Genomic DNA, 54,724 nt, shown 5'->3' with positions numbered 1-54,724 from the left:
CAAGATCAAGAAGACGGCGGCCAACTTCGGCGTCGGGCAGACCGACCTGACCGTGCCGATGAAGGTCGCGGCGTCGACCGTCGGGCCGCTCGACTCCCAGGGCGCGCTCTACCAAAGCGGGATCGGCCAGCGCGACGTCCGGCTGACCCCGCTGCAGGACTGCTTGCTCGCGGCCACCGTGGCCAACGGCGGGATGGCGATGAAGCCGCAGCTGGTGCAGTCGGTGCTGGCACCGGACCTGTCGACCATCGAGGACTTCAGCCCCACCGAACTCACCGGCACACCGGCGCTGTCGTCGTCGAACGCCGCGATCCTCAAGGACATGATGATCGCTTCCGAAGGCTTCACCAAGGGTGGCGGCAAGCGCGCGGACATCCAGATCGCGTCGAAGACCGGCACCGCCGAGCACGGCGCGGACTCCAAGAACACCGCCCCGCACGCCTGGTACACCGCCTTCGCCCCCGCGGCCAACCCGCAGATCGCGGTCGCCGTGATCGTCGAGAGCGGCGGTGACCGCGGGCTCGCGGCCACCGGCGGCTCGGTCGCGGCGGAAATCGGCCGCGCGGCGATCAACGCCAAGCTCGGGGGTGGATGACGCATGCTGTCCTCGGGTCAGCTGCTGGCTGAGCGGTACAAGCTGACGAGCCGGATCGCCGTCGGCGGGATGGGAGAGGTCTGGCAGGCCAGCGACACCCGGCTGGACCGGACCGTGGCCGTCAAGGTCCTCAAGGCCGAACTCTCCGGCGACGCCGAATTCCTCCACCGCTTCCGCACCGAAGCGCGGATGACGGCGTCCCTGAACCACCCCGGCATCGCCGCGGTGCACGACTACGGCGAAACCATCCTCGACGGCGATCTGTCGATCGCGTACCTCGTGATGGAGCTCGTCGACGGTGACCCGCTGGCCGGGCTGCTGGCCAAGCACGGGCGGCTGTCGGCGGAGTTCACGCTCGACATGCTGGAGCAGGCGGGCAACGCGCTGCAGGCCGCGCACGAGCAGGGCCTGGTCCACCGCGACGTCAAGCCGGGCAACATCCTCGTGACGTCGGCGGGCCAGGTGAAGATCACCGACTTCGGGGTGGCGAAGGCCGCCGACGCAGCCCCGGTCACCCGGTCCGGCATGGTCATGGGCACCGCGCACTACATCGCGCCGGAGCAGGCGCTCGGGCACCCGGCCGAGCCGGCGTCCGACGTCTACTCGCTGGCCGTGTGCGGCTACGAATGCCTCGCCGGGCACCGGCCGTTCCTGTCCGAGAACGCCGTGACGGTCGCGATGATGCACATCCGCGACATGCCGCCGCCCCTGCCACCGGACGTGCCGCCCGCGGCGCGCGCGGTGATCGACGCGACGCTGGTCAAGGATCCGCGGCAGCGCTACAACAACGGCGGCGAGTTCGCGGCCGCCGTCGCCGCGGTCCGCGCCGGGCTGCCGCTGCCGACGCCGTCCGGGCTGGTCAACGCCACGTACACGACCGGTCAGCACCCCCAGCAACCACAGCAGCCGCAACCGCTGCAGCCCCCGCCGTCGGTTCCGGTGCCGGTGCTCCCGCAGCAGCTTCCCCCGCAGCAGCAGCACATGCCCGTCGGCCCGCCGTCCCCGGCGATGAACCCGATGGTCGTCCTCGGCCCGCCGTCCCGGCCCGCGGTGCGCCCGCTCATGGTGCCGGCCGCCCGGAGGCGGTCCCAGTGGGGCTGGTGGGCGCTTCTCGCGGTGATCCTGCTCGTTGTCCTGGTCGCGGGCATCGTGCTGGTGGCGAAGATGATCGGCGACTCCGGCTCGCCACCGCGCACCGGCCAGACGCAGAGCCAGGTGGTCCCGGGCAGACAGGCGCCCACGGAGGAGCCGGTCGGCTCGAACGTCTACCCGGCGGACACTCCCGGCGCGACCGACGATGGCCCGCAAGGCATCATGACCACACCTTGGACGGAATGGAACGGCACCCAGAGATGAGCACATCCAGACTGCTCTCCAACCGGTACGAGCTGGGCGAAACGCTCGGCTACGGAGGCATGTCCGAGGTCCACCACGGACACGACGTGCGCCTGGGCCGGGAAGTCGCGATCAAGATCCTCCGTGCCGATCTCGCCAGGGACCCGCAGTTCCTGGAGCGCTTCCGCCGGGAAGCGCAGAACGCCGCCGCGCTGAACCACCCGGCGATCGTCGCGGTCTACGACACGGGTGAGGCGAACGCCGAGTTCGGTCCGCTGCCGTACATCGTCATGGAGTACGTCGAAGGCCGGACGCTGCGCGACATCGTCAAGACCGAGGGCCCGATGTCGCAGAAGCGGGCCATGGAGGTCATGGCCGACGTCTGCGCGGCGCTGGACTTCTCGCACCGCCACGGCATCGTGCACCGCGACGTCAAGCCGGCCAACGTGATGATCACGAAGAACGGCGCGGTCAAGGTGATGGACTTCGGCATCGCGCGCGCGATGCACGACGGCCAGTCCGCCATGACCCAGACGGCCGCGGTCATCGGCACGGCGCAGTACCTGTCGCCGGAGCAGGCCCGCGGCGAGTCGGTCGACGCCCGTTCGGACGTCTACGCCGCCGGCTGCGTGCTGTACGAGCTGATCACCGGCGAGCCGCCGTTCACCGGTGACTCCCCGGTCGCGGTCGCCTACCAGCACGTCCGTGAGGATCCGAACCCGCCGTCGTCGGTGAACCCGGCGGTGGCGCCGGAGCTGGACGCGGTCGTGCTGAAGGCGCTGGCCAAGGGCCCGGCGAACCGCTACCAGTCGGCGGCGGAGATGCGCTCGGACCTGGTGCGCACGCTGTCAGGCCAGCGCCCGGCCGCGCCGATGGTGATGTCCGAGGACGAGCGCACCCAGGTCATGAACTCCGACCGGCGCCAGCCGCAGCGCTACGAGGAGTACAGCGAGCCGGACAACGAGGACCCGAAGGCGAAGCGCCGCCGTCGCACGATCCTCGCCGCGGTGGCCGCGGTGTTCGTGCTGGGCGCGGTGCTGCTGATCATGTGGCTGTCGGGGTCGTTCAAGAACAACAACGAAGCGACGCTGGTGGCGGTCCCGGACGTGCTGCACCAGACGGTCCCCCAGGCGCGGGAGACGCTGATCGGCCGGGGGTTCAACGGCACGGTCGAGCCCAAGCAGGTGACCTGCGGGGTGCAGCCGACCGACGGCAGCCCGCAGTGCGGCCAGGAAGACGTCAACCGGGTCATCAAGATCGACCCGTCGGTCGGGACCCAGGTCGCGACCAACACGAAGATCGTGCTGTACTTCGGCGTCGCGGCGGGCAAGTCCCAGGTGCCGGACCTCAAGGGCAAGACGCGTGATCAGGCCCTGAAGGCCCTGACCGACGCGAAACTGACCCTCGACCCGAATGTCGACGAGACCGAGGTCCAAGACCCGAACCAGGCCGGCCTGGTGCAGTCGCAGACCCCGCCCGCGTCGTCGGAGGTCGAGGCGGGCAGCTCCGTGAGGATCACGATCGGCAAGTCGAAGCAGCTCAAGTCGGTCACCGACTTCACCGGCAAGCCGTACTCGCAGGCCAAGTCGACGCTGGAAGGCCAGGGCTTCAAGACCAAGAAGCTCGAACAGGCGTCGGACACGGTGCCGAAGGACATGGTCATCACCCAGAACCCGAACGGCGGTCAGCTGGCGGTGGGCGAGGTGATCACGCTGACCGTGTCGACGGGCCCTGACCAGACCCAGCCGCAACAGATCCAGATGCCGAGCCTGGTCGGGATGACGTTCGAAGACGCACAGGCCAAGCTGCAGAGTATGGGCTGGACCGGGACGATCAACCAGCGGGCGGATCGGACGAGCGGCCAGCCGGAAGGCACGATCACCGGCCAGAGTCCCCGGGCGGGCACCCAGATCGACAAGAACCAGACAGTCAACGTCAACGTCGCGGAGAGCTTGTTCCCGACGACGACGAAGACCTCCGGCCCCTGATCCGGCTTCCGCGAAGAAGGCCCGCACGGTTCGCCGTGCGGGCCTTTTCTTGTTAAGGGCTGGTCGTTCAGGGCTGGTCGAGGAACCCTTGGACGGCAAAGAGAACCTGCTCGGCGTCGCTCGCGGCACCGCAGTCGAGCTCGAGTTCCTCGGCGGCGCCGGAGCGTTTGACCTTCAGTGAGACACGGGCTTGGCAACGCAGCAGCCACGCGAAGAGCGAGCGGCAGAAGACGCCGGCGGAGTTGCTCGACACGCCGACCACGACGGCGTCGAAGACCTGGACGCGACCGCGGAGCGCGTCCTCCCCGCGTAACCAGGCGGCGAGCTCCGGAAGCTCGGCGTCGGAGTCTGGCACGGTGATCGCGACGATCCCAGCCGTCACCCGTTCTCCCTTCACCCGGAACCGGAGAGGACCCGAACCTTAGTCGGCCCCATGGCTTCCCAGGAAGAGCGGGCGGGGATTTGAACAGTGCACATTGCAGTCAGGAGCGGCGGTGGACGAGGGCCGAGACGACCGCGAAGCTGACGGCCAGCATCGCCACCGACGTCACCGCCGCCAGCACCAGCGGGCCGCCGACCGGTTCGTCGTCGGTCAGGGCGTGCAGCAGCGGGTGGACCAGCGGGATCTTCGCCAGCAGGACGACGCCGAGCGTGATCACCGCGGCGAGCACCGTCCAGCCGATGCGGTGGACCAGCAGCCGCGAGCACGGCAGCGCGATCGCGATGCCCAGCACCGCGCACGCGAGGTGCGCGAGCAACCCGATGCCGAGCGCCGACGGCTGGACCTTCACCGCCTTCAGCGCCGACCACGCCACGGTGAGAACGGTGAGCACCAGCGCGCAGGCGAGCACGGTGAGGACCGCGCCGGCGATCATCCGCCGCCACTGCCGCGCATGGCTCAGGGTGATCAGGCGCTGCACGGGGTCTTCGATGTCGAGCAGGGCGATCGTCAGCCAGCAGGAGACGACCAGCAACCCGCCGGCGCTCACGCCGATCAGCGGCAGCTGCGGCGAGGGCGGACCGGCGTAGAGGATCACGCACAGCGCCAGGTACGCCAGCAAGGCGGGCAGGTACCGCTGCGAATGGCCGAGCAGCGCCAGGTAGTACCGCGTCAGGGCGAGCACGGCGCCACCTCCCGCACCGACCAGCCGTCCTTGAGCGCGCGCAGCAGCACGGCGTCGACGCAGCCGACTTCGACGGTGAGCGCCAGTTGGGACCCTTCCGCGACGACGTGCCGCACGCCGGGCTCGTCCGCCCACCCGGTTCCGCGGCCCCGGAGCACGATCCGCGTGGTCGGCTCCGCGCTTTCCGCGGTGAGCCTGCCCTCGTCCATGAGGTGGACGACGTCGGCGTGGTCGTGCACCACCGCCGGCCGGTGGTCGGTGAACACGACGCTCGCCCCGCGCGCCCGCGTCTCGGCCACGAGCTCGCCGAGGATCGCGTGCGTCCCCACGTCCAGGCCGGACCACGGCTCGTCGAGGATCAGCAGGTCGGGCCGGACCAGCACGGCCTGCGCGAGCCCCACCTTCTGGGCGTTGCCCTTGGACAGGGTGCGCAGCGGCGCCGTCGGGCCGCCGACGAGGGCGAGCCGTTCGAGCAGCGGGTCGATCGCCGAGAGGTCGGTGAGCCCGCGGATGCGTGCCATGTGCCGCAGGTAGGCCCGGGCACCCATGCGCTGGCCCGCCGGGAAGCGGTCCGGCAGGTAGCCGACCCGCGGGGTGCCGCCCACCGTGCCGGTGGTCGGGTGCGAGACACCGGCCATGATCCGCAGCAGCGTCGACTTGCCGGAGCCGTTGCTGCCGAGGATCCCGACGACGTGCCCCGGCTCGACGGTCAGGTCGACGTCGTGCAGGACGAAGTCACCGCGCCCGTACCGCTTGCCGACCCCCTCGAGCCGGATCACGCAACAGCGGCCTTCTGGAGCGCCTTGGTCGCGCGCTCGAGTTCGTTCACCCGGGCCGGGTCGACGGGGTGACCCGCGGCGGCGAGCCAGTTCGCGAGCATCCGGTGGCCGCCCTCGGTGAGCACGGACTCCGGGTGGAACTGGACACCTTCCAGCGGCAGCTCACGGTGGCGCATCCCCATCACGATCCCGGACTCGGTGCGGCCGGTGATCTCGAAGACGGCGTCGGAAATGGTGCCGGGCACCACGGTCAGGGAGTGGTACCGGGTGGCCGTGAACTCCTCGGGCAGGCCCTCGAGGATGCCGACGCCGGTGTGGCGCACCTGGCTCGTCTTGCCGTGGAGCAGCTCGGGGGCGCGGTCGACCGTCGCGCCGTAGACGACGCCCAGCGCCTGGTGGCCGAGGCAGACACCGAGCATCGGCGTGCGTGTCTCGGCGCACTTCCGGACGACGTCCATGCTCTGACCGGCGCGTTCGGGGGTCCCCGGGCCCGGGGAGACGAGCACGGCGTCGAACTCGGGCACGCGGTCGAGGTCCACGACGTCGTTGCGCCAGACCGTGCAGTCGGCGCCGAGCTGGGCCAGGTACTGGACCAGGTTGTAGACGAAGCTGTCGTAGTTGTCGACGACGAGAACGCGCATGGCGCCGAGCTTACCGGCTCCCAGCAGGTGGACCGTACGCCAAATCACATTTTAGGTTAGGTCAACCTAACTTACCGTGGAAGGAGTGAGCCGACCTCTTCGCGTAGCCGTGGTGGGCGCCGGTCCCGCCGGGATCTACGCCGCCGACATCCTGGACAAGTCCGACGCCGACGTCTCCATCGACCTGTTCGAGCGGATGCCCGCGCCTTACGGGCTGATCCGGTACGGCGTCGCGCCCGATCACCCCCGCATCAAGGGCATCGTGATGGCGCTGGAGAAGGTGCTTTCGAAGCCGAACATCCGGCTGCTGGGCAACATCGGCTACGGCACCGACATCAAGCTCGACGAGCTGCGCGAGTTCTACGACGCGGTGATCTTCTCGACCGGCGCGTCCGCCGACCGCGCGCTCGACATCCCGGGCATCGACCTCGACGGCAGCTACGGCGCCGCGGACTTCGTCTCCTGGTACGACGGCCACCCGGACGCGCCGCGCTCGTGGCCGCTCACCGCTTCTTCGGTCGCGGTGCTGGGTGTCGGGAACGTGGCTCTGGACGTCGCGCGCATCCTGGCGAAGACGGCCGACGAGCTGCTGACCACGGACATCCCGGACAACGTGTACCAGGGCCTGCGGACGAGCCCGGTGACGGACGTGCACGTGTTCGGCCGCCGTGGCCCGGCGCAGGCGAAGTTCACGCCGCTGGAGCTGCGGGAGCTGGACCACTCGCCGAACGTCGAGGTCATCGTCTACCCCGAGGACATCGAGTTCGACGAGGGCAGCATCGCGGCGCTGCGGGCGTCGAAGCAGATCGACATGGTCGTGAAGACGTTGCAGGAGTGGGCGATCCGCGAGCCCGGTTCACGCCCGCGCCGGCTGCACCTGCACTTCTTCCACTCACCGGCCGAGGTCGTCGGCGAGGACGGCCGCGTCACCGGCCTGCGCACCGAGCGGACCGAGCTGACCGGCGACGGGAACGTCCGCGGCACGGGCGAGTTCCACGACTGGGACGTCCAGGCGGTGTACCGCGCGGTGGGTTACCTGTCGTCGCACCTGCCGGAGCTCCCGTTCGACCACGTGGCGGGCGTCGTGCCGAACGAGGCGGGCCGCGTGCTGGACCTGGACGACAACCAGCTACCGGGCGTCTACGTGACGGGCTGGATCAAGCGCGGCCCGGTGGGCCTGATCGGTCACACGAAGGGCGACGCGGCCGAGACGATCGCGAGCCTGCTGTCGGACGCGGAAACGCTTCGCGCGCCGAAGTACGGCTCGCCGGACGCGATCCTGGACTTCCTCGGGACGCGCGGAATCCCGTTCACGACCTGGGAAGGCTGGGGCAAGCTCGACGCGCACGAGAAGGCACTGGGCACGGCGGCGGGCCGCGAGCGCATCAAGGTGGTGGAGCGCGAGGAGATGACGCGCGTCTCGCGCGGCTAAGTCCCCGCGCCGAGGTAGGCGAGAACCGCCATGACCCGGCGGTTCGTGTCGTCCGAGGCGGTGATGCCGAGCTTGGTGAAGAGGTTGGCCGTGTGCTTGCCGACCGCTCCTTCGCTGAAGTGCAGCCGGGCCGCGATCGCCGCGTTGGAGCAGCCTTCCGCCATCAGGGACAGCACTTCGCGCTCGCGCGGTGTCAATGCCGCCAGCGGGTCGGACGCGTTGCCCGCCACCAGTTTCGCGATCACCTCGGGGTCCATCACCGTGCCGCCCGCCGCCACCCGGCGGACCGCGTCGATGAACTGGTCCGCGTTGAACACCCGGTCCTTCAGCAGGTAGCCGATCGCGCCGGTGCCGTCGGCCAGCAGTTCGCGGGCGTACAGCTGCTCGACGTGCTGGGACAGCACCAGGATCGGCAGCCCGGGGAACTCCCGGCGCGCCGCCAGCGAAACCTGCAGTCCTTCGTCGGTGTTGGTCGGCGGCATCCTCACGTCCACAATGGACACCTCGGGCCGGTGTTCGCGCAACGCCGCCACCAGCTCGGGGCCGCTCGCGACCGCCGCGACGACGTCGAAGCCGTGTGCCGTCAGGAGATGCGTCAAGCCGTCTCGGAGGAGGTACTGGTCTTCGGCGATGACGGTTCTGGGGTGCTCAAGCACGGGATCTCCAGGGTCGCCTTCGTCGGGCCGCCGATCGGGCTGGTCAGCGTCAACCTACCGTCGAAGCCGCCCAGCCGGCGCTCGATTCCGCGCAGCCCGGAGCCGCGTGCCGGGTTCGCGCCACCCGGGCCTTCGTCCGTCACCACCACCGTGAGCAGGTCGTCCGCGAAGGCGACATCGATCGTCACCCGCTTCGCGCCGTGCTTGGCCGCGTTGCCGAGCAGTTCGGACACCGCGAAGTACACACACGCCTCCACCGGTTCTTCGACTCGTCCCGGCAGCGAGCCCGTGACCTGCGTCTTCAGCGGGCTGTCCAGGGCCAGCGCGCGCACGGCGTCCAGCAGCCCACGCTCGGACAGCACCGGCGGGTGAATGCCGCGGATCAGCACTCGCAGCTCGGTGAGCGCTTCCGACGACGACGCGCGCAACTCCGCCGCGAGCCGTTTCGCCGCCTCCGGGTCGGTGTCCACCAGTGCCTCGACCGCGCCGAGCTTCATGCCCATCGCGACCAGCCGCGACTGGATGCCGTCGTGCAGGTCGCGCTCGATCCGGCGCAGCTCCGCCGCCTGCGTGACCGTGACGTCGGAACGGGTCTGCTTCAGCCGCTCGACGCGGTGGGCCAGCCGGGACGACTCGGTCGGCCCGAGCCACACCCGGGCGAACCGCACCTGCTGCCGGGCGAGCCACGGCGCCGGCACCAGCCCGGCGACAGCCATGGCCAGCAGGACGGGTGTCTGCGCGAGCGCGCCGAGGTGCGTCGTCACCTCGGGCAACGGGAACCAGTCGACATGCGGCGACACGAACGGCCGCCAGATCCAGAGCGCCGCGAGTCCGACGAGTCCTCGGCCGGCCAAAGCGACCGTCGGAAGGATCAGGACGAGCGAAACCAGCGGGAAGAGCAGGCCGCAGGCGAGGTCGCGCCAGGTGCCGCGGTCGCGGTACACCCACCGCGTGCGGGCGTGCTGGACCGGCCAGAACGGCTCCTCGTACAGATGGTTGCCTGCCTGGTAGAGCCCATCGGGGCGGGGCACCGGCAATCCCGGCGGCGGCAGGTACGGCCGCGCGATCGGCACGCCCGTCAATTTCCCGGCCTCCCGGCGCAGCGTGTCCGTGATCGTCCGGTTCGCCAGCACGACCGGAGTGGCCACCGGCATGAAGAAGACCATGACGACCAGCTGGAAGGTCGAGAAGATCAGCAGCACCACCGAAACCGCGAAGAATCCGGCCTGGTGACCCAGCGCTTCGAGGTGCCGGTGCAGCCAGTTCTTGCGCGTGGGCTCGGCGGGCGGGCGAGGGCCGATCCACCAGCGCGTCCACCGGCCGTAGCCGCGCAGCACGGCCGGGCCGCCGAGCAGGACGGCCACCGGCAGTAACAGCGTGCACAGCGGGTTCACGAGCTGCCAGGTGAACTCGCGGCCCGTCGCCGGGTCCTCCATCGCCCAGGTGAGCCGGTGCTGCCAGCGGATCCAGAACGCCCGCTTGTAGAGCTGGTTGCCGTCGCGGTACCAGCCGTCGCGCTCCCGCGCCGGCTCCGGCGGCTCGGGCCGGTACGGCGCTTCGATCTCGACGCCGCACCAGCGCGCGGCCAGCGCGCGCACGGTCGCCGACCGGCCACGGGCCCACAAGACCGTGGGGCCGAAGAAGAAGACCAGCCCGCCGCAGAGCATCGCGAACGTGACCAGCTGGATCAGCACGTCCACCCAGCTGAGCAGCGAGAACGCGGCCAGCGCCAGCGCCCGGCCCAGCGCACGCAGGTACGGCACCCGGCACCTCCTTCCCCTGAGATCCTCGCCGGCCGAAGCCGGGGCGCGCACTGCGCGAAGCCCCACGAAAGGGGTGGGGGAAGCCCCACCCCCGCTTCAGCAAAACGCTACCTGAGCTGGGGTTTCAGCGTCATTCCCGACGCAAGCGCGAGTTCGTAGGTTCGGAGCCATGCCACTCATCGAAGTCACCGACCTCCGCAAGCGCTACGGCACCCGGGTCGCGGTCGACGGCGTTTCGTTCACCGTCGAGCGTGGCGAAATCTTCGGCATCCTCGGCACCAACGGCGCCGGGAAGACCACCACCGTCGAATGCCTCCAAGGACTCCGCCAGGCCGACGGCGGCACGATCTCCGTGCTCGGCCTGGACCCGGCGACCGACCGCGCGGCGCTGACCCACCGCGTCGGCGTCCAGCTCCAGGAGAGCCGGCTGCCCGCGAAACTGCGGGTGCGGGAAGCGCTGGAACTGTTCGCCGCCTTCTACCCGGAGCCGGCCGACGTCGACACCCTGCTCGACCAGCTCGACCTCCGTGACCACGCCCGCAGCTACTTCGGGAAGCTTTCCGGCGGCCAGAAACAACGCATGTCGATCGCGCTGGCACTCGTGGGGCGGCCCGAGCTGGCGATCCTCGACGAGCTGACCACCGGGCTCGACCCGCACGCCCGCCGCGAAACGTGGCGGCTCGTCGAGGGCGTCCGCGCCACGGGCGTCACGGTCCTGCTGGTCACCCACTTCATGGACGAGGCCGAGCGGCTCTGCGACCGCGTCGCGATCTTCGACGCCGGGCGCGTGGCCGCCACCGGCACCCCGGCCGAGCTCCGCGCCACGGCCGGAGCCTCCACTTTGGACGACGCGTTCGTCTCGCTCACGAGGAGTGCCCGATGACCACCTTCGCCAAGATCACCACCACCGAAACGAAGCTCTTCCTCCGCTCGCCGTTCGTGGGCGTGGCCGGCATCCTGCTGCCGTCGGTCCTGCTGCTCGCGATCGGCGCCATCCCGGGCATGTCCGAACCGAGCCCGGCCGCCGGCGGGTACCGGTTCATCGACGCCTGGGTGCCTTCGCTGATCGTCATCAGCCTCGCGATGCTCGCGCTGCAGTCGATCCCGGCCGCCGTCGCCACCTACCGCGAGCAGGGCGTGCTGCGCCGGCTGTCCACCACACCGGTGCACCCGGTGAACCTGCTGGGCGCGCAGCTGCTGATCCACGTCGTGGTCGCGCTGGCGGGCATCGGGCTCGTGCTCGGGCTGGCCAACGCCGTCTACGACGTCCCGCTGCCGAAGCACCCGTTGTCGTTCGTGCTGACGCTGGTGCTCGGCGTGGTCTCGATGTTCGCGCTCGGCCTGATCGCGGCCGCGGTCGCCCGGACGTCGAAGGCCGCGTCCGGGGTCGCGATGATCGCGTTCCTGCCGACCATGTTCTTCGGTGGCGTGTACCTGCCGCGGCCGCTGCTGCCGGAGGTGCTCCGCCGGATCGGCGACTACGTGCCGCCGGGGTCGCAGCCGCTGCAGGACGCCTGGGTCGGCACCGGCGTGCAGCCGCTGCAGCTGGCCGTGCTCGGCGGCTTCGCGGTGGTCGGAACGGCACTGGCGGCACGGCTGTTCCGCTGGGAGTGACCACCGCTTCGGCCAAAGTGGTGATGATCATCGTTTTCTCTTGTGGCCGGGCCACCCGGGCGGTAGCCAGGAAGGTGGCCCTGCTCAAACTGGAGGTTCGATGTCCCTGGACGTGTCACCCGCGTTGCTGGAAAAGGCCGAGCGCGGGGAGGTCACCGACGCCGAGTTCGTCACCTGCGTCAAGGAGTCCCTGCCCTACGCCTGGGAGGTCATCACCGGCGTCATCGCCGACGCCGAGGGCGCGGCGGACGGCTTCGCCGACAACGAGACGCCGCCCCCGAGCGAAGCCGCCCGCGGCCAGCTGCTGCGGGCGCTGGCGTCGGACGCGATCCGCGGTGGTCTCGAGCGGCACTTCGGCGTCAAGCTGGCCTTCCAGAACTGCCACCGCGTCGCCGTGTTCAAGAAGTCCGAACTCGACAGTGATCGCTACCGGGCGTTCGTCTCGCCGCGCGGCCAGCTGCTCAACCAGAGCCCGGAACTGCGGGACTGCTAGCCCGCAGCGCGCCGGAGGCTCGTTTCACGGGTCCTCCGGCGGCGGGTTCCGTCTCAGTTGACGGCGACCTCGTTGAACCACAGGCGCGGCTCCAGCCACGGGAACACGACGAACATCAGCAGCGCGACGACGCCGAGCACCAGCACGACCGCCACGGACAGCTTCGCCACGAACGGACCGGGCAGCTTCCGCCAGATCCAGGCGTACATCAGGCCTCCCCGATCTTCGAAAGCAGGTCGGCGTAGTTCTTGACCTGGTTCTTCGGCACCTGCTGGGTCAGCACCGAGGTGATGATGAGCCGCTCCCGCGCGGAGAACTGCGGGTGGCAGGTGGTGAGTGTGAGCAGCGCGGCCTGCTGGGCCTTCGGCAGCACGTCGGCGCCCTTGTACGGGACCGGGTTCACCGCGGTGCCGTTGCTGGGCAGCACGACCTTGCGGCCGAAGGTCTCGCTGTACGCGCCGCCGTCTTCGGCGTTCGGGTCGCGCAGGGTCGAGACGCCCTTGCACTTCGGGTCGGCACCCTTGCCACCGGCCCAGTCCTTCACCTCGTCGTCGTACGGCAGGACCTTGTATATGTAGAAGTCCGCGGAGGTCTCGATCACGATCTGGTCACAAGATGAGAGGTTGTCCAGGTCGTTGAACGGGGCACCCTTGCCGACGCGGTGACCGGCCACGGCGAAGTTGCCGGGCTCGCCGGGCAGCGACGTGCCCTTGTAGTGGCCGGGGCCGACTTCGAGGGCGGCGTCGTCGGTGCCCTCCTGGATGGTGAAGTTGTAGTCGACGCCGAAGGTGGGGATGTGGATGCGGGCGAACGCCTTGCCGTCGATCAGCTCGGGGTGCAGCGTGCGGTCGTGCGCCCACTCGCCGTCGAGCTGGTCGCTCGCCTCTGACTGCTTGCCCGCCGAGAACAGGTCGGTCACGTAGAGCTCGTAGACCATGAACAGCAGCACGACCAGGCCGAGCGTGATGAGGATTTCGCCGGCGGTCCGGATCGCGACGCCGCCCTTGCCGAGCGGGGGCGGGGCGGTCTTCTCCTTGGTCGCGGTGCCGCCCCTCCCGACCGGGGCGAAGATGACGGTCTCTTCGTTCGCGCCGGGCAGCGGGGGCGGGCCGGCGTAACGACGGGGCGGCGGCCCTTGCGGACGCCGGGGTGGCTGCCCCTGGGGGCCGCGTTGGGGCTGGTGGGGCGGCACCTGGCCGCGCGGGGGCGTCACGGGACGTCGCTGGGGCATCGGCCGTTGTCCGGGCTGTCTGCGCCGGTCGTCATCCGGTCCTTCGCGCATCGTCACGCAAGCTCCTCTCAAGCCGCGTCGAACCCTGGGTGACGCCGATGTCACGGTGCGGGAAAATCCGACCAGTCCGGCCGCTGCTTTCCTGCGGTCGTTTACGTTAACGTGTGCACGTGGCGCTGGTTGCGCACCCTCAGCGGGACATCGCCACCAGACGAGCCCGAAGAGCACCGCGAGGAACACACGATGCCCAAGTCCAAGGTCCGCAAGAAGACCGCTTACACCCCACCTGCCGACCGGCGCACGCCGGTGAAGGTGCGGGCCGCCGGCCCGACCGGCCTCGCCTGGAAGATCCCGATGTTCGGGTTCATGGTCCTGGGCCTGGTGTGGCTGCTGGTGAACTACATCGCCGGGGACAAGATCTCCTGGATGGCCGACCTGGGGAACTGGAACTTCGCCGGCGGGTTCGCGCTGATGATCGCGGGCCTGCTCATGACTATGCGCTGGCGTTGATTGCCTGTGGTCGGAGTGGCAATGATCGGCGCAGTATTACTCCGAATGGCGGCTTGACGCCGAATTACACCGGTGTGACTCATCCCCAGTGTGGATAACCCCTGTGGATAACTACCCCACCTCGTGGGCGCCGCGTCCGGCCCTTGTGGTATCGGCTTGGGCGGTCACCGCGCTGCTGCTGGCCGGCGTGGTGACCGACGCGGCGACCGGCGACCGCGGCGGCCTGGTGCTGTTCGCACTGGCGACGCTGGCCGTCGGCGCGTTCGCCGCCCACTCGACGCTCGTGCGGCCCCGGCTGGCCGCCGGCACCGAGGGCCTGGTCGCCCGGACGCTGAGCGGCACGCACCGGCTGCCGTGGGCCCAGACCCGTACGCGGCTGCGCACGACCCGCAGACTGGGCCGCGACGGCGTCACGCTCGAGGTCGAGCACGAGGAGCAGCTGTACGTCTTCGGGTGGCTCGACCTCGGCGAGGACCCCCGCGACGTCCTCGACGTGCTCAGCACGCTGCGCAGCTAGCCGCAGCTGTAGACCTGCTCGCCGCGGTACTGGGCGAACTGGCACGTCTGCGCCGCGACCTGGGCGTCCTTGTAGACCAGGAGCCCGATCATCGCGACGACGAGGAGGGCGACCCCGGCCGCCTGGTAGGTGGCCTGCCGTGCCTGCGGGGCGTAGAGGATCGCCACGGTGACCAGCGCACCGGTGACCAGGCCGCCGACGTGGCCGAGGATCGAGATGTTCGCGACGCCGAAGGTGATGAACGCGTTCAGCGCGAGCGTGATGATCAGCCCGGTCGGGTTCAGCCGCAGCTTCAGCACGATGACGCCGTAGGCGCCCATCAGGCCGAACAGCGCGCCGGACGCGCCGGCGGTGCCACCGTCGAGGCTGTCGAAGAGCAGCACGGCCGTCGACGCGCCGAGCATCGAGACGAAGTAGAGCGTGAGGTACCGGACCTTGCCGAAGACCGGTTCGAGCGCGCGGCCCATCATCCACAGCGAGAACATGTTGACCGCGATGTGGATGGGCCCGTAGTGCAGGAAGCCCGAGGTGAACAGCCGCCACCACTCGCCGGCGCCGAGCGTCGCCTGCCCCCACAGCACGCCGACCTGGAAGAGGCCGGAGGTCTGGTTGTCGTTCAGGCTGCGGGCCTGGACCACGGTCACGAGGAAGACGAGGACGTTGACGGCGAGGATGGCCTGCGTCGCCAGGACGGACGACGACGGCCGGGCTCCGGCGATCGTGCGCATGCCGCCGAGGCCGGCGTCCTGGTAGTCACGGTGCTGACGGCGCTGCTGCTGGCTGCCGGCGTGCACGCAGTCGGTGCACTGGAAGCCGACCGGGGCCTCGCGGAGGCAGTCCGGGCACGCCGGACGCCCGCACCGGGAACAGCTCAGCCCGGTCGGGCGGTTCGGGTGCCACCAGCACCCGGGAAGCGCGGCTTGTTCGGCGGCGGGGTTCGGCGGTTGATTCACGATGTCACCAACCTACCGAAACTCCTGGGGCCGAGCCCCAGACCCCGCCAGGGGGCAAGCCCCCTGGACCCCCGAAAGCGGGTGTCCGCGCCGACAAGGCCGTCAGTGCTCGATGGTGATCTTCTCGATCACGATGTCGGTCAGCGGGCGGTCCGCCGGGCCGGTCGACGTCCGGGCGATCGTGTCGACGACGTTGCGCGACTCCTGGTCGGCCACCTCGCCGAAGATCGTGTGCCGGAAGTTCAGGTGGGTGGTCGGCGCGACGGTGATGAAGAACTGCGAGCCGTTCGTGCCCGGGCCGGCGTTCGCCATGGCCAGCAGGTACGGCTTGCTGAACTGCAGCTCCGGGTGGAATTCGTCGCCGAACTTGTAGCCGGGGCCGCCGCGGCCGGTGCCGGTCGGGTCGCCGCCCTGCAGCATGAAGCCATCGATGACCCGGTGGAAGATCGACCCGTCGTAGAAGGGGCCGGAGTTCGTCCCCGCCGCGTTGGGCTGGGTGTACTCCTTGGTGCCTTCCGCCAGCCCGACGAAGTTCGCGACCGTCTTCGGCGCGTGGTCGGGGAGCAGGTTCAGGTGGATGTCACCCTGGTTGGTGTGCAGCGTAGCTTTCACGAGACTCATCGTGCCATCTACCGCAGCTTTGGGGGGTTCGGGGGCTCGCCCCGGGCTGGGGTCTGGGGTTTGACCCCAGAAGGACAGAGCGGGGAGCTCAAAAAAGGGGCACGATAGGTTACGGGTAACAGAGCAGCGTCGAAACGAATGATGAGGTGAAGCCCATGTCCCGGGCGACAGCCCAGGCCGTCGAGACCGCCGACAAACTCGTCACCGAGGGTGTCAAGCAGGGGCGGCGCGCGCAGAAAAAGCTCGCGAAGAAGACGGAACTGACCCGCAAGGAGCTCAAGAAGAGCTCGAAGGCCGCTCGCCAGGAGGCGCTCGCGCGCCTCTCCGAGCTGCGCAAGCCGGGTCGCAAGGCGAAGAAGGCCGCCATCAAGGCCGCGAAGGCGGCCGGCGAGTCGAAGCGCCGCGGCAAGAAGGACTTCAAGTCGGCGAAGAAGGACTTCTACGCCGCCGTGTCCGAGGCCAAGTCGGCCGCCAAGGGCACCCGCAGCCGTCGCAAGTGGCCGTGGCTGCTCGGCCTGGTCGTAGTCGGCGCGGGCGCCGCCTACGCCCTCCGCTCGAAGCAGGAGCCTCCGGTCGCCCCGGCGCCGCCGAAGGCCACCCCGCCTGCGCCGAAGCCCGCCGAAGCGGCGAAGCCGGCCCCGCAGGCGAACGGTAAGGCGCCTTCACCGGCGCCGGCCGAAAAGAAGAACTGAACACGACGCGAAGAGGCCCCCGGGGGTGCACCGGGGGCCTCTTCAGTCGTGCCTGGGGTCCGCTCAGACGGCAGCGGCGTGCTTGTCGATCAGCTGGCCGAGACGCGGCAGCGCCTCCTCGACGTTCTTCTTGCCGTTCGGGCGCAGCTTGCCGTAGACCTTCTTGATGCTGTCGCGGCTGCTCTTCTCCGCGCGCGAGTCGGTGACGCTCAGCAGCGCGTCGGAAGCCTCGTCCGAGCGGCTGGACAGGTAGGCACCGAAGTCGTTGCCACCCTTGGTGCGGTAGTCGCCGTAGAACGGCTCGAGCGCGGTGGCGAAGTCCGGCAGCAGCGCGTCGACGGCCGAGGGGATGATGCCCGGCTTGATCTTCTTGACCGCGGCGAAGCCGGTCTTCACGACGGCACCGGAAACGCCGCCCTTGTCGGAGACCTCGGCGTCGACGAGGGTCTCGAAGTCGGAGACGACAGCCGGGCGACGGCCGGAGTCGAGCAGGATGTCCTTGAGGGTGTCAGCCACGAATCTTGTCCTTTGTCCTTGCAGAGTTGGTGCCCCGCCCCGGGGTGGGGGTCCCCGGTGGCTGCGGTGCGCGAGTCCACGAAGCCTGCGCGTGACGCACAGCGTAATACAAGATCAACATCACTCACCCGTGTGGAGCCCACTACCTAGAGCTTCAGGGCAGCGATAGCCTTCTTCGCCACTGTGCGTGCTTTGACGCTTTGCTTCTGGTTGGTCGTCACCACGACGGCTGATGCCCCCTTCGCGACCGCGTAAACGGCGCCGTCGTCGGAGGACAGGTAGCCGCCCTTCCAGCCCGGCGGATCGGAGGCCGGGTTGGACGAATCGATCGGCGCCGCCTTGTTGACCAGCGCCGTCGCCGTTTTCACGTCCCCGACGTACACCCGCACGGTGAGCTGGATCTTCCCGTCCGGGCGGTAGAAGAAGCACGCCGGGTGCGGCTGGTCGGCGGACACGCGCACCTTCGACACGTGCTGGCCGTTCGCCTCGGCCACGACCTCGCTGCCGAGGTACGGGCAGTCCTCGGTCGCTCCCGGCTGGGGGTCCGGGGGCAGCTCGGCGCCCACGGCGGAGGACGCGGACGGCGGGCTGGGAGCCGCGGTGCCGGTCACGATGGTGGCGCCACAGCCGGCCAGCAGGGCCACGGCGGGCGCGAGAAGTACGAGTCGTCGCATAGCGCGCACAGTCAACCATGAAGCGTGTGTGAAAACTGCTGGCTGACGTCGCCGTGGCCACCGGACGTGCGACGATGGCGGCGTGCTCACCCCCGAGCAGTACCTCGGCGCGATGGCCGAGCGCATCCAGCGGGCCGGTGGCCGGCTGAACTCCGTGCAGATCGGGCCCGCCACGGCCGTCGTCGGGCTGTTCACCGAGCAGGTCCTGCTCACGACGATGAACTACTGCGTGATCGCCGCCGCCGTCCCGGAGGTCAGCGCCGCAGCGCTGTACGACTTCACCGGCCGCGCGACGCAGCACGCCCGCGCGAACCTGACCGGCACCATGGGCTGGACGGCAGGGTCCGTCGTGATCGCCGGGCTCGTCGGCGGACGCGTGTACCCCGACGCCGCGCAGGCCGCGTCGGCCAAGTCGGCCAACCAGTTCGGCGGCGAGACGCGGATGGTCGCGGTGGACCTCTCGGCCGGGCAGATGTACGCGTTCGTCGGCGGCAAGCTCTGGGGCGCGGCGATGCAGGGCTCGGTCAACGCGAAGCTGACATACTGCTTCCCACAGCCGGCCGAGGTGTACCAGCAGGTCCAGTGGCAGCAGTGGCAGCAGGTGCAGCAGCAGGGTCAGCAGCCGATGCCCCAGCCCGCGCCGCAGGTGCCGCCTCCGCCGTACGCCGGCCCGGCCGGTCCGCAGCCGCCGGTCTACCCACCGCCGGGCCATCCGCCGCAGCAGGGCCCGTACGGTTACTGACATGGTGCAGTTGCGCGGCTGGCCGTCGTTCCCCGAAGAACTTCCCGTGTTCACGCCGGAGACCGCGCCCCCGGACCCACAGGCGCTGTTCCTGGAGTGGCTGACCGAGGCCGGCGAGCACGTGCTGGCACCGCACGCCGTCACTCTGTCCACAGTGGACGCCGATGGCGCGCCCGACGCCCGCGTGGTGATCCTCAAGGATGTCGGGCCGGCCGGCTGGGCGGTCGCAACCAGCTCGGAAAGCCCCAAGGGCCTGCAGCTGCGCAAGGATCCGCGCGCCGCGTTGACGTTCTTCTGGCCCGGCCGCGGCCGGCAGGTCCGGCTGCGCGGCCCGGTCTCCCCCGCCGCGCCCGAGGTGTCCGCGGCCGACTTCCTGGCCCGGCCGCCGGCGTCCCGCGTCGAGGCGTTCATCGGGCACCAGTCCCAGGTGCTGCACGATCCGGCGGACCTCGACGCGGCGGCCGCGGAAGCGGAACGCTGGGTTGCGGACAACCCGGACGTGGCCCCGGAAACGTGGACGCGGTACCTCGTGGACCCGGACGAGGTCGAGTTCTGGCAGGCCGGCCACGACCGGCGGCACGTGCGGCTGCGGTACCGGAAGTCCGGCGGCGAGTGGGTCCGCGAGCGCCTCTGGCCGTGACGGTCCCCGTTCGGGGGTATGCGGGTTCCGCGCCGTTGTGCGCATGATGCACCCATGCGCAGGAAGATGCTGACCGCCGGGCTGGTCCTGGCGCTGACCGCCGCACTCGGGGGTGTGGCCGCGGCCGACGCGCGTCCTGGGGGACGACCGAAGCTGACGGACCCGCATCCGTGCCCGGGCCAACCGGGTTTCACGTGCTCGATCCTGACCGTGCCGCTCGACCACACCGGCCGGGTGCCGGGCACGCTCGACCTGCCCGTGGCGACCGCGGACAACGTGACCGCGCCCAAGGGCGTGCTGCTGTTCCTCACCGGCGGCCCCGGGCAGGGCGGCGTCGGCGCGATCACGCGGATCGCCACGCAACGGCTGCCGGAAGTCGCGAAGGACTACCGGTTCGTCATGCTCGACCAGCGCGGCACCGGGCCGTCGGGTGCGCTGCAGTGTCCCGGCCTGCAGGCGCAGATGGGCAGTTCGGACATCGCGACGCCGTCACCCGATGCGGTGAAGGAATGCGCGCGCATCCTCGGCCACACGGCTCCGCTGTACTCGACCGACCAGACCGTGGCGGACTTCGACCAGCTGCGGCAGGCGCTCGGCGTGCCGAAGATGGTCGTCGACGGCGTCTCGTACGGCTCGTTCACCGCGGCGCGGTACGCGATCGCGCACCCGCGCAACGTCAGCAAGGTCGTCCTCGATTCGGTGCTGCCGCACCACGCGACCGCGTCCGCATCGCTGTACCTGACGGGGTTGACGGCGGAGGCGCGCGTGCTGCGCGCGGCCTGCGCGGTGGCCCCGGCCTGCGGCTACGACCCGGCCGAAGACCTGGCGTGGGTGGTCCGCCACCGCGGCGCGGCCGACGGGGTGCGGATCTTCGACACGATCGTCTCGTACGAATTCGCCGACCCGACCTACCGCGCCCCGGCGGCGGGCGACATCATCGGCGCGCTCCACGAAGCCCGCGGCGGGGCCCCGGCCCACCTCGACGAGCTGCTGGAGGCCTACAAGTCCGGTGGCGACGACCCGGCGTCGTTCAGCGCCGGCCTCCACGCGGCGACGCTGTGCGCCGACCAGCGCTTCCCGTGGGGCTCCGCGGCCACCCCGGTCCCGTTCCGGCAACCCCTGCTGTCGCTGGCCGCACGCACGCTGCCGGCGAGCGCGACCTGGCCGTACACGACCGAAGTCGCCACGCGGCAGGGGTTCATCCAGAGCTGCCTGCCGTGGCCGGCGGAACGCCCCGGCTCGAACCCGGCGGGACCGTTGCCGGACGTCCCGGTGCTGCTGCTCAACGGCGACCACGACCTTTCGACGCCGTTGGAGTGGGCGCGGGAGGAATCGGCGCAGGCCCCGCGCGGTGAGCTGGTGATCGTGCCGGGCGCGTCGCACTCGATCCAGAACCGCGAACGCGGCCACGCGGGGCGGGACGCGGTGATCAGCTTCCTGCGGTGAGGGCAGCGAAAACCGCGTCCCGCACCTCGGCATCGGACGGTGTCCCCCGTCGTTGTTCGGCGGCGAGCTCGGCGAGGGACACCATGGTGACGTCGGCGAGACCGCACGCGGTGAAGCGGTGGAAGGCCGTCATGTCCGGGTCGACGTTGAGCGCGAAGCCGTGGCTGGTGACCCCGCGGCGGATCCGCATGCCGATCGAGGCGACCTTGCGGTGGTCCGGTGTCCAGACCCCGGCGAGGCTGGACGCCCCCTTCGGCGTTTCCCGCCGCACCGCGGGAAAACCCAGCCAGCCGAGGGCGTCCACCAGGCCGTTTTCGAGCCACCGCACGATGTCGACGGGCCCGCGCGCCTTGACGTCGACGACGAGGTAGCCGACGAGCTGCCCTGGCCCGTGGTAGGTGGCGTACCCGCCGCGGTCGACCTGGACGGCCGGCAGATCGGCGGGCAGGTCTTCGGGCTTGGTGCGCGGGCCGTAGGTGACGATCGGCGGATGGCTGAGGAGGAAGAGCCGGTCCTCGGCCAAGCCCTGCTGACGTTCTTCCACCCACGTGTTCATGTCGGCGAGAGCTTGGTGGTAACCGACCTCACCGAGGTCGACCCGCTTGATCGGCCAGTCCACGACTCCAAGCTACGCCGGCTGTTCCGTCCAGGTGACCGGCAACGCGTGGACGCCGTAGATGTTCATGTCGGTCCGCAGTTTCACCTCACCGGCCGGGACGGCCAGTGCCAGGGTCGGGAAGCGGCGCAGCAGGCCGCCGAACCCGGCGCGCATTTCGACGCGGGCCAGCTGCTGCCCGAGGCACTGGTGGATGCCGTGACCGAAGGACAGCAGGCCACGGGCGTTGCGGTGGATGTCGAGCGTGTCCGGGTTGTCGAAGCGCCGCGGGTCGTGGTTGGCCGCCAGCAGCGAGACGACGACGGTCGAGCCCTTGGCGATCGTTTCCCCGCCGAGTTCCAGGTCTTCCGTCGCGTACCGGAAGAAGATGTCGGCCACGGACAGGTAGCGCAGCAGCTCCTCCACTGCGCCCGGCAGCAGTTCCGGGTCGGCGCGCAGTTCGGCGCGCTGCGCGGGGTGTTCAAGCAGCGCGAAAGTGCCCAGCGCCAGCATGTTGGCAGTGGTCTCGTGCCCCGCGAGCAGCAGCAGGAAGGCCGCGCCGGTCAGCTCTTCGATGGTCAGGTCGTCGTGGCGGGCCAGGTCGGACAGGATGTCCTCACCCGGCTCGGCGCGCTTGCTCGTGACCAGTTCGGAGAGGTACGTGTTGAGCGCGATGTACGCACCCATCTTCTCCTCGAGCGACTGCTCCCTGACCATGAACTGGGCGGAGTCGGCCTGGAACTTCTCCCGGTCCGCGTACGGCACGCCGAGCAGTTCACAGATCACCAGCGACGGCACCGGGAGCGCGAACTCCTTGACCAGGTCGACCGGCGGAGCCAGCCGCGCCAGGTGGTCCAGCTGCCGCTCGACGACGTCGGCGATGTGCTCTTCGAGCTGCTTCATCCGCTTCACGGTGAAGGCGCCGGTGAGCCGCTTGCGCAGCCGGCTGTGGTCCGGCGGGTCCATGGCGACGAACATGCCCGGGATCTGCGGGGACGGCTCGGTGGCGACCGGCATGCCCGTCTCGTACGGCACGTGGATGACGTCGAGGTCCAGGCGGGAGCTGAACCGCGTGTCGGCCATCAGCTGCCGGACCTCTTCGTAGCCGGTGACGAGCCAGCCCTCGTGACCGTCGGGGAAGACCAGCGGGCTGACCGGGCGAGCCTCGCGCAGCCGGGTGATCTCGCGCGGCGGGTCGAAGGGGCCCGCGTCGCGTTCCATGGGAAGTCCGTGCGGGACGTCGACCTGGCTCATCGGTGTTCCTCTCGTGGTGGTGGTGCCGACCACGGTCACCGACCGGGCTGACACGGGGCTGACACGGCTCGGACACCGGCGTCCGTGGCAAGATCGGCCGGGTGCGGATCGGGATCCTGGGGCCCTTCGAAATACGGCTGGACGACGGCGCGCTCGCCGACGTGCCGGGCGCCCGGTTGCGGGGACTGCTGGTCGCCCTCGCGCTCGAACCGGGTCAGGTGGTCCCGAAAGCGACGCTCGTCGACTGGATCTGGGGCGAGCGTCCACCCGCCGAAGCGGCGAACGCCTTGCAGCGCTTGGTTTCCCGGCTGCGGAAGGCCCTGCCGGACGGGTCGGTCGACGGCAGGCCGACCGGCTACCGGCTGCTGGTGGCGCCCGACGCCGTCGACGCCGTGCGGTTCGAGCACCTCGTCGGCCAGGCCCGCCAGGACCCACGGCAGCTGCGGGACGCACTGGCGCTGTGGCGCGGCGCGGCCATGCAGGACGTCGAGCTGCCGGAGAGCCCGGCGTTCGGCGCGGCGGTCACCCGGCTCGAGGGCCTGCGCCTGGCCGCGCTGGAGGACCGGTTCGACGCGGAGGTCCGCCTCGGCTGCGGCGCGGACCTGGTCACGGAACTGACCGACCTGGTGGCCGCGAACCCGATGCGGGAACGGCTGGTCGTCGCGTTGATGCGCGCCCTCGTCGCGACCGGGCGCGACACCGAGGCACTGCTCGTCTACGAGCGCACGAGGGAAACGCTGGCCGACACCCTGGGCGTCGACCCGTCACCCGAGCTGTCCGAGCTGCACGTCGCGCTGCTGCGGGGCGAGCTGGGACGGCGTGAGGAGAACCGGAAAACCAACCTGCGGGCCGAGCTGACCAGCTTCGTCGGCAAGGACGCCGACGTCGCCGCGGTCCGCGAGCTCGTCGCCGGCCACCGCCTCACCACCCTGATCGGGCCGGGCGGTTCGGGAAAGACCAGGCTGGCCACGGAAACCGCGCGCACCCTGCTCGGTGACCTGCCGGACGGCGCCTGGGTGGTGGAGCTCGCGGCCATCCGCGCCGAGGGTGACCCCGCGCAGGCGACGCTCTCCGCCCTCGGCCTGCGGGACGTCCTGCTCGGCGAGGGACCGGACGCGGAGCCGGTGGACCGGGTCGTCGCCGCGCTCCGCGAGCGGGAAACGCTGCTGATTCTGGACAACTGCGAGCACGTGATCGAGGCCGCGGCGGAGTTCGCCCACCGCGTGCTCGGCGAATGCCGCCGGCTGCGGGTCCTCGCGACGAGCCGGGAACCCCTCGGCATCACCGGGGAGTCGCTGTGGCCGGTCGCACCGCTGGCCCTGCCCGGGGAGAACGCCGACGCCGTCGAGATCGAGAACGCTCCGGCCGTGCGGCTGCTGCGGGACCGGGCCGGCGCCGTGCGCAAGGACCTAGCCCTCAACGCATCCCCGGCTCTGGCACGCATCTGCCGGGCGCTGGACGGCATGCCCCTGGCCATCGAACTGGCCGCGGCCCGGCTGCGGACGATGTCCCTCGATCAGCTCGCCAACCGGCTCGACGACCGGTTCCGCCTGCTGACCGGCGGGAGCCGCACCGCGCTGCCGCGGCACCGCACGCTGCGCGCGGTGATCGACTGGAGCTGGGAACTGCTCGCCGACGACGAGCGAACGGTGCTGCGCCGGCTGTCGGTGTTCTCCGGTGGTACGGGCCTGGAAGCCGCCGAACGGGTCTGCGGGGACGACGCGGTCGAAGACGTCCTGACGGCGTTGACCGAGAAGTCGCTGGTCGTCGCCGACGGCGAGGAAGCGCCGCGCTACCGGATGCTCGGCACGATCAAGGAGTACGCGGAGCAACGGCTCACCGAAGCTGGGGAAGCGGATTCGACGCGCCGGGCGCACCTCGCGTACTTCACCGAGCTCGCCGAAACCGCCGAACCGCACCTCCGTCGCGCCGAACAGCTGGAGTGGCTCGCCACGCTCGAAGCCGAGCACGACAACCTCGCCGCGGCGATGCGCGGGGCGCTCACGGCGGGCGACGCGCAGGCGGCGATGCGGCTCGCGGCGGGGGCCGGCTGGTACTGGTGGCTGGGCGGCCACAAGTCCGAAGGCATGGAGCTGCTCACCACGGCCGCGCGCACGCCCGGCGAGGTCACCGACGAGCTCCGGGCGACGGTGTACGCCATCATCTCGATGTTCGTGAACTCCGGGCCGGGCGACGAACGCCAGTCCGCGGAGTGGATCCACCAGGCGTACCGCTTCAGCCGGAACATCCAGGGCGGGCACCCGGGGCTGGGGCTGGTCGTCGCGATGGAACGTCTTTTGCAGGGACCCGAAGCGGCGTTGTCCGCGTTCGAGCCGGCGCTGGCGGACGAGGATCCCTGGGTTCGCGCGCTGGCCCGGCTGCAGCTCGGCAAGATGCGGGTCATCTTCGGCCAAGGCGGGCGGGAGGCCGAGGAGTACCTCGAGACGGCGTTGACCGAGTTCCGCGCGATCGGCGAGCGGTTCGGGATCTCCTTCGCCCTGGCCGAATTGGCCGACCTGGTCGCCACGCGCGGTGAGTTCGCCCGGGCATGCGAGCACCTCGAACAGGCGATCGCGGCGGTCACCGAAATCGGCGCCGTCGACGACGTGATCCGGATGCGGTCACGCCAGGCACAGCACTACTGGCTGCTGGGCGACAAGGATTCCAGCGCGGCCGCCATCGCCGAGGCCCGGCGGCACGCGGACGGCGTCACCTGGCCGGGCACGCTGGCCGTGCTGGCCCTGTCGAAAGCGGAACTCGCCCGCTGGGACGGCGATGCCGAGGAGGCACGCCGGCAAATCGGCGTCATGCGTGCCGTGCTCGGCGAAGAAGCGGAGCAGCCACACCTCCGCGCGACCGCTCTTGTCCTGCTGGGTTACGTAGCCGGCGATCTCGACGAAGCGCGCGGACTCTACGAGGCGGCCTGTGCGGCGGCGGACGAGACCGGATACGTGCCCATGATCGCGGATGCCGTGGTCGGCGTCGCGGATTTGGCGCTGCGGCAAGAGGAGTACGAGCAAGCCGCGCGACTGCTCGCGGCGAGCACCGTGGTGCGCGGGCTGCCGGATCTGTCCAAACCGGACGTCGCGCGGATCGAGGAAACCACGCGACGCCGCCTCGGTGACACGCGGTTCACCGAGGCGACGCGGGAAGGTGCGCAGGCGAGCCGGCACGAGCTGATCGCCGTCACGCTCGCTTCTTGAACGTGGCGGAGGCCCACAGGTAGCCGACGACAGCGATGCCGGCGCACCAGGCGATCGCGGCGATCGCGTAGCCGGTGGACGGTGTGCCGTTCAGCAGCCCGCGCACGGTTTCGATGATGGGCGTGAACGGCTGGTACTCCGCGAACTGCCGGAGGCCCTGCCCCATCTTGTCGGCCGGGGCGATCGCGCTGCTGAAGAACGGCAACATGACCAGCGGCACGGTGGCGAGACCCGCCGTTTCCACGGATTTCGCCGCCAGCCCCAAAGCGATCGTCAGCCAGCCGGCCGCGAAGGCGAGCAGGACGACGATGCCGGCCACGCCGAGCCAGTCGAGGAAACTCGCCGACGGGCTGAACCCCAGTAAGAAAGCCACGCCGACAAGGGCGGCGATGGCGACGAGGTTGGTCAGCACGCTGGCGACGACGTGCCCGGTCAGGACCGCGCCGCGGGAGACGTCCATGACCTTGAAGCGGTTGATGATGCCCTTGGTCATGTCGGAGTTCACCGACGTCGCGGTGGCGCCGAGGCCGTAGCAAACGGCCAGCAGCATCAGGCCCGGCGTCGCGTAGTCGACGTAGTCGACACCGACGTCGAAAGCGTCTCCGAGCATGTAGACGAACATCAGCATGATCACGATCGGCATCAGGACCGCGTTGAACACCGACGTCGGGTTCCGGGCGATGTGCTTGAAGTTGCGCCGCAGCATCACGATCGAGGGAGATTTCATTTCGCGAGCACCTCCGTGGTGTGGCCCGTGAGGGCGAGGAAAACGTCGTCGAGATCGGGGGTGTGGACGGACAGTTCGCCGGCGGCGATCGCGTACTCGTCGAGCCGGTCGAGCAGCGTCCGCAGGGATTTCGTGCCGCCGTCACCGGGAACGCGCAGGACCATCCCCTCGTCGTCCCGGGTGGAGCCGGCGAGGACACGAGCGGCGGCGTCGAGTTCGGCGGCGGTGGTGAAGCGCAGCCGGACGTGGGTGCCGGGGATCCGGCGCTTGAGCTCGTCCGGGGTGCCCTGGGCGACCAGGCGGCCCTGGTCGAGAACCGCGATCCGATCGGCGAGCTGGTCGGCTTCCTCGAGGTACTGGGTGGTGAGGAAGATGGTCACGCCGTCGGCGACGAGCTCGCGGATGAGGGACCACATCGTGCGGCGGCTCCGCGGGTCGAGACCCGTGGTCGGCTCGTCGAGGAAGATGATTCGCGGGTGGCCGACGAGGGTCATGGCCAGGTCGAGCTTCCGGCGCATCCCGCCGGAGTAGGTCGACGCGGGTTTCCGCGCCGACTCCGTCAGTTCGAAGCGTTCCAGCAGCTCGTCGACGGTCCGTTTGCCGGCGGGGCCCCGGTGGAGGTCCACCATCAGCTGCAGGTTCTCCTGCCCGGTCAGCAGCTCGTCGACGGCCGCGAACTGCCCGGTGACGCCGATCGCGGCCCGGACGGCCTTGGCCTCGGTCGCGACGTCATGCCCGGCGACGCGGACGGACCCGCCGTCGGCGCCGGCCAGCGTGGTCAGGACGTTCACCGTGGTGGTCTTGCCGGCCCCGTTCGGGCCGAGCAGGGAGAAGACACTGCCCGCACGAACATCGAGATCGATGCCGTCGAGCACGACTTTGTCTTGGTAGGCCTTCCGCAACCCGGAAGCCATGATCGCCAGGTCTGTCATGGGAACCACTGTGATCAGCGGGCCTGACACCGACCTGACCCTGACCTGACACGGCCCCTGACACCGCCGCCGGACGTGAAAAATGGCCCGCACCCTGGGCGAGTACGAGCCATTCAACTGTGGAGCTGAGGGGAATCGAACCCCTGACCCCCGCCTTGCAAAGGTGCGAACCCGACTCACCGCTGACCAGCGAAACCCGTATCCCCCGTTCAGGGTCCTACACGGTCCGTCGTTCCCCGATGTTCCCCGCGCGCTCCCCCGGCAACGGGCACGCGAGGGGCACGCAGGGGCACACGCGGCTGGAACACGTGGTTGTGGCCAACTCCCCGGTGTTCCAGCTTCTTTTCTCTGCCCGGTGACTACTGAGACATACCGTTAGTGTGGGAGAAGAGCCGCCACCGAAGGTGTCACTCCCCTGTCACTCCTAAAGCCGCAGGTCAGTTCCAGTGAAGTGACAGAGTGACAGGTGTGACAGCCTCGACACTCTGCACGTGTCACACCGAGCCGCGGCAGTCTCCGCAGGTGTCCCCGGGTCCCCGGTTTCGGAACGTGCCGCAACGCACCGACCGGGCATGTCATCCCCGAATTCCGCCAGCCTTGGATGCGGCCACGTCCAGGAAAGGTGCGTCTACTGCGTGGGGCCGTCAAGTGTCACATTTCTTAGCGTGTAATCGACTGTGGTGGTGTGGACGAGACGCAGCCCTCACCCGTGCTGACCGACCTGACCGAGCTTGAGCGGTAGGTGGTCGACACCGCCCGCCGCGGGGAAGTCGCCAAACCCGCCACCACGATGACGGTGGAGGAACTGGCGGTCACCGACGACTCCGAACTGCAGGTGCGAGCCGATCTGCTCCGCGAACTGCTCCGCGGCCTGCACGGTGACCTCGACCCCCGCGGAATCCGGGTAGTGGGTGTGCGGGTTGCCGGAGAGCTCGACCTGGCTCATGTCACCGCGGTTATCTCCAGCTCCTCGACTTAGGGGCTCCTGAGCAGGAACTTTGCGTCGTGAACGTGTCCGCGACGCAGCTGCGCATGGACCTTTGTGGATCGGCGTGTTGCCATCCGTGTTGCCAGATCGCCCGAAATGTGCTTGTCGGCTGGCGGAACGGAAGCGGGTCTGTCAGAGTTTCGGCACTGGTTTCGTGCTCGGGTCTCGCTGCCAACGAGGCACTCCGGTTCTCCGGGGCGCAGACGCCCGTGAACGCGACCAGGGAGTCCAGGCAACGTTTCGAGCAAAGGAAGATCATCGTGAGCAAGATCCTTTCCGCCGTGCGGAAGGTGCTGGCCTTCGTGGGCTGCGTCCTGTGGTGGCCCCTGCCGCCGCTGCGCACCTGCGTGTCGGCGGTGAAGCGCCGCGGCCGCTGGTTCATCTGGTTCGTGGTCTTCGGCGTGTCCGTGGCGGCCGTCGTGAAGATGGTGATCGCCGGGGTCGACCCGGCGGCCGCGGTCGCCGCGGTCGCCGGCTGCGCCGCGCTGGCCGCGGTGGTGGTCGACAAGCTCGGTGACCCGGGCGCCGAGAACACCTGAGCGGCGCCTCCACCATGACCCGGGACAAGGGTCAGGTTCCACTCTCGCAGCTCGCCCAGGTTCTGGGCGAGCTGCGAGAGCTTGCCGACCTGACGTGGAGAGAGCTTGGAAGCCGTGCGATGTACCACCACACGGTGATGTTCCGCGCGGGAACCGGCCAGCGGGTGCCCAACTGGGCCGTCGTGAAGGCCTACTTCATCGCGTGCGCTTCGGAGATCCATGCGGTCGAATCGTCGACCGCCGCGGTCGTAGCCAAGGACGGCACCGTCATCGACTTGGCGATGTTGCAGATCCTGCTGAAGGACGCGGCCAAGGGCCGCCGACACCGATGATCACCCCCGGTAGCACGACCGCTTCGCCTGCACCGCCTCCGAATGGAGGCGGTGCAGGCGGTGTCGCCGATCTGCGTGATGCGGGGTTACTCGGACAGGCAACCGCGTTCGGGCGCCTTGCCTGGAGTCGAGCAGCGGGAGGCGGATAGTCATGTCTGACTCACACAATCTCAGTCGCGGATTCCGCGACGAAGCCCGACTCCGGAGTGAAGCGGAACTTGTCCGCGTAGTCCGAGACAAAGGCTCAAGCAGCCAAGAAGCCCAGCTTTTAATGACCCGTTTGTATAGATACGCAATTCCAGTCATGCGCGACCTTGTCAAGTCGGGACAAATCGTTAACAAGGTTATGCAAATCGGACGTCCAATACCTCCCAGCGAGCTCCGACGGTTGTCTGACGTCGACCAAATGGACCTTGTTATGGATGTAATAGCCGAAGCTGGAAGACTATTCATGTCCCAATTCTTGCTCGGCGAACAGCGGTGGCGCCCCGGGTTGGCATCAATTAGCACCACGTTCATCAACGCCTGCATTCGCGAGTTCCCCTCCGGGCTGCGAAAGGTTTCCCGAGCCGCACGATTGAAGGCCTTGAACGAAGTTCTCGTCGACGCCATGCCCGACGATGTCCAGCAGCTGACTGCAGCCACGTCTTCCGAGGGAGTGGATCCTGAGCGTCAGACTCTTGCCAAGTTGGAGCTCATGGAAGTGCTCGCCCGCGTCACGGAACGCGAGCGGCACATACTCTTATTGCATGGCGCAGGGCTGACTCATGGCGAAATCGCCTCCGCAATCGATGCGACCCCAGATGCCGTTCGCAAGATGTTGGCGCGCGCTCGCAAAAAGATCCGGAAGGACCGCGCCCGCAGGAGCATCGACCTTACCAATGAAGAGTTCACTAAAACTACGACTCTGATCGAGACTTGGCAGCACCTCCAGCAATGGGGGGTGGGAACATTGGAAATGGCCGTTACGATCAAGGGAATTATCGACAACGCGCGGAAGACTTTCGAGGACTCGCGCTTCCCTGCACTCTATCGACCCTCACCCAAGATTCCCCACAACATGCTCGACATTATTCTCGACCACATCGATGTGGATGTGGATAGAGAAGATAGGGTGTCCTGGATGTCAAAGCGGGCTCGCGTCACCCGAAGGGTTCTGGATGCGATTCGAACAGAGTTCCCAGACGTGAATCGTCCCAATCCCCACTCCAAGGGCGCAGTGTCAGACCTTCAACAATTTTACGACAGCTTGAAACTGGCCTGCGCTCCCGAAGAGACCTCAAGCCTCTCCTAACTCAGTTGCCGGAAGCGCACTCCTGCGGCCCGCAGGCGCGGCCGCATATCCCACATGCTGGGCAACGGCACTGCCTCCGCGCAGGGCCGCCTGCCCGGGTGCCGCCGGACCGTGACCGCATCGGCAACCGTGGCCATAACGACATGACCTGGGCGCCTGGAGCCCGGCGACTCTAGAAAACTTCTCTCCTCGTTGACGCATCCTGTCCGGACAGAGGGGCCAGGCTACCTATAACTAGATCAGAGGTACTTGCTCCGTTGCCTGGACGAGATCCTCATCAGCGCTGGCGGCCTCTCGTTTGGCCGCGAGAGGCCGCCGCGCTTTGCTCGACCATTGCTCCGTGCAGCAACTATGTCTCTCAGTAGATGACATCTCACTCTAAGTGTCCGCTGTCATAGGTGTCGGTTGAGCCGTCGGGCGAGCTCGGTTGAGGACGAAATTATGGCCAGCGTCGTCAGGCAAGTTGCTTGAGCGGTGGCATGACGCGTTGTCTTGCCTAGTGCTCAGGTGCAGGATGTCGCGGATCTTCTCGGTACTTGTGCTTCAAGTCGTCGGATCTCAGCGTAGGCGCATTCAAGTTGACGACGTAGTTGCTCGTTCTGTTCGGTCAGCGACCTGACCACCGCGTTGCAAAGGTGCGAACCCGTCTCGCTGCTCACCTGCGAAACCTTCGCTCCCTGGTCAGCGCTCTGCACGGCCTGTCGTTCCCCGTGATTCCCCGCGCACTCCCCCGGCAACGGGCACGCAAGGGGCACGTGGGGACACAAGTGGCTGAAACACGCGGGGCCCCCGGTGTTTCAGCCGCTTTCGGTCTTCCGGTGACTGCAGAGACATAGAATTAGAGTGGGGAGAAAGCAGTTACCGAAGGTATCACTCACCTGTCACACCCAAACCCGCAGGTCAGACGGAGTCGAGTGACAGAGTGACAGGTGTGACAGCCTCGACACGCCGCAGCTGTCACACCGAGCCGCAGCAGGCTCCGCGGGTAACCTCGGCGCGGACGTACCGCAACGCACGCAGCAGCTCGTCATTCCCCCGAGTTGACCGTCTTGGCTGCGGGCACGTCCAAGAAGGGTGCCCGCCGCGAGGAGGTGGGTTTCAGATGTCACATTCGGTAGCGTGTCATCGACATTGATGGCGTGGACGAGACGCAGCCCTCACCCGTGCTGACTGACCTAACCGAGTTCGAGCAACGGGTGGTCAACACCGCGCGCCGCGGGGAAGTCGCCAGACCCGCCACCGCGATGACGGTGGAGGAGCTGGCGGTCACCGACGACCCCGAAATGCGGATACGAGCGGATCTCCTCCGCGAACTGCTCCGAGGCTTGCACGGTGACCTCGATCCCCGCGGAATCCGGATAGCGGGTGTGCGGGTCGTCGGACGGCTCGACCTCGATCACGTCACCGCCATCACCGGTCTGGACTTGTACCGATGTGCGCTACCGAACGGCGTCGTTTGCCGATACGCGCGCCTTCGCTGCCTGTACCTGAACCACTGCCTACTCACCCACCTGTACGCCGACGGCCTCCGCACCGACAGCAGCCTGCACATGCGGGACGCCACCATCACCGGCACCGGAGAACTCGGCGCAGTTCGACTGTCCGATGCCCACATCGGCGCTGAACTCGGCCTCAGCCGAGCCACTATCACCAACACCACCGGTCCCGCGCTGCACGCCGACGGCCTCCGCACCGACAGCAGCGTGCACATGCGGGACGCCACCGTCACCGGCACCGGAGAACTCGGCGCGATCCGGCTGCTCGGCGCCCACATCGGCGGCCCACTCGTACTCGATCGGGCCGCCATCACCAACACCACCGGTCCCGCCCTGCACGCCGACCGCCTCCGCACCGACAGCAGCCTGCACATGCGGGACGCCACCGTCACCGGCACCGGAGAACACGGCGCGATCCGGCTGCTCGGCGCCCACATCGGCGGCCAAGCTGTCCTGCTGGTCTCCGGACTGGACAACAGCTCGGGCCCACTCCTAGTACTGCATGAGGCGCAGACCACCGGGGCGTTGCTGTTCCCAGCGGCGGTGGTGTGCCCGGCCGGTCAGGAGGGGATGAGCCGGCATGGCTGCCCCGACAGCGACCGCACCCTCACAGTCCACGGATTGACTTACCCCATCCTGCGTGAAACATCGTGGCGTCAATGGCTGCACCTGCTGGTTCACCACACCCTCACCTACTGGCCCCAACCCTTCCAGCAACTCGCCGCAACCGAATGCGCCGCCGGCCACGACAACAACGCCCGCGAAGTCCTGATCACCCAGCAACACGACCTCCGCCGACGCACCCCCGAGGCTCTGGGCAACCGGCTCGCGCGCGCGCGACACGCGCTCTGGGGCTGGCTCGGCCGCTACGGCTACCGCGCCCACCGCCTCGCCACCGCCCTCGCCGTCATCCTCACCCTCGCCGCCACACTCAGCCTGCTCGCCGGGCACGTCACCACCCACCCCGACCACCACGCCGCCGAACGCGTCCTACCCCCCACCGCAAAACCCACGGACCCGGGCACACCCTGCTCACCCGTCGAACTCATCGGCCTCGGCATCGACCGTGGTCTCCCCCTCGGCACCACCGGCATTCGCGCCCACTGCGACCTCGACACCACCACCGGCTGGGGCCAAACCTTCACAGCCATCCTCTGGGCACTCCAAGCCCTCCTCTGGGGCCTGGCAACCCTCGCCATCGCCGCCTACACCGGCCTCGTCCGCAAACCCACCTGACCACCGCGTTGCAAAGGTGCGAACCCGTCTCTCCGCTGACCTGCGGGAACCGTATTTTCTGGTCAGGGACCTGTTTCAACTGAGTGACAGCGTGACAGGTGTGACAGTCCGGGCGTTCCATAGGCGTTACTCGGCCACAACCCGAGGTTTGGCGACGGTTGCCACCCCGAACTCGATCGTCGCCAAAACCTGCTCGCGAATCCGGGCCATTTGCGGCCACTGAGACCCCCTGACCACGTCGACTGCAACCGTGCAGGTCACCCGCGAGCCTCGTGCGTCAGTCGCGCCGGACGTTTAGAGTCCTCCACTATGGTGCAGCAACCGCCCTTCACGATCACCGTCGGCAGCCCCACTTCGCCAGACGTGATCGTCAACCTTCCCCCGTCGCCATCGTCTACACCGACGATCGTCACGCTGATCATTCCGGTCGTTGCGGCCATTCTTGCTGCTTTCATGACGCACGTCTTCGCCCAGTGGAGAGCTAAAGCCGACACGAAGGAGGCCCACCGAAGGGACGAGCTCGGTCACGCGGCCACAATGCTTGCTGCTGCGATTCCATGGGTCAGGGCCGCTCAGGTCTACATCGTACGCTGCGACGAATATGACGGAGACCCTGATGGAAAGCCGGCGGAACGTCTGGCCCAGGCCACTGAAAAAATCAACGCCGCAGATAAGGAGTTCCTATTCGCGCGGACAGCCGCGGGCCTAATCATCAGCAATCCCGTGGTTAAAGATTGCATCAAGCAGGTCAAGGATTGCTACGACAGTTTCGCGGGGCGCTTCGAACAGGCACGCAAAAAAGTTGACATTCAGGAGAGTCTCGCCGAGTGCCAACGCTTCCGCGAACTGATCGACGCGTTGAATGATTCGGTCGCAGCCACCTACTCCGCCCTGCCGAACACCGTTGCCGCCCGGCGATCCAGCCGGACCTCTTTTGCTCACGCCGAAACCAAGTAGCCGGCCTACCCCTAGTGCGGGAGCGGGCACCCGTTTGCGTTGGCCTACACAGCAGTCCCGCCGAACAGCCGGACTACAGACACCTGGTGTACCCGGTGGCCTGGTAGCCGCCACCACCGCCCGCAGTGAGCTCGAGTTGGAAGATCCCCAGCGAGGTCGGGCCCGCGGTTGGTGGGTCGATCGAGAGCGCGCACGCGTCCACCCGGAGCCACTTCCCCGCTGGGCCGTACTCAGTGGCCGAACCCGGCAGCGGCAGCAAGGCAGCGTTCTCGTACGCCACGCCGTCGCCGTTGGGCACTTGCCGGGACAGTGCGTCCACGGCGTGCTCGCACGCGTCGGCCCCGTGCGCGGCGGCGAAGTCCCTCCTGGCCGGCGGGGTGAGGATCGCGCACGCGACGGCTGGCTGTCGCTCCGCGATCGACTTGATCATCGCTTGGACGAACGAGGCGGCGCTGTGCGGCATGATCCGGCTGAATGCTTCCTGGTGCGCCTGGTCCAGCTCGGCTTGACGACGGTCGGCAAGCTCAGCGGCCGCCAACTGCTGCCCAACGATCCCCACCGTCAACACCAGTACGCCGGCCGCTGCGGCGGCGATCGGGTGCCAGCGGCGGACCGGCCGCCCCCTCCAGCCGGGCAAGCCAGGGCGAGCCGAAATACGCGGAATCGGCGCGGTTTGCTCTGCCGGCCCCGCGGCAGGCACGTGCACGAGCGGCTGAGCGGGCGAACGGCCCGCAACGGCCCGGCCGACGAGACGAACGCGGTAGAGCGCCAACGCCCACCACGCGGCGACGGCGACCAGCACCACGCCGACGACGAGGCACCAGCCCCACCAGGGCACCGACAGCAGCCACCACACGTCAGCCGCCACCAGCCCGGCCGCCGGCGCTCCCGGGCGCCGGACACCGACCAGCGCGGCAAGCAGCAGTACCCCGAGCGCGAGCACCCATGGCCAGGCGCTGTCCAGCAGCGTCCACAGCATCAGCGCGAGTCCGCCGGCGGCGATGGCGACCAGCCATTCCAGCCGCCGGCCGTCGAACGCCGACCTGGCGAGTTCCCTCCTCATGATCACCACGAGTCCACGATAACCCCGGTTCGCGCACCCTTTGAGTTGCCGGAATCGAACATGTGTTCTACATTCGTCCGTGCTGCGCAGACAAGAAAAGTGCCTGTTCAGCGCCGGTACGAAGGAGCATGTCATGGTCACGAAGTACGAGCGTCAGCTTGAGCGCGCCGCGGTCGCGAAGCGGATGAAGGGCCGCGCCGACGAGGTACACGCGGTCGCCGTGCGGGTCCCGTTCTGGCAGGTCGACAACACCGGGGAAGAGATCATGATGCGCGACACCGACGGTCATCCGCTGATCACCTTCCACGGAGTCTATGCGCCCGACATGGCGAAATGGCTCAGCCTGCTCGGCCGTACCGCCGGCATGGCACTGGCGGACCTCATCAGGGCCGCCAGCGGCAGCGCCGAGGAGGTCCCGGGACGAGACGCGGCACTCCGACTACTCCGAGAAATGCGGCTCGAAGAGAAACCGACCCGGTACCGGCGCTGAGGCACGCACATGGACACCCCAGACCTGACGAACGCAACAACCTACGTCGTCACCGACCAGCCCAACGCCGTCGATCGTTGGCACGTCCTTCCCGACATGACCGTGATCTACGAGCGTCGCCCCGGCGAGTTCGAGGAATCACGCGTGCTCACCGCCAGCACCCTTCGCGACCGGGCCGTGTGGATCGAGGTTCCCAAGACTGCTGTTTCGTAGATCGCCAGCCGGATCTCGACGTGACGGTTTCGCTGCGATATTCGCCCGTCCTGCGCCACGGTCCGCCCGGGTAGGCTGAGATGTGCACCTCTTCGCGGAGGGAACGCCCCCGGGTAGCTCCCGGGGGCACGCGGAGAGGTCGACTCCGCGAATGAGGGTGGTCTACGTGACCGACGACGAAGCGTTGCCCGTCGGCAAGAGGATCAAGCTGCACCGTGAGCGCGTGGGTATGTCCCGTCCGGTGCTGGCCGGTCTACTCGGGAAGTCCGCCGAGTGGCTGAAGGCGGTCGAGAGCGGGCGACTGCAGACGCCACGGCTCCCGATGCTGCTGCGGATCGCGCAGGCTCTCGAACTTGAAGATCTGGCGAAACTGACCGGCAACGGCCACGCCGTTCCGGTGACGGTCTACGCGGGTCAGCGCCATGCCGCGTTGTCCGCGGTGCAGTCCGCGCTCACCGAATACCGCATCAGCGTCGCGCCGGAACCAGTCTCGGTCCCTCACCTGGCGGAGCGGTTGCGCGTGGCTTGGCTGGTCCGGCACTCATCGCCCGATCACCGAACCCAACTCGGCACACTGCTGCCTGGCCTCATCGGGGACGCGCAGACGGCTGTGCGTGCGCTTCGCGGCCCCGAGCGGCGCGAGGCCCGGCGGGTGCTCTCCGGCGTCTACCAGCTGGCTGACTTCTACGTTGCCTACCAGCCGTCATCTGAGCTGGTCTGGATGGTTGCCGACCGCGCATTGACTGAGGCGCAGGAGGCAGACGACCCGTACGCGATCGCCGGCGGCGCGTGGGCCATGGTGCAGGCCCTGCGTGATGCCGGGCGTTGGGACGAAGCAGTCTCGCTGGCGACGGACGCGAAGCGCCAGCTGCTGCCCCATCTCGACGGCGCGCCCGCCGATTGGCGCGGGATGGCCGGCGCGCTCGACGCGGAGATCGCCTACGTGCACGCCCGGCGCGGCCGCCACGGCGAAGCGTGGGCGCACTGGGAGGCCGCCGAACGCGTCGTCAATGGCCTTGGTGCCGACTATCGCCACACCCAAACCTCGTTCTCTCAGAGTGTGATGAAGGCGCACGCGGTGACGCTCGGCGTGGAGCTGCGCCGAGTCGGTGAAGCGTGGCGGGCTGTCGAAGCGCTGGACCCCGTCTCGATCCCCTCGCTGGCAAGGCGGAGCCGCCACCTGATCGAAGTCGCCCGGGTCCACGCGCTTCGGGACGAGCGGCCCGCTGTGCTGGCGACGCTCGACAGGGCGCAGCGGGTGGCCAGCGAGACGATCAGCTACAACGGCTTCGCTCGCGACCTGCTGGTTGACTTGTCGAAGCGGCCACCCGCTGGCGAACGTGCCGCCGTGCGCGACCTCTGCCAGCGAGTCGGCCTGGTCGCCTGACCGCCTGACCGCCTGACCGCCTATTGAGTGAGGGTACAAACCGTACCCGTGCGGCGTTTGCCCAGCTCATAACGTCACCCGCGTGACAGCGCGCGATGGTGAGATGCCCCCTGCCAAAGGGGGCGACAAGGGCGACAGGTGTCCTCTTCAGGACCGGCCGGACGACGGACTTACCGCGTCCGTGCCGCCACGCCTGAGCGACCACGCTGCCTTCTTTCGCGCGGTCGAAGCCGGCAACGTGTGGGTGAGCGGTCTCGGTGTGGGCGCCGGCAGCGCTGATGTCCAGGTCATTAGCCACGACTGGCACGGCGGCCCAGAGTTAGCGCGCAAGCTGTTCTACGGCTACCTGGCGACCGGCAGGTACGCCGTTGAACGCGCACGGCTGGTGCCCCGTTCGACGAGGGTCTCGCGATGACCGCGCTCGCCGTCCGGCCGTCGGGCCGCCGGACGCCGCCACCGGTCGCGGGCTGGGAATGGCACGAGTGCTCCGATGACGGGTGGGCACACCTGTACTTCGGAGTGCAGCTACGCGGCGACAACAGCGCCCGGGACCCGCTGGTGCGGCCGTGGTGCGAGACGCTGCAGCGGTTCCCGCTGGACCACGCCCGACAGAGCGTCAGTGAGAGCAAGGTAATCCCGAAGCCGGGGCGGACGTGCCCTGGCTGCGCGAGCCAAAACGAGCACCGGCGCGTCGAGCTGCCATGCCCGCAACAACGTCGCTCGGGGTCTCGACCGTGATCGGCGACCGCGATCGAGAGCTGCTCAAGCAGCTGCGCACCGCGAGCGAGCGCACCGACAAGTTGATCGAGCACGCCGAGGGCGGCGAGATGGACGCGGTCGAGTTCGCCGGGGCCCTGTTGGTGCTGGTGCGGGCGTACTCGGACGCCGCCGGCCAGATGTACGCGCGGGCTGCCGCTCTGAACGCCGTACATCCGTGGACACCAGGGGGCCCTGTTGCACGAGGATGATCGCCAGCTGCTCGACCGGATCATCGTCACCGCGCGGGATTGCGGCCGCGTCGTCGACGTGCTGACGCAGACCCCGCCCGACAGCGCCATGTTCGTTGCCCGGCTGCGGCGGCTCTCTGATGAACTGGGGGCGTTGCCGGGCGCCATCTCGCGCCGACTCAGCCACGTGGACGTGGACGCAGTCGAGAAGACAATTCGTGACGTATTCGACGAGCTCACGGAGCCGCCGGAGCCGCCGGAAGCCACCGACGCCAACGTGCTCGACGGAATCCGGTCCGCGGCGGACACGCTCGCTGAGCACGCGAAGGGCGTCCTTCAGAAGGACCCGCCGCCCAACATCGTCGCCGTCGAGCTGGCCATGGCATTCGGAACGCTGGAAATGCTGTCGATGATCACGGCGATCCGAGCCGCGATGCTCGCCAACCCGATCAACCTGGGGCCCGACGGTGATGGCGCGTGATGAGACGCGACCGGGAACTACTCGCCGGTCTCGCGCGCGTAAACGCTGAGATCGGCAACGCCACGATTCGGCTGCTCACGCTCCAGGCGGATGACGCCGAGTACGCGGCCGCGCTCCGCCAGCTCGGTCGAGACCTGGTGCGCATCGGTGCCGAGCTGGCTGCCCGCGCCGGAGAGCTGGACGGAACAGCACTTGATCCGGCGACGCTGCCCAACCACCCAGGCGAAGAGACCCAACGACCGAATGGAGCGGCCTGAACTGTGACCAAAGCTGCACTCCGACCAGCGGTCATCGCCCTTGCAGGGGGACTCCGCGAAGCCCGCACCCAACGCGGTCTCGGTCTCCGCCAGCTCGCTGACATGATCGGCGTCTCCCCGCAATTGCTGTCGGCCTACGAACTCGGGCACCGCTCAGCGCCGGAAACGACCGTGGCGCACATCCTTGGTGTTCTACGCTCACCGAACCCCGTGCGTGAACAGCTCATCAGCCTTGCCCGCCGCGCTCATGAACACGACTTCATCGACCACGCCGGGCGCAGCGAGGACCTCTTGCGCGCGGCTTACGAACAGCGATCGACGCACGTGTTCGAGTGGTCGCCATCGTTGATTCCGGAGGCGCTGCAAACCGTCGGCTACGCCAGTGCCTTGCAGGAGACGGGCTTGCTCGACATCGACGCCTGCGACATGCGATCTCTCGCCCGAACAGTGCAGCAGCTCACTTTGTCGAACAAGACGGGGCCGCGATACACGTTCTTGATCGGCGAGGCCGCCACACATCCCGATGCCTGCTTGCCGGGAGAGGTCCGCGACCAGTCCGACGCGGTGGCCGCAATGACACGGCACCCGCGTGTGTCCGTCCGCCTCGTCCCGGTTAAGGACTGTCCGCCCGGCCTCGTTGAGCCGTTCACCTTGTACGAGGACCGCGCCGGCGCCTTCGCGGTCGCGGTGCGGCATCACCAGGGCGCTGTGTTCCTCACTCACGGAGTTGCCTTAGCGATCTACAAGAAGACCGCCCAGTTGCTACGACGCCGCGCCGCGGACGGTGCGTGGCCCTGACAGAGAGCCTCCGGCCGACGCGCCCTGTCCTCCCTCCAGACGGCGCGCCGGCCGGGTCATTCACCGTGCCAGCGATCAACCTCAAGCTCTAGCCTGAGCAGGGCACCGATAGAGGAGTCTGATGACCACGACGAAGGCCTTCACGTCAGAGCGGACACAAGCTGTGTTCGAGGCAGCATGCGCCTTCGCCGAGCTGGAAGCGGCCGGCGCGAAGCGAGTCCGGTTCGGTGAGAACGCGATCTATCGCCTGGTTGACGGCTCCGCAGTAGTCCGCGTTGGCCGGTCGATCCCGGCGGCGACGAAGGAAGTGCTCGTCGCCGGCTGGCTCGCCGAGCACGCGTTCCCCGCTGCGACCTCGCTGAGCGGAAGGGAACAACCGTTCGTTGAGGACGGGCTGCCCGTCACGTTCTGGAACTGCCTCGAAGAGGACAACACGCCGATCACCCCGGCGGAGTTCGGGAAGTTGCTCCACGACCTGCACGCTCTCCCCCACCCAACGGACTTCCGTCTGCCGGCCTTCTCCCCGATGCCGAAGGTCGAACCGCGCCTGCAAGCCTTGAAGGGCAAGCTCCCCGAGGCGGACCTCGACTTCCTGCGCGACCGGTACGAGGAACTCTCCGAGAAGTTCCAAGACCTTGAATTCCCGCTGCCCGCCGGCCCGGTGCACGGCGACGCCCACCTCGGGAACGTCATGCGTACCCCGGACGGGACGCTGAACCTGATCGACTTCGAGGACTTCGCCTACGGACCGCGCGAGTGGGACGCGGCCGTACTGTCCGTCCGCCACCAGGCGTTCGGCTGGGCCTCCGAAGCCGAGTACGACTCGTACACCGCGGCCTACGGGTTCGATCCGATCGACTGGCCAGGCTTCCCCGTGCTCAGGGCAACACGAGAGCTGAACATGACCATGTGGCTCTCGCAGACCATCGACGAGTCCGCCGAGGTCAAAGCCGAGGTCGAGAAGCGGATCGCCGACCTACGCGACGACCAGGCGCCCCGACACTGGAAGGTTTTTTGACGGCAGGTGGATGCTGGCGAAGTCGAGGAACTCCTTCACCAACGGGTCGCCGGCATGCCCGCCTAGTCGCCCGCGGAAGTCGTCGAGATACGAGATCACCCGAAACGACTTCAGCTTCGCCGCGGTCTCGACAACCGACCTGGCCACGTCCAACGCCTCTTCGAGGTTGCCGCCTTGCAGGTGCGACGTCGCCAGCACGGTCCGGCAGAACGAGAGACTTCGGACGTAGGTCGACTCCGAGGCAGCGATCGAGGCGGCCGCGTGGTGGTTCGCCAACTCGGCGTCCCCGAGGTCGCGGAAGCAGTGCGCGAACTCGGCGTGTAGCTCGGCCTCGTCGAAGTAGTGAATCCATTCGGGGTCGTTCTCTCGGATGCCCTGGCAGTGCCATCGTTCAGCCGTGAGCAAGGCAGCCGTGACGTCCTCCTTCCGGCCGAGCGACGCGAGTGCCCTTGCTTCCATCGCGTGGAAGAGCGCCATCGTCGTCGGGGTGGCGTAGCCGTTGGCCCCCTTGTACGCCGCGCGTGCCAGGTCAACGGCCCGCTGGAAGTGCCCGAGGAAGTTCGCCTGATGCGACATGCCTGCGAGGATTCGACCGCACAGCGCCTTGTCGCCGGCCGCCTTCGCCAGCCGGAACGCCTGCGTCAGGTACCGCTGCGCGAGTCCGTGCGCGCCCGTGTCGTAGGCCGTCCAGCCAGCCAGTCGCGTCAGGGCAGCGACCTCCCGGAAGTACTCCCGCCCGACCGCGTCTTGCGGGGACACATGCCTGATGTTCGGCAAGATCTCCTGGTCCAGGAACGAGGCGACGAGAGACTTCGGCCGGCCGCCGCCGTACTTGTAGTCGAAGCTGCTGAACATCGCGGTGGCCTCGCGAACCGCCTCGACGTCCACGAGAGTGATCGAACGCGGCTCGGACGGCGGCCGCGAACCCTCAGCGTCGGAGTCGGTCAGCCATCGCACGAGCAGGCCGCTCCACGCTTCCGGCACGACGGAAAGCGGCGCCACCCGCTGCGGCGTCCTCAGCTCCAGCTCGGTGATCGCGCCCAGCGCGACCAGGCTGTGTGCGATCTCCTCCGGGTACTCCAAACCGATGTCATCGGAGGTGCTTTCACCCGCCCCGCCGAAGCCGATCTCCTCCAGGCCGACGGGCCGGCCGAGCAGCTCGCCGAGGACAGCGGCGATCAGCTGACAGGTGCGCGGGTGCGGCTTCGTGCCGTCGAGCCAGCGCTTCACCGACACGTGGTCCGCGCTGACCAGCTCGCCGCCGTCTCTCTGGCTGCGTTCGCGCACACGGCGGGCGAAGCCCTTGTTCGTCGCTCCCGCCTGTCGCATAACCGCAGCTAGAAGTGCGTTCGGCTGCTTCCCCTTGTCGACCACCGGTACCTCCGAGGTCATTAAAGCACCCCCCGTGCACCCCCCATGTGCAAAAACGCACCCCCACGTGCACACTGCTGCACCCCCGCCCCTGCGCGGTTTCCTGAGTTCATCAGCGACAACGCCGGATCGAAAACACCGACCCGGACCGGCCTCCCGGCCTGTCGCAGAACGAAGGAGACCGCGATGGCGAAGAGCAACTTCCCGGTGATGAAGAGCGGGAGCGGCCTGCTCGGCAAGGCGATCGGCCTGGTGGTGGGGCTCGCGATCATCGTGCTGATCGTCAAGTACCCGGCCGACTCGGCGAGCTGGGTCAGCGGAGCTATCCGCGGCGTCGGTGCGGTAATCGACGGCGTCGTGAAATTCCTCCGTGCCCTGTTCGGCTAGTTCTCCCCCAGCTTCCTCTCGATCTCGCCGAGACGCTTCCGGATCTCGGCAATGGCCTGCCAGACCCGCTCGTCCCCCGAGGCCTCGGGGCGAGCCACGGAGTCACCTTCGGCCGGCTGGGTGCGCACGAACGAGCCCTTGCCGTGCCGGATCACCACCAGGCCTTCTTCCCTGAGGTGGGCGACGGCGCTCTTGGCCGTGTTCACCGCGACTCCCCAGGAATCGGCCAGTTCCTGGTAGGTCGGCAACTGCGCTCCTGGGGCGTACTCCCCCGACAGGATCGCGGCCCGGAGACCGCCGGCTACTTGCAAGAACGGCGCACGCGGGTCGTCCGGGTTCAGAGATGCCATACCACCAGCGTAGGCCAAGTCAGTTGGCTAAGTCAGTTCTCACATGTCAGTTGACAGAGTTAATAGACAGGACTTACGTTGGGTCTCGGCCGACACCGGCCGCTCCCAAGGGGAGCCGCTTCTGAACATCGACTGACCAGCACTTTTACCGAAGGGACTACCCAAGTGGGCACCAGCATTTACCGTCGCCGGATTGCCACCGCTGTGTCGGTCGCGGGCGAGTTCGCCAGCGAAGCCGTCTATCCAGACGGGCTGACCGAAGCCGCGATTGACGCGCTCTTGGAAGAGGTGGACCGCGAACTGGCCGCGGATGAGTTCGCCGCGGAAGCGGCATACCGCTTCGACTTCAACGACCAGCGTCGGGTGAGCCGGGCACGTCGCCGGGCCGACCGCGAGGCGCTGCGGGCGCTGCCGACCGGGATACAGGTCCGGCCGTTCAAAGGTGAGGCCGCGTGATGGCCGCTCGCCCGTACTTCAGCCCCGACGCGGCGGCCCCTTCCGGCAAGAACGTGCCGACCGCGCCGGGTTCCACCGCCCAGTCACGAAACCGCACGGAGGAACTCCAGATGGTAGACACCACCGCCCCGGCCCGCGAGGCCGCTTACACCTACACCCCGACCGAGCTGAACTGCCTGATCTCCCGCGAGCTCTCCGGCCGCCTGCACGAGCTCGGCATGTCGCTGATGTCGAACGCTGCGTTTCTCCTGGCCAACGACGCGGTGCCGGCCGCGGTCAAGCGGGACCGCGCCCGGGTCTACCTCGACGTCGCAACGCAACTGCGGCTGCTGGCTCTCGCCGAGTTGGACGGCATCGCTGGGGACCTCCGATGAACCCGCGCACCCGTCGCCAGCGCTGCGACCTTGAGCAGGCCGACCGTCCGGGGGTCGCCGCGTGAGCAACAACGACTCCGGCGCCTGGCACGACAAGGTTCAGCGCAGTCAGGAAGCCATCGACAAGGCCCGCAGCGAAGCGAAGGAGAAGTCCCGGTGAACACGTTCGAGGTGTTGCAGCGCCACGGAACGCTTGCGCTGATGCGGTTCGCCGGCACGGTGTGCCTGTTCCTGGTGCTGCACCTGCTGCGCATCCCGCTGGTCGTCTGCGAGCGGATCTTGGCCGGTGTGCTGGTCCGGCTGGACCGGGCCGCCGCGCGGCAGGCGTCCCAGCCGCCGCGGCGGCGCGTCAACCAGTTCTTCCCCCTCGACTTCCCCACTGGGCAGGAGGTGCCCCGATGAACGTGTCGCGTGAGCAGCGGACCCGGCTTCAGCTGGTCATTGAGTGGGTGGTGTGGCACTTCGGTGAGCTGGCCGGCGTGGCCGGGCCGCTGGTCCTGGCCGCGGTGTTCACCCCCTGGTTCGCCCTGGTGTCGGCGGTTGTGGCCGCCGGGTGGGCGGTGCACGAGGTGCGTGATCACCGCGAGCACGCCCGACTGCGGGCCGGCACCGGGGACCGCAAGCAGCTGCCGGCGTCCCCGGCCACCGACGAGACGACCAACCAGGAGAGTCAGGAAGGTGCGCGATGAGCAGCTGGGCTGAGGAGCGCCGCGCGACCCGCGCGGCTGAGGCGGAGATCCAGCGGCAGGACGCGAACGCCGTGCTGGAGCGCAAGTTGCGAGCGCAGAGCGCGGCGGCCGAGCAGCGCCGCGCCGACACCACCGCAGCGGCGAAGCTGGCCGAGCAGCAGCGCAAGGCGCGGCAGGCGCGCCGGGCCGCCATGGTGGCCAGCGTGGCCGATTGGCTGTCGGCGAACCGGGTCCGGTTGCCGATCTACCTGCTCGCCCTGGTGTCGGCGGGCATGGCGGTGCCCGCGATGGCCGGCTTCGGCGTGGGTGTCTACGGCAACGCCACCGGTGCGCCGCTGCCGGCGCTGTCGGAGCTGGGCATGTGGGCGTTCGCGTTCGCGGTGGAGGTCACCCGGCACCGCCATCCGGAGCGGCCGGTGTGGGCGTTGCAGCTCGGGGTGTGGGTGTTCGCCGGTGTCGGGTTCGCGCTGAACGTGTTGCACGGCTGGCACCGCGGGGCCGACGCCGCGGTGGTGATGGGCATCGTGTCCGTCGCCGGGGTCATCGCGCATCAGCTCGCCGTCGCGTCCCCGCCCCGATCGGCGGCGGAGCGGGCCGCTGCCCGGATCGAGCGCAAGACGCTGCGCAAGGTCGCCCGGGTTCGGCGGGCCGCCGTCCGTACGGCGGTGGCGGAGCTGGCCGCGGACGGCACAGCGCGACTGGTGTTCACCCCGGGCCGCTACACCCTCGACGGCCGTCGACTCGCGTCGGTGGTCGCCCCGGACCGGCTCGCCGCGGACGTGCTGGATGAGGAGATCGCCGCGTTCTTCGCCGAGCAGGACCAGGCCCCGCGCGCCGACGACGGCCCGATCGTCGACGCCCCGATCTTGACCCTCGATCGCCCCGGCGAGCAGCCGAAATCGACCCGCAAGCCCCGACCTCCGCGGGCACCGAAGACACGTTCGATCGAGGACCTGCGTGCCGCGTTCGCCGCGGCGATCGACAACCCGGACGTAGCGATCAACCCGAAGTCGGCGGAGTCGATCCGCAAGACGCTGCGCTGCGCGCCGAAGTACGCCCGCCAGCTGCGCGACGAGCACAAGAACCCGAACCAGTGAGCCGAAAGGACACCACCATGAGCACGGACACCAACCCGGGCGCCGGCGAGCTGGCGACGGTGCACCACCTGCCTGTCGGCTCCGATCGGGGCGCGGCGATCGAGCCGGACGAGATCCTGACCCCGGAGGAGTACGCGGCCCGCACGTCGCAGAAGGCCCGGGCACTGGCCCGGTACGAGGGGTACCGCCGCGACGTCGTGGTCGTCGCCACCGCGGCACGCAAGGCCGCGACGCACGAGAAGACCAAAGCCGCCATCAACCACGGCCTCACGATGATCCAGGGCCTGGACTCCTGGCGCGGCCGCGCGTGGGACGCGTCCACGATGGGCGTCTACCGGCGGCAGATCAAGGCCGCCGAAGCGACGGGCGATCAGGCGTTGGTCGCCGAGTGGCTGGAGCGTAAGGCGCGGGTGCAGGACGCCCGGCACCGCCGGCTGATGGACCTGCCGAAACTGCTGGTCGGCCTGGTCAAAGCCGGGGTCGTGGGCCTGGCGGCGCTGGTGGTGATCGTGCTCCTGATCGGGCTGCTGGTGCAGCTGTCCGGCGCCGGCGAGTTCACCCGCGTCGTGGGCGGGGTGATGGACGCGCTGCGGTTCATTTTCACCGCCATCGCGTGGGCGTGGACGCCGCTTGCGCTGGTCGCGCCGTATGTGATCAGCGTCGGTGTGGTGCTGGCAGCGTGGCGCGAGGGCCAGCAGCGCGGCAAGGTCCCCGGCTGGCTCGCCACCTCCACCGAGGACTCCGACGTGGCGATTGATGAGACGACCATCGCGCAAGCCCTTGCCGCACTGCGGATTCCGCAGATCACCAACTATCTGAAGGAAGGTCTGCCGATGCAGTACCTGACCCCGGCGCGCCGGGACGGGCGCGGCACGCACGCCGTGTTGCGCCTGCCCGCCGGGGTCACGGCCGAGAAGGTCGCCCGGCGACGCGCTGACCTGGCCACGGGCCTGCACCGGCTGTCCAAAGAGGTGTGGCCGACCACCGGCAGCGAAGCCGGAATCCTGGACCTGTGGGTGGCCGACAAGGGTGCCCTCTCGGAAGGGGCGGGGCCGTACCCGCTGTTGGAAGACGGTGCGGTGGACGTGTTCAAGGGTGTCCCGTTCGGACGGACGTTACGCGGGGAGCCGATGATGGCGCCGCTGCTGGAGCGCAACACCATCTGCGGCGGCATGCCCGGTCAGGGCAAGTCCTCCGCGGCCCGGGTCATCATGGCCGGCGCTGCCCTCGATCCCACCGCTGAGCTGCGGATTTGGGTCCCGGACGCCAACTACGACTTCGAGGTGTTCGCCCCGCGCTGCTCCCGCTACGTCATGGGCGCCGAAGACGAGAAGATCTCCCAGATCCTGGCTGACCTGCGGGAGTTGCACGCGGAGGTGCAGCGGCGCGGTGACCTGCTGGTCAAGCACGAAATCCCGGCGGTGACGCGGGATCTGGCGTCGAAGAACGCCGGGCTGCACCCGATCTTCTGCCTGCTGGAAGAGGCCCACGTGGCGATCCAGCACAAGAAGTACGGCGAGGAGATCGGCCAACTGCTGGTCGACATCGTTCGTCTGGGCCGCAAGCGCGCCATTCACCTGATCGTCTCGACCCAGGCGCCGACCAAGGATTCCATGCCCAGGGACGTGACACGGAACTGCTCCAACGGCATCGCGTTCGCCGTGGGGGACCACGTCGCCAACGACGCGCTGCTCGGGCAGGGCGCCTACGCGGCCGGGCACCGCGCCACCGAGCTGATTCCGGGCACCGACAAGGGAACCGCGGTGGTCAAGGGCTTCTCCGGGGAACGCTCGGAGATCGTGCAGGTGTACTTCCTCGACGTCGCCAAGGACAACGACCAGGTGACCCCGATCATCGAACGCGGACTGGCGGCGATCGCGAAGTGCGGCCGCGTGCCCTGGTCCACCAGGGAAAGCGGCGAATTGGAGGCGCCGCCGGCGCCGCGGAACCTGCTCGAAGACCTCGACGAGGTTCTCGGGGACGAGCCGGTGCCGGCCGCGAAGGTGGCGCCGCTGCTCATTGCGCTGTCCACCGAGTACAGCGGCCTGACCGGCAAGCAGCTGTGCGCCGACCTCGCCGCGGTCGGGGTGAAGGTGCCCAGCTCGCAGAACCGCTACCTGGTCGACCCGGTCACGATCCGTGATGCCCTGGCTGGACAGGCAACCGCCGAGCTCGACGACGAAAGCTAGCCCAGGTTAGCCCGCTCACCGGCCCGCACACACCGCGGAATCCGGCCCGAAACCCGGCCGCCGACGGCGGGCTAACCCACCTAACCCATCTCACTTTCCGCAGGCCAGCGGGCCGATCAGGGGTCTAACTCGCCAGGTTAGGAACCTAACCCGAAATCCGGGACCTAACTCACCGATCTCACCGCCACGCGACACCGCCCCAGGTGCTCGCGCCGGCACCTCCTACCCAAAAACAGGCACACACAGTCACTTTCCGGAAGGCACTCCGATGGCACTCACCCGCTACCTGTTCAACGGCACCCTGCACCGCGGGCGCGCTCGCTGGCTGGCCCGGCGCGTCGACACCCTCTGCGGGCTCGAGCTTCCCCGCCACGCCGTCCGCACCCCGTGGCTGCCGTTCCTGCACCGCACATGCGGAATCTGCGAGGCCCTGCACCAGATCGCGCCCAACGCGAGCAACTCCCGCCCGCCGTCCAACCCGTTCGCCTGACCACTAAGCAGAAGGAGACCACAATGGACAGCACGACGATGACGGCCGCGCTGAACGCGGCCGCCCGCGGGTGGCACGTCTTCCCGCTCCGGCCCGGCAGCAAGCGCCCGGCCGGGCACGCCGAAGACGGCTGCCCCGGCACCGGGCGGTGCGCCGGCGGACACCGCACGTGGGAGCAGCGCGCCACTACCGACCCGGGCAAGATCCGGGCCGCGTGGACGCACGCCCCGTACGGGATCGGCATCGCGGCCGGACCGTCCGGGCTGTGCGTGCTCGACCTCGACACGACCAAGTCCGGCGAGGAGGTGCCGGCGCGGTGGGCCGCGGTCGGCGCGCGGTGCGGGGAAGACGTGCTTGCCGTCCTCGCCGACGAAGCGTGCGAGGAGCTGCCCGGCGACACGCTCACCGTCCGGACACCGTCGGGTGGGCTGCACCTGTACTACCGCGTCCCGGCCGGCGTGGTGCTACGCAACACCAGCGGCGAGCGGGGGCAAGGGCTCGGGTGGAAGGTCGACACCCGCGCGTGGGGCGGCTACGTCGTCGGCCCCGGCACGCTCACCCGCGCCGGCCGCTACGCCTACGTGTGGGACGGGCCGGTGGCGGAGCTGCCCGTCTGGTTGATCGAGCGGCTTACCCCGGCACCGCTGCCGGCCGCGCCGGTGCGGCCGATCCGCCCGGCCAGTACCCGGCGCTCGCGCTACCTCGACGTCGCGGTACGCGCGGAGGCCGGGAAGGTCGCCGACGCCAAGACCAACCGCAACGCCACCCTCTACGCCGCCGCCGTCGCCCTGGGGCAGCTGGTCGAAGGCGACGCGCTCACCGAAGACGAGGTGCGCGCGGCGCTGATGACCGCCGCCGGCCGCCACATCGGGACGCGACAGTTCACCGAACGCGAGGCCGAACGCACGATCACGTCCGGTCTGCGCGCCGGCGCGAAGCGCCCGCGGCACGTCGCCTGACCAACACTCGGAGGAACCAGCCATGACCACACCCCGGCCGCTGGCCGCCGTGCCGACACCGCCCGCCCGCCGCACCCGGTGGACCGATGCGGAGCTGATGCGAGAGGAGTTCCCACTGCCGAAGTGGGCCGTCCCAGGCCTACTGGCGGAAGGGCTGAACCTGCTGGCCGGCGCGCCAAAGCTGGGCAAGTCATGGCTCTCCCTCGGGCTGGGAGCCGACATCGCGAACGGTGATCAGGTGTTGGGCTCGATCGAGGTGGAGCGCGGCCCGGTCTTCTACTGCGCGTTGGAGGACACGGGCCGTCGGTTGCAGCGCCGGCGGCGGCAGATGCTCGCCGCCGGCGGGCGGGCCGCACCGCTGCTCACCCTCGAAACCGCCTGCCCCACCATGACCAACGGCGGAGACGCCGTGCTCGTGGAGTGGCTGGAGGAGAACCCACACGCCCGGCTGGTCATCATCGACACCTACGAGAAGATGCGTGGCTCCGACGCCCCGGGCATGTCCGCCTACGCCGGCGACTACGCCGCGGCCGGCCGGTTCAAGCAGCTGGCCGACCACTACAGCGTCCCGTTCCTGCTCATTCACCACGTCCGCAAGCAAGGCGCGGAGGACTGGCAGAACCTCGTCTCCGGCACCAACGGGCTCACCGGCGCGGTGGACGCCACACTCGTGCTGGAGCGCGGCCGCGGGCAGGCGGACGGCGTGTTGCACGTGACCGGCCGCGACGTCGAAGAAGCCGACTACGCCATGACCTTCGACGCCACCGCCGGCAGGTGGACCAAGCTCGACGGCCCGGCCGCCGATCACCTGGTCGGCGACACCCGCGCGCAGATCCTGCGCCTGTTGCGCGAGCACGGGCCGCTCACGCCGAAAGCGATCGCCGAAGCGCTCGACGGCAACCCGGGCAGCATCCGCCAGACCTGCAAGCGCATGGGCGACGCCGGCCAACTGGCGCGCACGGTGGACGGCATCTACAGCGCGCCCGGCGCGAGTGACAGCGGCACCACGCCCATCCAGTCACACCTGTCACCGGTGTCACCCCAGGTCGCTGACCAGCACAAACCCGAGTGACACCCCGAGTGACAGCTTCGCCGACTGTCACACCGCCGACGCGGGAGTGACACCCGCGACCACCCGACCCCTGTCACACCTGTCACTCCGTAACTCGACCCTGGCTGACCAGGCCAAACCTGAGTGACACCCCGAGTGACGCCCGACATTGGAGGACAGAGCCATGACGCGTTGCGCCGCCCGCATCCACTTGCACGAAAGGTCCTCAACGCCATGGGTTCCGCGCGCACTGGTGAGCGCTACCTCAACGTCGAACAGGTCGCCGAAATGCTCGGGACCACTGTTCGGTTCCCGCGTCGCTTGATCGAAGAACGGCGCATCGAGTTCGTCAAGCTCGGACGCCACGTGCGCATCGCGGAAAGCGTGCTGGCCGAGTTCATCGCTTCAAACACCGTTTCACCTCGAACGACTGCTTTCAAGGGGGCTGCCTGATGGCAAACAACCGACGTGACTGGGGCCGTATTCGTCGACTGCCGTCCGGTCGTTGGCAAGCCCGATACCCGGGGCCGGACGGCGCTCTGCGGCCGGCACCCGTGACGTTCGAGACACGCAAGCAGGCGTCCGACTGGTTGGCCGAGAAGCGCACCGAGATCATCCGCGACGACTGGGTCGATCCGGACCTGGGGAAGGTGCCGTTCATGGCCTATGCCTCGACGTGGGTTGCCGAACGGAAGCTCAGCGACACCACACGGGAGCGTTACGAAGGCATTGTGCGCAACCACTTCGCGCCTGCCTTTGGTGATTCGACCGTGGCGGGCATCAAGGAGGCGACTGTCCGCCGGTGGCGCAGCGACTTGCTGGCGCGGAAGGTTGGCGAGCCGACCGTCGCGAAGGCGTACCGGCTGCTGCGGGCGATCTACAACACCGCGGTCGAAGAGGACCGGATTGTGAAGCGGAACCCCTGCCGGATCAAGGGAGCCGGCGAGGACAACTCGGCAGAACGTCCGGTGCTGACGATTCGCCAGGTGTACGCGGTCGCCGACGCGATGCAGCCGCGGTATCGGATGCTCATCCTGCTGGCCACGTTCGCGTCGCCGCGGTTCGGCGAGCTGGCCGCGCTCCGGCGTCGAGACGTCGACCTCGAACGCCGCGAGATCCGCGTCTTGCGCTCGCAAGCCGAACTGCGAGGTGGCACGAAGTGGAAAGGCCCGAAGAGCGAAGCCGGGAAGCGCCGGATCGCCATTCCGAAGGCGATCGTCGGCGAGCTGCGCGAGCACATCGCGCGGTACGCCGAACCCGGCGCAGACGGCCTGGTGTTCATCGGCCCACAGGGCGGCCGGCTACGCCGACACAACTTCCGCCGGTTGTGGGTGAAGGCGAAGAAGGCTGCGCAGATCCCAGACGATGTGCACTTTCACGACCTCCGCCACAGCGGGAACGAACTGGCCGCTGAAAGTGGCGCGACGACGCGTGAGCTGATGGCCCGGATGGGTCACTCGACCACGCGGGCCGCGCTGCGCTACCAGCGTGCACGCCGCGAGCGTGACCACTCGATCGCCGACGCGATGAACCGCAACATCGAGTCGGCGCGCAGGCGCCCGCAGGGCAAACGCGCCCGAAAGCGTGGTCGTCGGCGAGGTGAGGGGCATGCAGGAGGCACGGCGGGCAACACGGCCGCCTGATACGACGAAGCCAGGTCAGAGGAAACACCCTCTGACCTGGCCTTTGTCGCGCCTACAGCGCTGTGGGCGCGCCCGGTTCGGCGGGCGAGGGCGGAAAATCGACACCCAAAAAGGGTGTTCGGTGTCCCGTCCCGACCCAACGCCGGCAGTAACTCCTACCGCGCTCAAAGCGCCCAAGCCCGCCGCCTGATGAAACAAGTGGTCCGTCTCAACGGCGCCTGGCTGTCGCATGCCATCGTGGCGAGACCACCACGTTGCCGGTCGTGGGACCACCGACAGCAGCGCAGAAGTGGAACAGGTTATCGTGCTGGCGTTTGGCAAGCACAGGGTTCTCCGAACGATCGATCAGCGGCTAGTGAGGGTGGGTTCGCTGCGGCCTGGAATTCTTGCGCTGGTGTAGCGCTCAGCGGCTGATCCACGACTAGTTCGTACAGGTTGGTTGTGCTGTGCGGGTGGGACGTAGGGGGTTGTGTGGCCGCTCGTAAGCGGGGTGGGTGGTTGGCTGCTGCCGGCGGTGTGGCAGCGGGTGGCGTGGTGGTGTGGGCGGTGTTGCGGTTCGGGCTGCTCGCCTGGCTGGGTGACAAGGGCAGCAACGCCCGGCCGGTCGTGGAGGGCTTGAGCTGGGTCGCGGGCATCGGCGGCCTGCTGGTCGGGGTAGCGGCATTAGTGATCGCGGTGCGGCAGGGACGTGCAACCGCTGCCGATGCCCCTGCTGCCGCCGAGCCGGTGGCGTCGCAATCTGCCTCGAATCAGGGCGTGAACATCACTGGGGGCGTGTCAGGCGGTTCCGGTTCGGGTCCGACGGTGGGAGTGAACTTCGGGCAGGTGGGTGGTGCGCCACCAGACCCTCCGCCGCCGGCGCGGGAATAGGCCATCCCGCGCCGGGGACATCGGCGGCCCGGCCGGCGTCGGTCGAGGGCGGCGTCAGTAGCGCCGGTGGTCCTGCGGTGGGGGTTGTGCAGGGTGACCTGGTGGTCAACGCTTCGGGCGGGCCGGTGATGGAGTCGCTCCCGGCCGTACCGGGGGTGGGACGTGTCCCGGCAGAGCCGGGCGTGTTCGTGGGCAGAACACACGAGCTGGCGCGGCTGGAGTCGGTGGTGGCCGGGTCGGGTGGTCGTGCGGTGGTGGTGGCGGTGCACGGCTTGGGCGGGGTCGGCAAAAGCACCCTGGCCGCCCGGTTCGCCGAGCTGCACACCGACCGGTTTTCCCTGGCGTGGTGGGCAACGGCGGATTCACCGGCGGCGATCGAGACGGGATTGGGGGAGTTGGCTGCCGCGCTGGCGCCGGAGACGGCGGTGTTGCCATCCGAGCAGCGGGTGGAGCTGGGTGTGCGGTGGCTGGCGACCCATGAGGACTGGTTGCTGGTGCTGGACAACGTGACCAGCCCGCAGGACGTGGCGGACTTGTTGAGCCGGGTGCGGACAGGCACGGTGGTGATCACCAGCCGTCAGCGCTCGGGATGGCGGACCGTGGAGACGGTGCCGCTGGACGTGCTCACCGCCAACGAGGCGGTGCAGTTGCTGACCCGGATCGTGCGGTCGGAGTGGCCGGACGCGGATCTGGCCGGCGCGGACCGCTTGTGCCGTGAGCTGGGGTGGCTGCCGCTGGCGGTCGAGCAGGCGGCCACCTACCTGGCCCAGACACGCACCAGCCCTGCCGGCTATCTCGACTTGCTGGCGCGGTTTCCGGCGCGGATGTTCACCGCGACGGCGGAGGGCGGTGACGCGCAGCGGACGATGGCCAGGGTCTGGCACGTCACCCTCGACCGTCTGGCCGACACCCCGGCCGCGGGACAGGTGTTGCGGCAACTGGCCTGGTTCGCCCCGGACGGCATCCCCCGGGACCTGCTGACCGGCGAGGTGGGGGAACCGGAGCTGTCCGAGGCGCTCGGTCGCCTGGCCGCCTACAGCATGGTCACCCTGACCGGAAACACCGTGGCCGTGCACCGTCTGGTTCAGGCGGTCACCCGCACACCCGACCCGACCGACCCGCACCGTCAGCCCGCCGACATCGCCACCGCCCGCGACAACACCGCGACCTTCCTCTCAACAGCCCTCCCCGACCTGGACCCGGACACTCCCGCGAACTGGCCTGCCTATCGGATGGTCCTGCCCCATGCGCGGGCTCTGCTGGAACACACCACGCCCGACACCGACACCATCCAAACCAGCCACCTGCTCAACGAGCTGGGCCTCTACGTTGAAGGGCAGGGCGACGTCGGTACCGCCATTGGCTACCTCATCCGCGCCCGCGACAGCTACCAGCGCCTCTACGGCCCTGACCACCGGGCCACGCTGGCCTCGCGGAACAACCTGGCAAGCACCTACGAGTCGGCGGGTGATCTGGGGCGGGCGATCCCGCTGTACGAGGCCACCCTTGCCGACTACGAGCGGGTGCTGGGACCCGACCACCCGAACACGCTGAGCTCGCGGAACAACCTGGCGGCCGCCTACCAGGCGGCGGGTGATCTGGGACGGGCGATCCCGCTGTTCGAGGCCA

62 protein-coding genes and 1 pseudogene (1 of these 63 cut by a window edge) are annotated in these 54,724 nt (G+C 69.1%); 42 read left to right on the top strand and 21 right to left on the bottom strand.

Annotation, left to right across the window (positions count from 1 at the left end; all coding sequences use genetic code 11):
• The 3 genes in view from A3CE_RS0123845 to pknB are tightly spaced (at most 3 nt apart) and all read left to right on the top strand, a layout consistent with a single transcriptional unit that may run on beyond the window.
• A protein-coding gene (locus A3CE_RS0123845) for a peptidoglycan D,D-transpeptidase FtsI family protein (protein WP_020642631.1) crosses the window boundary here: on the top strand, positions 1 to 595 show its final stretch. It extends 872 nt beyond the left edge of the window; only the last 595 of its 1,467 coding nucleotides appear in the window; the start codon falls outside the window, past its left edge; it ends in the stop codon at positions 593 to 595.
• Positions 596 to 598: 3 nt separating this feature from the next.
• Entirely contained in the window at positions 599 to 1,951 is a 1,353-nt protein-coding gene (locus tag A3CE_RS0123840) for a serine/threonine-protein kinase (RefSeq protein ID WP_020642630.1), read from the top strand.
• Positions 1,948 to 3,918: a Stk1 family PASTA domain-containing Ser/Thr kinase gene (pknB, locus tag A3CE_RS0123835; RefSeq protein WP_020642629.1), complete on the top strand. Its 1,971-nt coding sequence runs from the start codon at positions 1,948 to 1,950 to the stop codon at positions 3,916 to 3,918. The genes A3CE_RS0123840 and pknB overlap by 4 nt, the downstream gene beginning before the upstream one ends.
• A gap of 67 nt (positions 3,919 to 3,985) precedes the next feature.
• Here the strand turns inward: pknB and A3CE_RS0123830 are convergent, their stop codons facing one another.
• The 4 genes from A3CE_RS0123830 to A3CE_RS0123815 form a co-directional block, all read right to left on the bottom strand.
• Positions 3,986 to 4,300: an effector-associated constant component EACC1 gene (locus tag A3CE_RS0123830; RefSeq protein WP_020642628.1), complete on the bottom strand. Its 315-nt coding sequence runs from the start codon at positions 4,298 to 4,300 to the stop codon at positions 3,986 to 3,988.
• A 100-nt stretch (positions 4,301 to 4,400) separates the two neighbouring features.
• Positions 4,401 to 5,042 (bottom strand): hypothetical protein, encoded by a 642-nt coding sequence (locus A3CE_RS0123825; RefSeq protein ID WP_020642627.1) that lies wholly within the window; start codon positions 5,040 to 5,042, stop codon positions 4,401 to 4,403.
• Positions 5,030 to 5,821 carry an ABC transporter ATP-binding protein gene (locus A3CE_RS0123820; RefSeq protein WP_020642626.1) on the bottom strand — a complete coding sequence of 264 codons (792 nt, stop codon included), beginning with the start codon at positions 5,819 to 5,821 and terminating at the stop codon, positions 5,030 to 5,032. Before A3CE_RS0123820 ends, A3CE_RS0123825 begins: the two co-directional genes overlap by 13 nt.
• The gene (locus A3CE_RS0123815) at positions 5,818 to 6,462 is read right to left on the bottom strand and encodes an aminodeoxychorismate/anthranilate synthase component II (protein WP_020642625.1); all 645 of its coding nucleotides are present in this window, start codon (positions 6,460 to 6,462) and stop codon (positions 5,818 to 5,820) included. Before A3CE_RS0123815 ends, A3CE_RS0123820 begins: the two co-directional genes overlap by 4 nt.
• A 112-nt stretch (positions 6,463 to 6,574) precedes the next feature.
• Here A3CE_RS0123815 and A3CE_RS0123810 point away from each other — a divergent pair, with 112 nt between their 5' ends.
• On the top strand, positions 6,575 to 7,894 hold the full coding sequence (locus A3CE_RS0123810; RefSeq protein WP_026468795.1) for a ferredoxin--NADP reductase domain-containing protein: 1,320 nt from the start codon (positions 6,575 to 6,577) through the stop codon (positions 7,892 to 7,894).
• Here A3CE_RS0123810 and A3CE_RS0123805 read toward each other — a convergent pair.
• Positions 7,891 to 8,550, bottom strand: coding sequence for a response regulator (locus A3CE_RS0123805; RefSeq protein WP_043791030.1), 660 nt, complete (start codon positions 8,548 to 8,550; stop codon positions 7,891 to 7,893). The two genes, A3CE_RS0123810 and A3CE_RS0123805, sit on opposite strands and share 4 nt — an antisense overlap.
• Entirely contained in the window at positions 8,490 to 10,313 is a 1,824-nt protein-coding gene (locus tag A3CE_RS0123800; RefSeq protein ID WP_020642622.1) for a sensor histidine kinase, read from the bottom strand. The genes A3CE_RS0123805 and A3CE_RS0123800 overlap by 61 nt, the downstream gene beginning before the upstream one ends.
• 169 nt (positions 10,314 to 10,482) lie before the next feature.
• Between A3CE_RS0123800 and A3CE_RS0123795 the strand changes: the two genes are divergently transcribed.
• The 3 genes from A3CE_RS0123795 to A3CE_RS0123785 all read left to right on the top strand — a co-directional run bounded on the left by A3CE_RS0123795 (position 10,483) and on the right by A3CE_RS0123785 (position 12,420).
• Entirely contained in the window at positions 10,483 to 11,196 is a 714-nt protein-coding gene (locus tag A3CE_RS0123795; protein WP_020642621.1) for an ABC transporter ATP-binding protein, read from the top strand.
• On the top strand, positions 11,193 to 11,927 hold the full coding sequence (locus A3CE_RS0123790; protein WP_020642620.1) for an ABC transporter permease: 735 nt from the start codon (positions 11,193 to 11,195) through the stop codon (positions 11,925 to 11,927). The genes A3CE_RS0123795 and A3CE_RS0123790 overlap by 4 nt, the downstream gene beginning before the upstream one ends.
• 100 nt (positions 11,928 to 12,027) lie before the next feature.
• Positions 12,028 to 12,420: an SCO5389 family protein gene (locus tag A3CE_RS0123785; protein ID WP_020642619.1), complete on the top strand. Its 393-nt coding sequence runs from the start codon at positions 12,028 to 12,030 to the stop codon at positions 12,418 to 12,420.
• Positions 12,421 to 12,473: 53 nt separating this feature from the next.
• Here the strand turns inward: A3CE_RS0123785 and A3CE_RS51590 are convergent, their stop codons facing one another.
• Positions 12,474 to 12,629, bottom strand: coding sequence for a hypothetical protein (locus A3CE_RS51590; RefSeq protein WP_020642618.1), 156 nt, complete (start codon positions 12,627 to 12,629; stop codon positions 12,474 to 12,476).
• The gene (locus A3CE_RS0123775; protein ID WP_051183930.1) at positions 12,629 to 13,702 is read right to left on the bottom strand and encodes a class E sortase; all 1,074 of its coding nucleotides are present in this window, start codon (positions 13,700 to 13,702) and stop codon (positions 12,629 to 12,631) included. The genes A3CE_RS51590 and A3CE_RS0123775 overlap by 1 nt, the downstream gene beginning before the upstream one ends.
• 192 nt (positions 13,703 to 13,894) lie before the next feature.
• Here A3CE_RS0123775 and crgA point away from each other — a divergent pair, with 192 nt between their 5' ends.
• A complete protein-coding gene (gene crgA, locus A3CE_RS0123770; RefSeq protein WP_020642616.1) occupies positions 13,895 to 14,161 on the top strand; it encodes a cell division protein CrgA in 267 nt (88 codons plus the stop codon).
• Between the two features lie 145 nt (positions 14,162 to 14,306).
• Entirely contained in the window at positions 14,307 to 14,678 is a 372-nt protein-coding gene (locus A3CE_RS0123765) for a PH domain-containing protein (protein WP_020642615.1), read from the top strand.
• Here A3CE_RS0123765 and A3CE_RS0123760 read toward each other — a convergent pair.
• Positions 14,675 to 15,631, bottom strand: a complete 957-nt coding sequence (locus tag A3CE_RS0123760; protein ID WP_020642614.1) for a rhomboid family intramembrane serine protease — start codon at positions 15,629 to 15,631, stop codon at positions 14,675 to 14,677. The genes A3CE_RS0123765 and A3CE_RS0123760 overlap by 4 nt on opposite strands.
• A 102-nt stretch (positions 15,632 to 15,733) precedes the next feature.
• Positions 15,734 to 16,252: a peptidylprolyl isomerase gene (locus tag A3CE_RS0123755; RefSeq protein WP_051183785.1), complete on the bottom strand. Its 519-nt coding sequence runs from the start codon at positions 16,250 to 16,252 to the stop codon at positions 15,734 to 15,736.
• Positions 16,253 to 16,407: 155 nt separating this feature from the next.
• Here A3CE_RS0123755 and A3CE_RS0123750 point away from each other — a divergent pair, with 155 nt between their 5' ends.
• Positions 16,408 to 16,944: a hypothetical protein gene (locus A3CE_RS0123750; protein WP_020642612.1), complete on the top strand. Its 537-nt coding sequence runs from the start codon at positions 16,408 to 16,410 to the stop codon at positions 16,942 to 16,944.
• 63 nt (positions 16,945 to 17,007) lie between these two features.
• Here A3CE_RS0123750 and A3CE_RS0123745 read toward each other — a convergent pair whose 3' ends face one another.
• Together A3CE_RS0123745 and A3CE_RS0123740 are read right to left on the bottom strand one after the other, a co-directional pair.
• Positions 17,008 to 17,460 (bottom strand): DUF6918 family protein, encoded by a 453-nt coding sequence (locus tag A3CE_RS0123745; protein ID WP_020642611.1) that lies wholly within the window; start codon positions 17,458 to 17,460, stop codon positions 17,008 to 17,010.
• 146 nt (positions 17,461 to 17,606) lie between these two features.
• Complete coding sequence (locus tag A3CE_RS0123740; RefSeq protein WP_026468792.1) at positions 17,607 to 18,134, bottom strand: DUF2020 domain-containing protein; 528 nt, start codon at positions 18,132 to 18,134, stop codon at positions 17,607 to 17,609.
• Positions 18,135 to 18,216: 82 nt separating this feature from the next.
• On the opposite strand from A3CE_RS0123740, the gene A3CE_RS0123735 reads away from it, so the two are divergent.
• The 3 genes from A3CE_RS0123735 to A3CE_RS0123725 are packed head-to-tail and all read left to right on the top strand — an operon-like array spanning position 18,217 to position 20,962.
• Positions 18,217 to 18,876: a hypothetical protein gene (locus tag A3CE_RS0123735; protein ID WP_020642609.1), complete on the top strand. Its 660-nt coding sequence runs from the start codon at positions 18,217 to 18,219 to the stop codon at positions 18,874 to 18,876.
• A gap of 1 nt (position 18,877) precedes the next feature.
• Entirely contained in the window at positions 18,878 to 19,516 is a 639-nt protein-coding gene (locus A3CE_RS0123730) for a pyridoxine/pyridoxamine 5'-phosphate oxidase (RefSeq protein ID WP_020642608.1), read from the top strand.
• A gap of 54 nt (positions 19,517 to 19,570) precedes the next feature.
• Entirely contained in the window at positions 19,571 to 20,962 is a 1,392-nt protein-coding gene (locus A3CE_RS0123725) for an alpha/beta fold hydrolase (RefSeq protein ID WP_026468791.1), read from the top strand.
• On the opposite strand, the gene lipB is transcribed toward A3CE_RS0123725, so the two are convergent.
• Together lipB and A3CE_RS0123715 are read right to left on the bottom strand one after the other, a co-directional pair.
• Positions 20,946 to 21,581, bottom strand: coding sequence for a lipoyl(octanoyl) transferase LipB (gene lipB, locus A3CE_RS0123720; protein WP_020642606.1), 636 nt, complete (start codon positions 21,579 to 21,581; stop codon positions 20,946 to 20,948). The two genes, A3CE_RS0123725 and lipB, sit on opposite strands and share 17 nt — an antisense overlap.
• A 9-nt stretch (positions 21,582 to 21,590) precedes the next feature.
• Entirely contained in the window at positions 21,591 to 22,811 is a 1,221-nt protein-coding gene (locus tag A3CE_RS0123715; RefSeq protein ID WP_020642605.1) for a cytochrome P450, read from the bottom strand.
• 101 nt (positions 22,812 to 22,912) lie between these two features.
• Between A3CE_RS0123715 and A3CE_RS0123710 the strand changes: the two genes are divergently transcribed.
• Positions 22,913 to 26,014 carry an ATP-binding protein gene (locus A3CE_RS0123710; protein WP_020642604.1) on the top strand — a complete coding sequence of 1,034 codons (3,102 nt, stop codon included), beginning with the start codon at positions 22,913 to 22,915 and terminating at the stop codon, positions 26,012 to 26,014.
• Here the strand turns inward: A3CE_RS0123710 and A3CE_RS0123705 are convergent.
• The 3 genes from A3CE_RS0123705 to A3CE_RS57450 form a co-directional block, all read right to left on the bottom strand.
• Complete coding sequence (locus A3CE_RS0123705) at positions 25,998 to 26,741, bottom strand: ABC transporter permease (protein ID WP_026468790.1); 744 nt, start codon at positions 26,739 to 26,741, stop codon at positions 25,998 to 26,000. The two genes, A3CE_RS0123710 and A3CE_RS0123705, sit on opposite strands and share 17 nt — an antisense overlap.
• Positions 26,738 to 27,673 (bottom strand): daunorubicin resistance protein DrrA family ABC transporter ATP-binding protein, encoded by a 936-nt coding sequence (locus A3CE_RS0123700; RefSeq protein ID WP_020642602.1) that lies wholly within the window; start codon positions 27,671 to 27,673, stop codon positions 26,738 to 26,740. The genes A3CE_RS0123705 and A3CE_RS0123700 overlap by 4 nt, the downstream gene beginning before the upstream one ends.
• 703 nt (positions 27,674 to 28,376) lie before the next feature.
• Positions 28,377 to 28,619, bottom strand: coding sequence for a hypothetical protein (locus A3CE_RS57450; protein WP_020642601.1), 243 nt, complete (start codon positions 28,617 to 28,619; stop codon positions 28,377 to 28,379).
• A 302-nt stretch (positions 28,620 to 28,921) separates the two neighbouring features.
• On the opposite strand from A3CE_RS57450, the gene A3CE_RS0123685 reads away from it, so the two are divergent.
• From A3CE_RS0123685 to A3CE_RS0123665, 5 genes are all read left to right on the top strand, one after another.
• Positions 28,922 to 29,200, top strand: a complete 279-nt coding sequence (locus A3CE_RS0123685; RefSeq protein WP_020642600.1) for a hypothetical protein — start codon at positions 28,922 to 28,924, stop codon at positions 29,198 to 29,200.
• A 14-nt stretch (positions 29,201 to 29,214) separates the two neighbouring features.
• On the top strand, positions 29,215 to 29,532 hold the full coding sequence (locus A3CE_RS0123680; RefSeq protein WP_125592489.1) for a hypothetical protein: 318 nt from the start codon (positions 29,215 to 29,217) through the stop codon (positions 29,530 to 29,532).
• A 451-nt stretch (positions 29,533 to 29,983) separates the two neighbouring features.
• Entirely contained in the window at positions 29,984 to 30,826 is an 843-nt protein-coding gene (locus A3CE_RS0123675; RefSeq protein ID WP_020642598.1) for an RNA polymerase sigma factor, read from the top strand.
• A 1,163-nt stretch (positions 30,827 to 31,989) separates the two neighbouring features.
• The gene (locus A3CE_RS51585; RefSeq protein WP_245589579.1) at positions 31,990 to 33,558 is read left to right on the top strand and encodes a hypothetical protein; all 1,569 of its coding nucleotides are present in this window, start codon (positions 31,990 to 31,992) and stop codon (positions 33,556 to 33,558) included.
• A gap of 309 nt (positions 33,559 to 33,867) precedes the next feature.
• On the top strand, positions 33,868 to 34,515 hold the full coding sequence (locus A3CE_RS0123665; protein WP_020642594.1) for a hypothetical protein: 648 nt from the start codon (positions 33,868 to 33,870) through the stop codon (positions 34,513 to 34,515).
• Positions 34,516 to 34,588: 73 nt separating this feature from the next.
• On the opposite strand, the gene A3CE_RS53600 is transcribed toward A3CE_RS0123665, so the two are convergent.
• Complete coding sequence (locus tag A3CE_RS53600; RefSeq protein WP_125592487.1) at positions 34,589 to 35,587, bottom strand: hypothetical protein; 999 nt, start codon at positions 35,585 to 35,587, stop codon at positions 34,589 to 34,591.
• Between the two features lie 70 nt (positions 35,588 to 35,657).
• Here A3CE_RS53600 and A3CE_RS53595 point away from each other — a divergent pair, with 70 nt between their 5' ends.
• The 6 genes from A3CE_RS53595 (at position 35,658) to A3CE_RS0123630 (ending at position 39,096) form a co-directional block, all read left to right on the top strand.
• Positions 35,658 to 36,068: a hypothetical protein gene (locus tag A3CE_RS53595; RefSeq protein WP_125592485.1), complete on the top strand. Its 411-nt coding sequence runs from the start codon at positions 35,658 to 35,660 to the stop codon at positions 36,066 to 36,068.
• A 9-nt stretch (positions 36,069 to 36,077) separates the two neighbouring features.
• The gene (locus tag A3CE_RS0123650) at positions 36,078 to 36,281 is read left to right on the top strand and encodes a hypothetical protein (protein WP_020642591.1); all 204 of its coding nucleotides are present in this window, start codon (positions 36,078 to 36,080) and stop codon (positions 36,279 to 36,281) included.
• A 157-nt stretch (positions 36,282 to 36,438) separates the two neighbouring features.
• Complete coding sequence (locus A3CE_RS0123645) at positions 36,439 to 37,668, top strand: helix-turn-helix domain-containing protein (RefSeq protein ID WP_020642590.1); 1,230 nt, start codon at positions 36,439 to 36,441, stop codon at positions 37,666 to 37,668.
• An 82-nt stretch (positions 37,669 to 37,750) separates the two neighbouring features.
• Positions 37,751 to 38,083, top strand: coding sequence for a hypothetical protein (locus A3CE_RS56675; RefSeq protein ID WP_125592483.1), 333 nt, complete (start codon positions 37,751 to 37,753; stop codon positions 38,081 to 38,083).
• Positions 38,084 to 38,369: 286 nt separating this feature from the next.
• The gene (locus A3CE_RS0123635) at positions 38,370 to 38,636 is read left to right on the top strand and encodes a hypothetical protein (RefSeq protein ID WP_020642588.1); all 267 of its coding nucleotides are present in this window, start codon (positions 38,370 to 38,372) and stop codon (positions 38,634 to 38,636) included.
• Complete coding sequence (locus A3CE_RS0123630) at positions 38,623 to 39,096, top strand: hypothetical protein (RefSeq protein WP_020642587.1); 474 nt, start codon at positions 38,623 to 38,625, stop codon at positions 39,094 to 39,096. Before A3CE_RS0123635 ends, A3CE_RS0123630 begins: the two co-directional genes overlap by 14 nt.
• A gap of 17 nt (positions 39,097 to 39,113) precedes the next feature.
• On the opposite strand, the gene A3CE_RS59915 is transcribed toward A3CE_RS0123630, so the two are convergent.
• Positions 39,114 to 39,332 (bottom strand): hypothetical protein, encoded by a 219-nt coding sequence (locus A3CE_RS59915; RefSeq protein WP_169524013.1) that lies wholly within the window; start codon positions 39,330 to 39,332, stop codon positions 39,114 to 39,116.
• A 24-nt stretch (positions 39,333 to 39,356) separates the two neighbouring features.
• Here A3CE_RS59915 and A3CE_RS59910 point away from each other — a divergent pair.
• The 3 genes and pseudogenes from A3CE_RS59910 to A3CE_RS0123615 all read left to right on the top strand — a co-directional run.
• A pseudogene (locus tag A3CE_RS59910) lies at positions 39,357 to 39,512 on the top strand (helix-turn-helix domain-containing protein); the annotation flags it as partial.
• 51 nt (positions 39,513 to 39,563) lie between these two features.
• On the top strand, positions 39,564 to 40,151 hold the full coding sequence (locus A3CE_RS0123620) for a Scr1 family TA system antitoxin-like transcriptional regulator (RefSeq protein WP_020642585.1): 588 nt from the start codon (positions 39,564 to 39,566) through the stop codon (positions 40,149 to 40,151).
• Between the two features lie 121 nt (positions 40,152 to 40,272).
• Positions 40,273 to 41,169, top strand: a complete 897-nt coding sequence (locus A3CE_RS0123615) for a phosphotransferase enzyme family protein (protein WP_020642584.1) — start codon at positions 40,273 to 40,275, stop codon at positions 41,167 to 41,169.
• Here the strand turns inward: A3CE_RS0123615 and A3CE_RS0123610 are convergent.
• Positions 41,128 to 42,561: an NsdA family TPR-like regulatory protein gene (locus tag A3CE_RS0123610; protein WP_483756909.1), complete on the bottom strand. Its 1,434-nt coding sequence runs from the start codon at positions 42,559 to 42,561 to the stop codon at positions 41,128 to 41,130. The genes A3CE_RS0123615 and A3CE_RS0123610 overlap by 42 nt on opposite strands.
• 165 nt (positions 42,562 to 42,726) lie before the next feature.
• On the opposite strand from A3CE_RS0123610, the gene A3CE_RS0123605 reads away from it, so the two are divergent.
• On the top strand, positions 42,727 to 42,927 hold the full coding sequence (locus tag A3CE_RS0123605) for a hypothetical protein (RefSeq protein ID WP_020642582.1): 201 nt from the start codon (positions 42,727 to 42,729) through the stop codon (positions 42,925 to 42,927).
• Here the strand turns inward: A3CE_RS0123605 and A3CE_RS0123600 are convergent.
• On the bottom strand, positions 42,924 to 43,277 hold the full coding sequence (locus A3CE_RS0123600; protein WP_026468786.1) for a GntR family transcriptional regulator: 354 nt from the start codon (positions 43,275 to 43,277) through the stop codon (positions 42,924 to 42,926). The genes A3CE_RS0123605 and A3CE_RS0123600 overlap by 4 nt on opposite strands.
• A 165-nt stretch (positions 43,278 to 43,442) precedes the next feature.
• Between A3CE_RS0123600 and A3CE_RS0123595 the strand changes: the two genes are divergently transcribed.
• The 13 genes from A3CE_RS0123595 to A3CE_RS51555 form a co-directional block, all read left to right on the top strand.
• Entirely contained in the window at positions 43,443 to 43,733 is a 291-nt protein-coding gene (locus A3CE_RS0123595; protein ID WP_026468785.1) for a hypothetical protein, read from the top strand.
• 110 nt (positions 43,734 to 43,843) lie between these two features.
• Positions 43,844 to 44,107, top strand: coding sequence for a hypothetical protein (locus A3CE_RS0123590; RefSeq protein ID WP_125592545.1), 264 nt, complete (start codon positions 43,844 to 43,846; stop codon positions 44,105 to 44,107).
• 156 nt (positions 44,108 to 44,263) lie between these two features.
• Positions 44,264 to 44,509 carry a hypothetical protein gene (locus tag A3CE_RS0123580; RefSeq protein ID WP_020642577.1) on the top strand — a complete coding sequence of 82 codons (246 nt, stop codon included), beginning with the start codon at positions 44,264 to 44,266 and terminating at the stop codon, positions 44,507 to 44,509.
• Entirely contained in the window at positions 44,506 to 44,796 is a 291-nt protein-coding gene (locus A3CE_RS0123575; RefSeq protein WP_020642576.1) for a hypothetical protein, read from the top strand. The genes A3CE_RS0123580 and A3CE_RS0123575 overlap by 4 nt, the downstream gene beginning before the upstream one ends.
• The gene (locus tag A3CE_RS0123570) at positions 44,793 to 45,893 is read left to right on the top strand and encodes a hypothetical protein (protein WP_020642575.1); all 1,101 of its coding nucleotides are present in this window, start codon (positions 44,793 to 44,795) and stop codon (positions 45,891 to 45,893) included. The genes A3CE_RS0123575 and A3CE_RS0123570 overlap by 4 nt, the downstream gene beginning before the upstream one ends.
• Positions 45,894 to 45,910: 17 nt before the next feature.
• Entirely contained in the window at positions 45,911 to 48,082 is a 2,172-nt protein-coding gene (locus A3CE_RS0123565; RefSeq protein ID WP_020642574.1) for an ATP-binding protein, read from the top strand.
• Positions 48,083 to 48,350: 268 nt separating this feature from the next.
• Complete coding sequence (locus tag A3CE_RS51565; RefSeq protein ID WP_020642573.1) at positions 48,351 to 48,572, top strand: hypothetical protein; 222 nt, start codon at positions 48,351 to 48,353, stop codon at positions 48,570 to 48,572.
• A gap of 23 nt (positions 48,573 to 48,595) precedes the next feature.
• Complete coding sequence (locus tag A3CE_RS0123555; protein ID WP_020642572.1) at positions 48,596 to 49,531, top strand: bifunctional DNA primase/polymerase; 936 nt, start codon at positions 48,596 to 48,598, stop codon at positions 49,529 to 49,531.
• A gap of 22 nt (positions 49,532 to 49,553) precedes the next feature.
• On the top strand, positions 49,554 to 50,603 hold the full coding sequence (locus A3CE_RS0123550; RefSeq protein WP_020642571.1) for an AAA family ATPase: 1,050 nt from the start codon (positions 49,554 to 49,556) through the stop codon (positions 50,601 to 50,603).
• 135 nt (positions 50,604 to 50,738) lie between these two features.
• On the top strand, positions 50,739 to 51,035 hold the full coding sequence (locus A3CE_RS0123545; protein ID WP_245589577.1) for a helix-turn-helix domain-containing protein: 297 nt from the start codon (positions 50,739 to 50,741) through the stop codon (positions 51,033 to 51,035).
• Positions 51,035 to 52,225, top strand: coding sequence for a tyrosine-type recombinase/integrase (locus tag A3CE_RS51560; protein ID WP_084641744.1), 1,191 nt, complete (start codon positions 51,035 to 51,037; stop codon positions 52,223 to 52,225). Before A3CE_RS0123545 ends, A3CE_RS51560 begins: the two co-directional genes overlap by 1 nt.
• A gap of 498 nt (positions 52,226 to 52,723) precedes the next feature.
• Positions 52,724 to 53,095: a hypothetical protein gene (locus A3CE_RS56665; RefSeq protein ID WP_125592543.1), complete on the top strand. Its 372-nt coding sequence runs from the start codon at positions 52,724 to 52,726 to the stop codon at positions 53,093 to 53,095.
• A gap of 227 nt (positions 53,096 to 53,322) precedes the next feature.
• Positions 53,323 to 54,724, top strand: a 1,402-nt coding sequence (locus A3CE_RS51555; RefSeq protein WP_169524011.1) for a tetratricopeptide repeat protein, incomplete at its 3' end; no start/stop codon positions are given.

The sequence above is a fragment of the Amycolatopsis balhimycina FH 1894 genome (assembly GCF_000384295.1).
Classification (GTDB): Bacteria; Actinomycetota; Actinomycetes; order Mycobacteriales; family Pseudonocardiaceae; genus Amycolatopsis; species Amycolatopsis balhimycina.
The sequence above is the reverse complement of the archived record's forward strand: the minus strand, read 5'-3'. Positions and strand labels throughout refer to the sequence as shown.

What these genes read in the sequence shown, in the direction of transcription:
- A3CE_RS0123565 (WP_020642574.1), top strand. Translation starts at nt 45,911, where the DNA reads ATGAGCACGGACACCAACCCGGGCGCCGGCGAGCTGGCGACGGTGCAC.
- A3CE_RS0123590 (WP_125592545.1), top strand. Translation starts at nt 43,844, where the DNA reads ATGGTAGACACCACCGCCCCGGCCCGCGAGGCCGCTTACACCTACACC.
- A3CE_RS0123785 (WP_020642619.1), top strand. Translation starts at nt 12,028, where the DNA reads ATGTCCCTGGACGTGTCACCCGCGTTGCTGGAAAAGGCCGAGCGCGGG.
- A3CE_RS0123840 (WP_020642630.1), top strand. Translation starts at nt 599, where the DNA reads ATGCTGTCCTCGGGTCAGCTGCTGGCTGAGCGGTACAAGCTGACGAGC.
- A3CE_RS57450 (WP_020642601.1), bottom strand. Translation starts at nt 28,619, where the DNA reads ATGAGCCAGGTCGAGCTCTCCGGCAACCCGCACACCCACTACCCGGAT.
- A3CE_RS0123725 (WP_026468791.1), top strand. Translation starts at nt 19,571, where the DNA reads ATGCGCAGGAAGATGCTGACCGCCGGGCTGGTCCTGGCGCTGACCGCC.
- A3CE_RS0123555 (WP_020642572.1), top strand. Translation starts at nt 48,596, where the DNA reads ATGGACAGCACGACGATGACGGCCGCGCTGAACGCGGCCGCCCGCGGG.
- A3CE_RS0123705 (WP_026468790.1), bottom strand. Translation starts at nt 26,741, where the DNA reads ATGAAATCTCCCTCGATCGTGATGCTGCGGCGCAACTTCAAGCACATC.
- A3CE_RS51565 (WP_020642573.1), top strand. Translation starts at nt 48,351, where the DNA reads ATGGCACTCACCCGCTACCTGTTCAACGGCACCCTGCACCGCGGGCGC.
- A3CE_RS0123740 (WP_026468792.1), bottom strand. Translation starts at nt 18,134, where the DNA reads ATGCGACGACTCGTACTTCTCGCGCCCGCCGTGGCCCTGCTGGCCGGC.
- A3CE_RS0123650 (WP_020642591.1), top strand. Translation starts at nt 36,078, where the DNA reads ATGGACACCCCAGACCTGACGAACGCAACAACCTACGTCGTCACCGAC.
- A3CE_RS0123615 (WP_020642584.1), top strand. Translation starts at nt 40,273, where the DNA reads ATGACCACGACGAAGGCCTTCACGTCAGAGCGGACACAAGCTGTGTTC.
- A3CE_RS0123750 (WP_020642612.1), top strand. Translation starts at nt 16,408, where the DNA reads ATGTCCCGGGCGACAGCCCAGGCCGTCGAGACCGCCGACAAACTCGTC.
- A3CE_RS0123665 (WP_020642594.1), top strand. Translation starts at nt 33,868, where the DNA reads ATGGTGCAGCAACCGCCCTTCACGATCACCGTCGGCAGCCCCACTTCG.
- A3CE_RS51590 (WP_020642618.1), bottom strand. Translation starts at nt 12,629, where the DNA reads ATGTACGCCTGGATCTGGCGGAAGCTGCCCGGTCCGTTCGTGGCGAAG.
- A3CE_RS0123755 (WP_051183785.1), bottom strand. Translation starts at nt 16,252, where the DNA reads ATGAGTCTCGTGAAAGCTACGCTGCACACCAACCAGGGTGACATCCAC.
- A3CE_RS51560 (WP_084641744.1), top strand. Translation starts at nt 51,035, where the DNA reads ATGGCAAACAACCGACGTGACTGGGGCCGTATTCGTCGACTGCCGTCC.
- pknB (WP_020642629.1), top strand. Translation starts at nt 1,948, where the DNA reads ATGAGCACATCCAGACTGCTCTCCAACCGGTACGAGCTGGGCGAAACG.
- A3CE_RS0123575 (WP_020642576.1), top strand. Translation starts at nt 44,506, where the DNA reads ATGAACGTGTCGCGTGAGCAGCGGACCCGGCTTCAGCTGGTCATTGAG.
- A3CE_RS0123600 (WP_026468786.1), bottom strand. Translation starts at nt 43,277, where the DNA reads ATGGCATCTCTGAACCCGGACGACCCGCGTGCGCCGTTCTTGCAAGTA.
- A3CE_RS0123815 (WP_020642625.1), bottom strand. Translation starts at nt 6,462, where the DNA reads ATGCGCGTTCTCGTCGTCGACAACTACGACAGCTTCGTCTACAACCTG.
- A3CE_RS0123795 (WP_020642621.1), top strand. Translation starts at nt 10,483, where the DNA reads ATGCCACTCATCGAAGTCACCGACCTCCGCAAGCGCTACGGCACCCGG.
- A3CE_RS0123715 (WP_020642605.1), bottom strand. Translation starts at nt 22,811, where the DNA reads ATGAGCCAGGTCGACGTCCCGCACGGACTTCCCATGGAACGCGACGCG.
- A3CE_RS0123605 (WP_020642582.1), top strand. Translation starts at nt 42,727, where the DNA reads ATGGCGAAGAGCAACTTCCCGGTGATGAAGAGCGGGAGCGGCCTGCTC.
- crgA (WP_020642616.1), top strand. Translation starts at nt 13,895, where the DNA reads ATGCCCAAGTCCAAGGTCCGCAAGAAGACCGCTTACACCCCACCTGCC.
- A3CE_RS0123675 (WP_020642598.1), top strand. Translation starts at nt 29,984, where the DNA reads ATGTCCCAATTCTTGCTCGGCGAACAGCGGTGGCGCCCCGGGTTGGCA.
- A3CE_RS0123680 (WP_125592489.1), top strand. Translation starts at nt 29,215, where the DNA reads ATGACCCGGGACAAGGGTCAGGTTCCACTCTCGCAGCTCGCCCAGGTT.
- A3CE_RS0123550 (WP_020642571.1), top strand. Translation starts at nt 49,554, where the DNA reads ATGACCACACCCCGGCCGCTGGCCGCCGTGCCGACACCGCCCGCCCGC.
- A3CE_RS0123775 (WP_051183930.1), bottom strand. Translation starts at nt 13,702, where the DNA reads ATGCGCGAAGGACCGGATGACGACCGGCGCAGACAGCCCGGACAACGG.
- A3CE_RS0123790 (WP_020642620.1), top strand. Translation starts at nt 11,193, where the DNA reads ATGACCACCTTCGCCAAGATCACCACCACCGAAACGAAGCTCTTCCTC.
- A3CE_RS0123700 (WP_020642602.1), bottom strand. Translation starts at nt 27,673, where the DNA reads ATGACAGACCTGGCGATCATGGCTTCCGGGTTGCGGAAGGCCTACCAA.
- A3CE_RS0123635 (WP_020642588.1), top strand. Translation starts at nt 38,370, where the DNA reads ATGCCCGCAACAACGTCGCTCGGGGTCTCGACCGTGATCGGCGACCGC.
- A3CE_RS0123570 (WP_020642575.1), top strand. Translation starts at nt 44,793, where the DNA reads ATGAGCAGCTGGGCTGAGGAGCGCCGCGCGACCCGCGCGGCTGAGGCG.
- A3CE_RS0123730 (WP_020642608.1), top strand. Translation starts at nt 18,878, where the DNA reads ATGGTGCAGTTGCGCGGCTGGCCGTCGTTCCCCGAAGAACTTCCCGTG.
- A3CE_RS0123610 (WP_483756909.1), bottom strand. Translation starts at nt 42,561, where the DNA reads ATGACCTCGGAGGTACCGGTGGTCGACAAGGGGAAGCAGCCGAACGCA.